Genomic DNA, 57671 nt, shown 5'->3' with positions numbered 1-57671 from the left:
GCTCATATCCGCTCGCCCGCAGCACGTCTGCCCGCACATGCTCCTCGATAAGCTGCATCCCTTCTGCTCGCGCAGGCAAAGGTAAAACCAGCTCATCGAGAGATATGCGAGGAGTAACCTCTAAGATCGTGTCCCGCCCGGCAGCTTGCGGAGACCGCTGAGAGGCAACCAAACTCGGCGGCGTTACCGCGATCGTCTGCAACGCTCGCTCAAGCCGATCGGCCAGCGCGTGATGACTCTTTGCGCGCTCATCAGCCACAATCGCTTCGACCGCCGAGCGCATCATTGGCCGATCGCCGGTCACACCGGCGCGCACGAGAGATATGAGTAAGTCGCTCTTGGCCATGACGGACAGCCTATTACAGGATTGCGCGCCCACGCTGCTAGAAATGGTCCCAGCTTGTGAACAACTCGCCGCGGGCCGGTGTTCCATGCCGAGCTGTTCGCCATGCCTATCTGGCATGAATTAACATATTGAAAAGCCCCGACAAACCAGCTGATGGAGAGGCCACTCGGACCGGCAAGGCAGTTTCTGTATGCCCTCAGCCTGCTTACCGTCCACCCGCCGCAAGCATCGAAAAGAAACACTAGAATTGATCGCCCCGACGGCAGTCTATCGGAGCAGTCGAATCGGCCCCATCGGTGCCCAATGCCGACCGCGATGTTCACTGCGATTGTTCCCTATTTGTTCCATCCTGTCAAGTGCGACCTAGCCTGCCTCGTCGCCAAAATTCTGGGGCTTTCGTGGCATCGGCATCCAATTCGAGAAACTTGGCTGCGATCTCCGAGCGCGAGCTCCCCAAGCCAGAAGCAGCGCCTCACGGAAGCGACGACCATGATCGCAAGATCGCTATCGAGCTGTGATCGGAAACGTCAGCTCTGCAGCCAAGCTAAAATCGCAGCCTCGTTCAGTGCGATCGCGCGGAAAAGTGCCGGGCGCCAGCCATTCGCTGGTTCACCAAATGAAGCGGTGCTGATTTTCTGCTTAAGAGTTCGCGCAACAACAGTGCTTGGTTTTCCCGCGATCGAGGCCTTGAATGATGCTAAATAGCTTTGAGCTCTACGGGAATATCTGGCGCTGAGGCCAAGCCGGTCGAAATGTCGACGGACGAGCTCGCCTTCTTTTTGAGACAGAACGCCACCGCCGTCGACATGGTAGCTGACACTCAGTCCTTGCTTCTTGAATGAAAGACTTGCCTCCAGCACGACTGCATTGTTCGATGGTTCGACGCTCGGATGAAGAAACAATCGCTGTCCAGTCGTCTTGGACTTTACCGCATTCGCCTTCTTGCGATTGCAAGGCGTGCAGATTGGCACGAGGTTACGTGCATGAAGCGAAAATTCAGGAAAACGAGCTTTCGGCAGAAAGTGGTCCAGATCAGGATTGGTGTCGAGCGAGCAGAACGGGCAGAGATCCAGGTCCGCAGCTGGCAGCGTCTCTATGATTTTGGCTAGTAACCGCTTCATAGCCGCGGTTCGTTTGTCATAACCCTCGATCAAAGCCATCCGTTCGCTTGCCGTCGTAGCGATAGCTCCGAGCTGGTGAACATCCGGACTAACTGCGTCATACTTCACACAGGCCGCGCCGATCGCGTTCTGCATCGCCTTTAGTGCAGCTCTTCGCGAGGGGGCGCTGGCAGCAGCGAGGTCGGCGAAAGAGGGTACTAATGCGTCGTCGTATGCTCCGATGCACCTCACGGTTCGGCGGCCCCATCGTCAAGTCCTTCCTCTAGCGCATAAAGATAAGATGCGCCGGAACGCCAAGGGGGAACGGGAATAGCGCCTGTACCGCCTCAGCGCTGCCGTGCTTCTTATAGAGTTCGCTCAGCACGTGTGTAAAATCGCGCTCCGGATCTGCAAGGCCAAGAACGCGACGCGACAGCTCGCCAAGGTCTTCTCCGAAACTCTCGAACGTCAGTGCTTTGATCTCCGGCGCATCCATGTTGTCGCGCGCAAATACCCGTACAAAACGGCTAGGAATTTGCTGCAGCAAAATAGGCGAGTGCGTCGCGATCACCGCATATGAATCGAACTCGCGCAGCGTCTCATTGAGAGCTGCGATCACGCTCGTGAGCAGGCCGGGATGCAGGTTCGTCTCGGGCTCATCAATCAAAAGAAGCGACCCTTCCTCGATGAAGCCGACAATATTGCTGAAGATGGCCGCGACCAGACGCTGGCCCGCGCTCAGCTGGCGCACCGCAGCACTGCGTATTGCATCGTCATCCGACGTCAACGCCTCTGCGCGCGCGGGATCCAATAGCGTCGAAAGAATACGCTGCAGGACATCCGTTCTTTCACTTTGGACAACGGGCTCGAGAGCCTCGCTCAACATGCGATCAATTTCGTCGGCATTGATTGTGCCTTGGGGCGTACGAAGCCCGCAGTACTTGTAAGAAGCGCGAGAGCGATAGGCGACGCCTAGAAGACGGGGCGCATGGGCAGGCTCTCTCGGCAGCGGGAACTCGTCAAACGCGTTGTACGAGATCGTGATCACTCTGCTGATGTCAGGCTGAGGCGAAATGTCCGATGGGGGCATACGCTGCCGTGTCTCTTCGCTAAAGACTTGCGGAGGCATAACAGTAGCAGCCAAGCTCGACAGCAAACGTGTCTTGCCCGTGCCATTGCGCCCGATCAGCAGAATCGTCCGGTTTGGCAGCCCTTCATGGCTAGAGAAGTCAACGTCCAGGCTGTGAGGGCCGGAAGCGCCATCGAGTAGCATCTCAAATCTAAAGACGGGCGCCACGACTTCTTCGCAAGGAGCTCCGATATAAATACCGCCTCGCTTGAATGCGTGCCGCGATGATGCCTCTCGCTGGAATGACTTGTTCCAGAGACTTTCGTTCGTGATGTATTCGCGCCGCTTTGGCCTAAAAACAACGTCTCCAATGCCGTTCAAATACAAGGCCTGTAGTCGTCGCGGAAGATTGCCGATCTTGCGATAATAGGCGATCGATTCTCCCAGAGACGCTCTCCGAGGCGGTAGAGCATCAAGAATGACCGGAAGGTTCCTGGCTCGAAATTGGTCGCCGTTGACAGCCAGCCGAATGGCGCCGAGATCAATTAATTGGTCGGAGGATCGATGCAACTTTACCAGGTAGCGGCACTTCCATCCGAAATCGTCCCAATTATCCTGATAGAGGCTGATATAGGGATACGTTAGCTTTTTTAGTTCAGGCACGCTCCGCGATTGATAAATTAAGAATTGCATTCCGAACTCACAATGCCGCAGCGAATTGCACCTGAACAATTTGGCGCGTTAGAAGCAGAAGACTCGTTTTTGTCGCGGATACTCTCGACAGTTCGTGGGGACACGATTGAGGTGCTAGCCAATTCTCTCAAGGTCCGCGAGGCACTTGTCCAGGTTGCTTTTAGCGTCCTGAAGGAACTTTCTGGTTTCGGCAAGCCGTCTGAAATCGGGCTTGACCGGCCCCTCGCTCACGGTGCTGAGCTGGTGGCAGACAGTTGCAAGATCGCTCGAGACGTCTTCGAGCACGAAAGCAAGGTTCTCCAGCGGCAGGAGCTCGGAAAAGAACGTCTTTGACGCAGTTTCGTCCTGACCTGAAGGTGCTTCGAACTTAACTTCGACTAGCGGCACCAGGATTTCACGATCATCGCGCGCAGCTCTACCCATGCTCATAATGAGCGAGCTGAACGTCGTGGAAACATATGTCAGCCGATCGAGCAGGGCGTTTCCATACACGACGACCGAATCCGAACTGCCTTGCGTCTCCTCCGTCTTCAAAGCATCGACGTCTTCACTCGACATGTTCGGGATCCTCTCCTGAGGCGAGATGCAACATACCTGCAGGGAACGGGGCAGGCTTTGGACTGCTTACGGCCCCAATCGATGTGGAGGCGCCTTGACCTTCGTCTTTCTTCACCTGCACAATCGTCACCGATGAGCCATGGTAGGAGCTCTTGGTCCTTGCTTTCATATATCCCGGCGCTGTCGGTCCAGGCGGATGGAGCTGAACCAGATAGTCCTCCATCACCTGACGGACGCCAAGCGGATCTCGAGCGAGTAGCCCGGCCGCGTGCGACGTCACATGGGTCGAGCTCGTGACTGACAGATCAAAGAGGCTGCGAAGAACCACATGCTCTTTAGCTGTGAGAGACGGGCGGGTCTTAAGACCTAGTTTTTTATCCATGAGCTTGGCCAAACGGTCGGCGCTGCCTACACGGGGCTGTTCGTGCTTCTCAAGAGCAATGAGGCCATCGCGCGTGAGCGCGAAATAAGCAAACTTTCCTGATGTCGTTCGTTCCACAAAACGCGCATTGGTCATCAGGCGGAGGATACGACTGAGATTGGCATCCTTCAGATCCAGTTTCTTGGCAATTGCCGCCTTCTGCAGTTGACGCGATGGTGCATCCCGCAACAGCTGCAGGATCGGAACGACGTGCTCACGATGCATGACTTCGCTTGGACGAGCCACCTTGGCGGTGTTGATCGACATCTGCAGGAGATCGTAAAACGCCCTGAAGCGCTCGGCATAAGCCGCATTCTTCGGCGCTACCGATGCGCTCACCCGACGCAGAATATCGAACCATTCCCGCAGCTCGGCGTCGCGGCGCCGGCTCTCAAGAGAATTCCAGAGCCAGGCCCCGAGCATTGCATAGATGCGCTCAAGGCTCTTTTCGGATCCCTCTTTGAGGAATTCCGAAATGACGCCCCGCGCCTCGGTCGCGGTGGCCTCGCCGGTCTCTATCTTTTCCAATGTAACGTCCGACATGACCAAGTCCTACCGCACAACCCTTAAGATCATTTTACAACGCTTTACTCTGATTTTAGTCCCGGAATCTAGGTGTCAAAGGCCCCATTTGTAGGCAGTCCAAACGACTTTTTGACCGAGTTCCCGGGTCGAAACGCCATTCGGCTCCTTAAGGAGGGGTAATATAGTACCAAATCTAGCATCATCGTGTCGGTTGTGGGTGGGGTGCTGCACGACAAAACTTCGCGTGCCGAACTTCACTTCGACTTGGCTTGCAGTGGTCTGGTGCCCCTGCATGGTGCGGTCGTTTCCCATCGAGGGGACCAGCATCACATCGACATCCAAATCGCTGAAAGGCGTGGAGCAGACGTCACAAAAATCGAGGCAAATGGCGACCCCGATCAGGCCGCCCTCGGTCGCAAGCACGCAGATCCGCTCGCCGGCGACGATATTTTCAATGCCCCACTCGTCATCGGCATACGGAGCGATCTTGTCGTAAACGAGCAGCTCCCCGCCATAGCCGTCATAGATGCGCGCACGATTTACCGTCCCTCTGCCTGCTGCCTCATGCCACGTTCCCGGAATGACGATCTCAGGAGGCGCTAGCGGGTCGGCCACGTCTCGCTCGCGGATCAGCTTGATGATCCTATCACGCAGTTCTGGCGGGACCGTAAGCTCCGGCCAGACGATTGCGATGCAGTTCTCCTGAAAGGCGCCCGCCAACTGGACAGAGACCGCGTCCTCCGCCGACGCAGCATCCATGCCACGGACCGTAAAGCGCTTGTCACCGTCCGCCGTGGCGAACTCCGCCTTCAGCTTGACCGCCTCGAAAAGGCAGGCGCCCATCTTCCACTTCGTAGGGTCTTGGGCTGCACTGTGCAAGGTACGGCTATCGACCACCTCGACCGGATAGTCGTCAATGAAGGTCGGCAAGATCCGATGAAACAGCATGCCACGCTTTGAATAGGCTTGGCTCCGCCGGGCAGGGCGGCCGGCGCTCACGCCCTGTCGCGGAATGAACCAGCATCCGAGCGCCTCCAGGCGCCATTCCTTCGGTGAGATCGGCCATTGCGACCGTCGTTCCAGCAGCACGCGGTCTACAGCGCGGATCAGTCCGCCGAGCAACACGGCAACCTGCTCTGGAGTCTCTTCAGAGAGAGACCACAGGATGCGGCCTTCGCCAATGCTGTTACCGAAATTCCTTGCGGATTCTTCCAGACGTCTCTCCGAAAGATTGCGGTAAGTCTTGTGCACACTTGGCGGCGCTCTGCGGAACAGGCTATCGAGCTCGATCAAGGCCTTCCTGAGCTCGTCCCGCCCAGCATGCGTGATCGAGGCCTGGGCTTGAGCAAGCTCACCAGCTGCCGTCTTCCACTTGCCGAAATCCGGTGTTTCGACGCGGCTCTCCGCACGCCCAGCCAAAAGACTCGCCCAAATGACTTCGCCAATATACGCCATTGATAGGCGTACGGTTCGCTATTTGCAATCGACCGACTGCGACTTACGCGCGTTTCATCATCTAGCTGCGGGCACAGTTGCTCTGAATGTCAGAACGCGCAGAAACTCTGCATCGAATTATACGATCGCAACGAAAAGCTGCATATGGCTTCCGATACTCTTGACGAAGCACGAGCAAAGCATTTCAATCTGGGCGGGAGATCCGCGCGCGAGCGACGCGAAGCGGACGGGGGGCACAATAGATGTGGAAGATCAGCCGGGCCGCGGCTTGCCTTGGCGTCTGCCTTGCGGTGGGCGGGTGCACAAGCCTGTATTATGTGCACGATCCGCAGACTGGCGTGATCACAGCTGGCGAGCTGCCGCATTTTCTCAAGTCGATCCGGTGCGAGGTCGTCACCTTCTATCAGATCGAGCGCGAAAGGCGGAAGCACTACCTCAAGATTTACAAAACCAGGCCGGAAGAAGCCTTCGACCGCTACGCCCATTTCGACATCGACCCGTTTCTGTACGGCACCTTCTTCCTGGAATTGAAAGTAACCGATACCGGCGGTGTCGGGTCCGGCACCGCTTTCGACTACAAGCGCATTCTGAGTGCCACCAGCAACGATATGACTCATGTCGGCCCCACGGCTTCGGCGCAGGATACCTATGACTTGATCTGGTCATTCCTCTTGAAACAGAATGCCGAGCTTGCGTCTGATACCTCGCCGCTAGCATCTGGACCCGCAACATATGAGCGCGGCTGCTACCGGGGAACGCCGGCCGACCTCTCCGAACTCGAAGCCCTCGCCGAAAACAAATATCCGGAGCGCACCGCCTTCAAACGCATTACCGTCGATGCTTCCAAACCATTGGCGGCCTGGCTACGCGACAATGCCATTTTGATCGCCGCCAACAACCTCACGCCGGCCATGCCTTCGGAGCGAGCTGAGCCAGCGCAGATGACCTATACTTTTTCGATCCAAGTGACCGGAGGCATCGAGGCCAAATACTCCCTTACATCGGCGCGCTGGACACCGGCCGCCATCCAAGCCTCCGCATCTGCGCAGCAGTTCAGCAATCTCGGTATCTACATCAATGGGCCGAATGCCGTCTTGGCCAACGGAGCAAAGTCTGGCTCGGCCAGCTATGCAGCCAAACAGCCGGCGCTCGGATCAAAGGACAATCCGATTTACACGACACCAATCCCGGGAGGGGAAAAGTCGCAGGAATTGCCGGGAAGCGGGGGGGCGGCAACCGGCCGGCCAAGGGCTGGTGGTGGTCCGCGGACGAACGGCTTTATCTTCGCGCCCGTGCCAGTCTTCCCGCCATCTCCAACGCCTACTCAATAAAACATGACACGTTACTGGCTGCCCGGATTGCTCGTTCTTCTCGTGCTCCTCCCCTGCAGCAGCGCGAAGGCTCAGCCTGCGCTTCCCTCGGGAGTGTCGGAGATGGAGCTCTTCGGAACTGTGATCCGCAGCTCAAAGTGGGACGTGAAGGAAATCCCTGTTTGCTGGGAAAACCTCAACCCCCGTGACCAGAAATATGCAGAACTGGTCCGAAAAGCCGTGGCCGAGACCTGGGAGAGCGCAGCACAAGGAGGCGTGTGGTTCGCCAAGACCTGGCCTGCCTGTACAAAGGGCGCAGCGGGCGTCCATGTGCGCATCGCCGATGAGGGCGCGCACACCGACGTCGTCGGCAAGTATCTCGATGGCAAGCCTTCGGGCATGACCTTGAATTTCAGCTTCAATCATTGGAGTAAAGGATGCATCAATAAGCGCGAATTCTGCATTCGTGCGGTCGCTGTCCACGAATTCGGACACGCGCTCGGCTTTACTCACGAGCAGAACCGCGACGATGCTCCGGAACAGTGTCGCAACGAGAAATTTTCAGGATCGGTCGGCGATTACAAGGTCACTAAATACGACCCCAATTCCATCATGAACTATTGTAATCCAGCATGGAACGGAAACGGACAACTCAGCCCACTCGATATCGCAGCCGTCAGAACGTTTTATCCGTCCTGACCCTCGCCTTGCTCTTTATCATCTCCGGGCAGGCGCTAGCCGATCGCGCCGCGGTGCAGATCGCCGCGCGCTATAACGTCAGGACTGTTCACGTCCAGTTTGTCGGCGTCATGTACAATGGCAAGCAGGAAGTCGGAGGCGGCTCCGGTCTTCTGATCGGCGACAACCTCGTGCTCACCAACAGCCATGTGGTTGGGCGAGAGGAAAACTACAAGAGCTTTGAGGTCGATGCCCGCCTTGGCTCGCGCAACGCAAATCCTATCAAAGTGGGCGCGATTCACCGCGACGACGTCAACGATCTTGCCCTTCTGGAATTGGCCCAGCCGGCCAACGATAGCGGCGGAGCGTCGCGCTGCCCAATGCCGGTCATCAATGAAAGCCAGCAGGCCCCAATGGGAACTCAGCTCTATCTGCTTGGCTATCCCCTCGACCTGGATCTGAGCATATCGAGCGGCCTGATCAGCAATCAAACCAGTCCAAATGGGCGCTGGCAAACCGATACTGTCATGAATGTTGGCAATAGCGGAGGTCCCGCGTTCAACGAGTTCGGCGCGCTCCTCGGTATCGCTGTCGGCGGCATCGTGAAATGGAACGATACCCAGGTCAACGGAGTGAATTTCATCATTCCTGCCACGGTCATAGCCGCGAGCCCGCTCTACAAGCTGATTGCGGCTATCCCCCAACCATCCGTCTGCTGGACCAAATGGGTCGACACTACAATCTCATTCGAGAACTGGAGCAAGCTCAACTCGACCCATGTGCAGACGCAAGCCAATCAGGGCGTGAAAATTCCCGAGATCCTGGCCGGCGCGCTTCACACGTTGCTTCCAGAAGACCGGCGGCTCATCGTCAATGTTCCGATATCGCAACTCGTCGAGCCCAAGCAGATCGAGCGCTCATATACCGTCGACAAGACTAAGGATGATCATCCCGTCGTGTTTGCCGAGCATTCGGCCGACTACGCCGAGACGTTCCCAGCCGAGCCTGGCTACCGTATCACCGGCTGCTCCTGGCATGTCGAGACGGCAAACGGAGCCGGCAACATTGCTTGCGCCATCAACGATGGCGGTGCACAGGCGCGCTTCACCTACAAGCTGACCAGTGGACCCGCCGTCGATCGGTACCGTGGATGGCTCGGTGCTACCGTCAATCTATCTCAGATACTTGCGAAGTAAGGAGGAGGGCCATGGTCGTCTCGAGATTGCGAGCCGATACCTCAAATGCGCTGCACTGGCTCTCGTCGTTCCGGCAGCTTCGCGCGGCTTTAATTGCTGTGGTCTGCATGTTTGTCGCCGGCTGCGCTCATCAAGCACCTGTCTCGCGGCCGTCGAAGCCCCAAGCCCAAAACGCGCATCATAACCACGGTCGTGCATTCAGAGGATACCACCATCATGCCGCCAGGTATTATGGCCCGAGGTATTACGGTCCGAGGCGGCATGATTATAGCTATCATCGCCCCACAACGGGTGAGGCAAGCGAGGAGGCGCCTCCGGAGAAAACGACGCCAACCGGCGCCGAGGCTCCCAACAAGCCCGCCATCAAGGGCTTGGTGCCCGTTTATTTTGCGACCAACCGCGAGGTGACGGGAGGCCCGAACCTGGAGCTGAAACAGATCACCTATGATCGTTCGACCACCAACACCTATGGCTACGTGACTGTGAGCATACCGATCGTCCACAAGATGGGCGAAGTCGAAACCCCAAAGACATATCTGTACGGCATTTGGACAGAGGCCGAGCAGGACGGAAAGCACTTTCGAATCCAGACTCTATCGAAGCTCTCACGCGAGGAGTTTGCCTCCGCGATCGCCAATCCTGCCGACAGCCTGATGCTGTTCGTCCATGGCTACAATGTTCCTTTCTCGGATGCAGCGTTCAAGGCCGCTCAGATTGCCTTCGACGCAAACTACAAGGGCCGCGTCATGATGTATTCCTGGCCCTCGAAAGGCGGGATGGCGGATTACGATTACGATCGCGAAAGTGCCTTGCATGCCACCGATGGATTGTTCGATCTTCTCAAGCTCATCAAGACGGAGGCGAACGTTTCGCGGATCATCCTGATCGCACACAGCCTAGGCAGTGAAGTGGTATTGGGCGCCTTGCAGCAGGCAGCGCTGAGCCAAACGGCGCTTGGCATTACCGAGCTGATTTTCGCAGCACCCGACGTCGACCGTGACCTCTATCTGGAGCGGGCTAACCAGATCAAAGCGGCCGCGGGTGCGGTGACCGTGTACGCCTCGTCGACTGATCTGGCTCTGCTCGCGTCGATGAAGAAAGCGCAGTCGAAATCGCGAATGGGCTATGTGACTAAGAGCGGTCCAACTCTCGTCTCGGGCATCGAGACGATCGATGTCTCTGCGGTCGGAAGCGAAATGTTTGCCCTCAACCATAGCACTTATTCAACAAGTCGGGCGGTCCTCGACGATATCGGCCGGATCATCTCCTCATCTAGCCACCTCAAGCCGCCGCAACGGACCCCAACTTTGCGCTCGATGCCTAACGAGCTTAACGCGACCTATTGGATGTATCCTTACTAGGGGGGCGCGCCCATTAATCCTCGCCGATGTGCGGCTCGTCCCTACTTCGATCGCCTTTATGCAACGGCAGCAAATTCGCGCAGCTTTCGCAGAAATCGGGACCGTACATGCATGTAGGCTGCCGGCAAGACCACAGTTTGGATAGGTGTAACGCGCATCTCGTCTTACGAGTCTTGCTTGCTAAATTGACGTAAGAGTTCGTTCGGGCTTTTGACGTTTTGAGCGCGCGACGCCCCATCATCGCAGTCAGCTTTTGCGCTTTTTGGGTTCTTGGCGAAGGAGGCGCCGCCTAGGTCCTCTGGCCGCGTCCGCTCTTCGGCAATGAAGCCTGTCCGATCAATGGGAGCTGAACACACAGGGCTGCGCCGTCCCCGCAGTTGATCGTGGGGCGGGCATTCTGAGGGGCCACTCAGTCCGTGGTGGCGCAAAGATCCGGCAGACTAAAGGCATGATGGGCAACGACTGCAGTGTCCCAACGGACTCAGCTTTCCGAGAGCCCCATTAATACTTCCATTATAATGGATTGATTCTGGACCTTGCCTAGCATATACATCCCTAAAGGGGTCTATAAATGAACCTTACCGTAGAGACGTTCATAGAAGGCAGGTGGCATGAGGCCGCCACCGTCAACTTGGAAGTCCCCGAAAAGGGCTACACGACGCCTTCCAGAACCAGCTACGAAATGGCCTATTTTGCCAAGTTCGGCGCCATCCCATTTGTGGAAGACCGTCCCCTCAAAGGCGTACATGCTTACTCGATCAACGCCCCAGTCGATCTCGTGGATCGCTCAGCAAACACCTGGCCAGCTTTTCTTCTGGACTTCATTCCTCAGGGTCACCACGCCGAGAGGATCGCGCGATTTCTGAACCTTCCAGTCGAGGCGCCTTCTACCCAAGTCCATCTTCTCATGAGAGCTGCGAGCTCTCCCGTCGGCAATATTCGCATCAAAGAGGCGTATGATCAGGAAGTCGAACGTCTTCAGGGCATATCGGTCGCGGGAATCACTATTGAAGAAATTCTCGATCGGAGCGACGCATTTCTCGAAGTTGCTGATCGCTTTTCCTTGCTTGCCTCGGGTTCGAGTGGGCTGCAAGGCGACTGGCCAAAGGTGTCACTGACACGCTCCCGAGACGGACTTTGGTATCCGAATTCGATGGTCCCGGACGCGGACGCCCTCGAATTTATCATCGTAAAGCTTCTGCGCAGTGATGAGCCGGTGGATCAGCGGATCCTGGAGTCTGAATCGGGCTATTCGGTGGTCGCAAAAGAGTTCGGCGTCAACGTCGAACGCACGAGCACCTACGGCAATGGTGTGCTTGTCATTCCACGGTTTGACCGCAGTGTCGCGCCGGGTGGTCTAATCCGCTACGGACAAGAGAGTCTGGTCTCTGCGATTGGCGTTGCGGAGTTTGCATTTCAGAGCAGGCACGAAACTTATCTGAACACAATCCAACAGGTCTCGTCGAGTCCGCTGGAGGACACGACGGAGTATCTGCTGCGAGATGTCTTGAACCTGGCTATGGGCAATCCCGATAATCATGGCCGAAACACCGCGCTTAGAAAATTCCCGGATGGAAGCATACGGCTTGCCCCCTTGTTCGATTTCGCACCAATGAAAATCGCGGCAGCGGGCATCGTCCGTTCCACGAGGTGGGGGTGCATGCTCGATGGTGGAGGACAGGACACCAATCCTGATTGGAAGCTCGTCTGTGAAACAGTTTCTAACCCCAAGGTGCCTGCCCACAAATTGATGTCCGCTTTGGCAGCCAGGGAAGATCTTCTCCGAGCCCTTCCAGAGATTGCAAGGATGAGCGGCGTGCCAGACTCGGTCGTGACGAACGCAATCATTCGAAACGAAGATATGGCGAACGGTGTTGCCAAACTACGCAATGTGACAGATTAGGCGAGCCTCATGGCCAGATGGCGTAAACCTACGAAAGAGGAGATCCGAGATCGTCGCGCCGCGATTGCAGCCAAAGCGCGCGCGGGTACTCTCCGCTTGCCGGAGGCCGTCGCCGAGATGCGCCAAGCCCTCGGGCTCACCCAGATTGAGTTCGCCCGACTGTTTAAGCTGACACCGCGCCAAGTCGCCGACATTGAACGAGGAGCGGCCAATCCTACTGCGCAAACGCTAGACAAAATAGGTCGGGCATTTGGTTTCCAAATCGGCTTTATTCCGATCGCTGCTGGGGCGACAAAGGCTTCTCGCGAGGATGAGAAATCTACGGGGTCACATTGATGATGAGCGCGTCTTGAACCGAATGGATTCTTCCGAATGGCCATCGTGAAGACTCTCTTTGGCGGGTCCGCAAAAGGTCCTTAATGCTCTGGAGCTTTGAGGAGGCGCAAATCCGGTGCGCTGGTCTATTTCAAGATGACACTGCCGCTGTGCCGGTCAAGCCCTTGGCCGACCACAGTTGGAGCGACGCTGATCGCAAAAAACAGCGGCAAGAGGTTGCGTCGAAATGGACTTCTGCGAGATCTTGGCCCCTCTTCATCCACCTTGGTCGCCTTCGAACATCTTAGGCCGTCGGCTTCCCCATGGCGTTGCTGCAAGATCCTCGTTCAAACTTGACTGGAGGACGAATGTCTTTAACTGAAGAACTGACCTCGCAATGACCTGCCACTGAATTTTCATCCAGTGGCAGTTAGAGTCTCGGGGCTTTTGCAGCGAGACCGAACTTTGGACCACCCGGAACTAGAGTTTTGCGCCTCTGATCACGTTGGCGGGCTGGTGTCGCCGACGTGATTTTGCAGCAAAATCGGCGGCCGATTGCCGATCGCCCCGTGGGGCCGTTCTTCGTTATAGTATCTTCGCCAAGTCTCCACCTTTTGCCGGGCATCCGCAAGGGACAGGAACCAATGGGCGTTGAGGCATTCGGCCCGGAAGCGGCCGTTGAAGGCTTCGATGAAGGCGTTGTCGGTCGGCTTGCCGGGTCGTGAGAAGTCCAGCGTGACGCCGCGCTGGTAGGCCCAGAGGTCAAGATCGCGCGACACGAACTCGCTGCCTTGATCGACCCGGATCGTCGCCGGGAGTCCCACTTCATTGCAAACCCTTTCCAGTACCTCCACGACATCGGTGCCGCGGAAGGTGAGCCGCGGCTCCAGTGCGGCGAGAAGCGGGAGAAGATATCGACGATCGTGAGCACCCGGAGCTTGCCGCCGGTGGCCAGCTGGTCATGAACGAAGTCCATCGCCCAGATCTCGTTGATCCGAAGGAGAAGAGATGAGCGGAGATGTCGCAGCCATTATCCTGAAAGCCCGCGAGCATGCGATCGGAGATCTCTTGCGCCGCGCCGCGAGCCGCGAGCCGGGCAAGCTGGCGCTGAGTTGTGGCAGCGTGAGCTGGACCTTCGCCGAGATGGACGCGATCTGCAATCGCCTCGGTCGCGGCCTGCTCGACCTCGGCGTAAAGAAGGGCGATCGCTTCGCAGTGCTGTCGCGCAATTCGCACGCCTTTGCCGCGTTGCGCTTTGCTTTGGCGCGGATCGGCGCGGTGCTGGTGCCGATCAACTTCATGCTCAATCCGGACGAGATCAATTTCATCCTGAAGAGCTCCGGCGCAAAGCTGCTCGCGACCGGTCCCGATTTCGTCGGGCCGGCTGGCGCGGCGAGCGCGAAGGATTGCGCGGTCGAGAAGATGATCTGGCTGCCGAGCGAGGATCCGGCCACAGCGCCTCCCGACCTCACCACCTTCGACGATCTCTTGCATCCCGACGGCTCGTTCTTGGACGCCTCGGTCGATGGCCGCGATCTCGCGCAGATCGTCTACACTTCGGGCACGGAATCGCTGCCCAAGGGTGCGATGCTGACGCATGAAGCCGTGATGTGGCAGTATGTCAGCTGCATCATCGACGGCGGCATGAGCGTGGAGGACAAGGTCCTGCACGCTCTGCCGCTCTATCATTGCGCCCAGCTGGATGTGTTCCTGGGCCCGCAGGTTTATCTCGGCGCATCAGGCGTGATCACGGGCAAGCCGACCGCCGACAACATCCTGGCGCTGATCCAGGCGCACAGGATCACCTCGTTCTTCGCACCGCCGACGATCTGGATCGCGATGCTGCGCTCGCCGAACTTCGACAGGACCGATCTGTCGACGTTGCAGAAGGGCTATTACGGCGCTTCGATCATGCCGGTGGAGGTGCTGCTCGAACTGCAGCGCCGGCTGCCGGCCGTCAAGTTCTGGAATTTCTACGGCCAGACCGAGATCGCGCCGCTCGCGACCGTGCTGCGGCCGGAGGACCAGCTGCGCAAGGCCGGCTCCGCCGGCAAGCCCGTGCTCAATGTCGAGACGCGCGTCGTCAACACGTCGATGGAGGATGTCAAAGTCGGCGAAGTCGGCGAGATCGTGCACCGCTCGCCGCATCTGCTTTCCGGCTATCACAACGATCCGGTCAAGACCGCGGCGGCATTCGCCGGCGGCTGGTTTCACTCCGGCGATCTCGCCACCGTCGATGACGAGGGCTACATCACCGTCGTCGATCGCGTGAAGGACATGATCAAGACCGGCGGCGAGAATGTCGCGAGCCGAGAGGTCGAGGAGATGATCTACAAGATCCCGGCGGTCTCCGAGGTCGCAGTGGTCGGCCTGCCGGACCCGCGCTGGATCGAGGCGGTTACCGCGATCATCGTGGTCAAGACAGGTGAAAAGCTCGACGAAGAGGGCGTCATCAAGCATTGCGCGGGCCAGATGGCGCATTTCAAGGTGCCCAAGCGCGTGGTCTTTGTCGACGGCCTGCCGAAGAATCCGTCCGGCAAGCTGCTCAAGCGGGAATTGCGCCAGCGTTTCGTCGGCGGCGAGACGCTCGACAAGGCGATCCAGAAGAACTTCGGGGCTTGAAGGGGCCATCCAGCCGCTCGCGGCAGTTGGGGCGTTCGCCAGGGTTTATTGAGGTCTGTTAATGCGACACGGTCAGAAGAAGATTCCGAGCACGATTCTCTTTTTCGGTGCAGCGGCTCATATCGGCGGCCCCCTTGCTCGTTTCTTGCGCGAGGAGGCGCCGCAGATCAAGCTGCGCCTCGTAACAAGCAATCCCGCCAATTGTGACGTCCTTCGTCGCGAGCACCCGCATGCGGAGGTCGTCTTGGCCAGCTATTTTGATCTCGCATCGCTTGAGAAGGCGGTCGACGGAATGGAAGGAATATTCGTCCTGACCAGAAGCGGCACGAACGAGACCGATGCGATGACAAATCTCGTTGTCTTGCTCAAGAAGGCAAGGTCCGCCGTTCACGTTATACGTCTTCTCGGTCTACAGCCCGAAGCGAATCGAAGGCGAATTCCTCCGTCTCTCCGCGAGCATGGTCTTGGTTTACCCATCCAGCATCCCATCGCAAAAGAAATTCTCGACGAAAGCGGTCTGCCTGTCACCTACCTGAACATCGGCGCAACCTTCATGGACAACTTCTACTGGATGAAGGACGGCTTGAGGAAGGAGCGAAAGTTGATCTGGCCCGAACGCTTGATCCCCTATATCGATCCACCCGACATTGCGGAGGTGGCCGGACGTCTTTTCCTGTCGGACAATCATCGGCACATTGGTCAGTTTCACACTCTCAACAACGGACAGGACATACTGAGGTTCAGCGAGGTCGCCGATCTCATGACCAAGGTTTTTCGGGAAAGGATCGTTCACGACGGCACCAGAGTAGGCTTCTTCGAGTGGTACCGGGAGCTCGGAGAGACCCGGCTGAACTATCTCTGGGATTTCTTCCAGTACGAGCAAGAGAACGAGGTGGTTTGGGCGCGCAATGACTTCGTTGAGCGCACCCTAGGACGGAAGCCCGTCTCCTTGAGCGAATGGCTGGCCGAACATCGGCAAGCCTTGCTGTTCGGAATGTAACCCTAAAGCGCCGTCGCGCGATGGACATTTAGGCATCATCGCCGAGCGAAGCGCCGCTATATCGCGCTGATTAAACGCTTTAACAGGGCGCGCAGCCGGACACCCGGCTTGCCCGAGGCTGAGTGCTGCTACCATCCACTGCAATGAGCAGAAGCTGCATCGTGGGAGCGTGCTGGCCGGGGGAATTCGGCGCTAATCGATCCCTTGAGAACCTTCGGAAAGCACCGCAATGGCTGGCTAGAAACCCGGCATCAGGACCGGCGCGGCGGGATCGGTATCTTGCGGCTGCGCCCCCAGGCAACAAAGACGCTAAGCGCCAACAGGAGGAAGTTGAGAGGCGTGAACTCGGCTTCGCCGCGAGAGACGTGAAAGACAATAGCTAAGACCTGCAACACCGAGCAGCCAAGCGCGGCAAGCACCGTCAGCCGCGGCACAATCCGGGTTAACGCCGGCATGAGAACGCCAATTCCTCCCGCGAGGTCGATCAGTCCGATGGCTCGCACAAAAGCTTCAGAATGCTGGCCTGTCCACGGCATCATCGCGGCCAACTGCGGAATTGGCGTAAACAGCTTCACGAGCCCAGCCGAAGCGAATACGCAAAAGAGGATGGCTTGAGTGGCCCAAAGGCTCACGCGTAGGGGCCGTTCCTGCGGGGTGGCGGTGGCGCTGGCGGTGGACATGAGCGGGGCACTCCGGCGATGACAGGGCTGCCAGCTATTTGATCATTATGCATTTTGGGATGGATTCATTTCCTGTATGTTGATGATCTGAATGGATACACTGGTCAGCAAAGGTTTTTTGCCTGGTTGCCGAGCTCAAGAGCTTTGCGGCCGCGGCAGCCCGGCTAGGCATCTCGCCAGCCATGGCGAGTAAGCATGTGATGCAGCTTGAGAAGCGTCTGGGCTCACGGCTGCTCAACCGCGCCAGCCGACGCGTCAGCCTGAGCGAAAGCGGCGCGTTATATTTCGAGCAGGCGCGTCAGATGCTCGAGTCCCTGGATGAGGTTGAGGCGGCCGTCAGCAACGTGACCGTAGTTCCTCGCGGCACATTGCGGCTAACCGCGCCGGTCTGGATGGCCAATCCGAAGTTTTCGAAAGTCCTGGCAGACTATCAGGCTCGCTATCCACAGGTACGGCTGAACATCGATCTCAGTGGACGATTGGTCAACCTGGTCGAGGAAGGTTTTGACCTGGCCTTGCGTGCGACGGGCACACCCGACCAGGCACTGATTGCGCGGCCGATCACAGGGGTCCCATTCTATATGGTTGCCAAGCCCGCCTATCTTGATCGCGCGGGGCGACCGAAGAAGCTGGCTGAATTGTCCGGGCACAGCCTCTTGCACTATGCGCTGCACTCTCCAGGCGAGAGTATCACCATCCAGGGGGAAAGTGGGACGCAGACTATCAAGTTCAACCCGGTTCTGCTCAGCGGCAACGAGACTCTGCTGCATCTCGCCGCCCTGGAAGGCATGGGGCTCGCGGTGCTGCCCAAATGGCTAATCAGCGAGGACCTCGCCGCCGGGCGCCTGGAGCAGGTGCTGTGCCGGGGCAGAACATCTTCGAAAGTCAAATGTTCGCGGTTTATCCGACGCGCAAATACCTCTCAGCCAAAGTCCGGACATTTATCGACTTCATCGCTGCTGATAAGCGACTGAGATAGCCTGGCCAAAAGCCTGGCCGCTGTGACGTCAGCTTGCTGACTCATCGCGAATGTGTGGCTGCCTTCTCGATGTGCTGCCAGAAGGCCTCTGCTGCCTGAGCTAGCCGCAGTTTAGGCCGGAATACGTGGATCTCGATCGGCACGTACCACTGCTGCCCGCCTGCCGCGACAATCTCGCCAGAGGCAAGCTGATCCCTGATCAGGCTTTCCGGCAGCCACGCCATGCCCCGGCCTGCCTGAACCATCGTGACCAAAAGTTTCGCCAGATGCGACGTGAATGTCGTGTGAAGATGAGCTTGCAAGGGGGAGGTGGCACGCACCGCCTCCAGGATCCGTCCCATCCCTGATTCTGAACGGAAGCTCAAGAACTGTACAGGCGCGCCATCCGTTCCCGGAAGCTTGAAGCGAGGCTTGCGGTTGCGGCGCGAAATCGGCACCGATGCGGGGATCAGCCGGTCGTCACCAACATGCAGCGAGCGAAAATGCGACGGCGTCAACGCCGTCGTGGCGGCTGTATGATAATGGCAAAGCAAAAAATGGGCATCGCCTGCCAAGAGGATCCGTTCGCAGCCTTCCATATGATTGGCAACGAGCTGTACGTTGGGCACGAATGGTAGCTCGGTCTCGATGTGACGTAGCCAATCCGGAAAGAACGTCAGCGACAACGCATTCGTCGAGGCGAACTTCAGGACGTCCGAGGCCCCGCGCGCCCGTTCCTGCGCCTCGAGCCGGCCGGCACTCAATCTTCGCAGGATATCGTCAGCAGTATGACGAAAGGCTTCACCAGCTGGCGTCAGATTGACGCTGTGCGTGGTGCGATCGAGCAGCGATGCGCCAGCCCAGACCTCGAGCGCCTGTATCCTCCGGCTGAGCGCCGGCTGGGAACAGTTTCGCTCCTCTGCGGCCCGTGAAAAACTGCGCGTTGTCGCAACCGCGATGAAATCGTATAGCCAATTGATCTCCATAGAGAGCTCTCGTTTATGCAAGGCATGCATAACGATATCAGCATCCGGCATTGGATTTCTAGTCGCGCGCGCGTCACGGTGGCGAGAAAGAAGCCCTGGAGGAAGACGGGATGGCCGCGCGCACGTTGTATGACAAGCTGGTGGACACTCATGTGGTCCGCAATCTCGATGATGCCGGGCTCGTCCTGCTGTACGTCGACCGAACCGTCCTCAACGAGTACACCAGCCCCCAGGCTTTCGCCGGCCTGCGCGCGGCTGGCCGGAAGGTGTGGAATCCGAAGGCCGCGCTGATGGTGGTGGATCACGTCAACCCGACGGCCGCACGGCGCACCCGTGCGATGCCGGATCCGGGCGCGGCGCGGCAGGTCGATTATTTCGCCGAGAATGCCAGGGACTTCGGCATCGAATATTTCGATATTCTCGACCCGCGCCAAGGCATCGAGCACGTCGTTGCGCCCGAGCAGGGGCTCGTGATGCCGGGCATGGTGATCGCCGCCGGCGACAGCCACAGCACGGCCTATGGCGCCTTCGGCGCGCTCGGCTACGGTATCGGCACCTCCGACATCGAGCACTATCTTGCGACCTCGACCGTGCGCTATCGCCGTCTCAAGACGATGCGCATCAGCCTGACCGGGAACGCCCCGCTCGGCGTGACGCCGAAGGACATCGTCATGGAGGTGATCCGGCGGATCGGTGCCGACGGCGCGACCGGATTTGCCGTGGAGTTCAGCGGTCCCGTCGTCTCCGACATGAGTGTCGAGGGCCGGATCGTGATGTCGATCATGATCGTCGAGGCGGGCGCGCGCGGCGTCGTCATCGCGCCGGATCGGAAGGTGCTGGACTATCTCAAGGGCCGTCCACGCGCGCCGAAGGGCGAGATGTGGGAGCGTGCGGCGGGCAAATGGCTGATGCTGTCGTCCGATCCCGATGCCCGGTTCGACCGCGAAATCGTGCTGGATGTGTCCGAGGTCGCGCCGCTCGTGACGTGGGGCACCAGTCCCGATCAGGCGATCGCAGTGACAGGCGTCATTCCGGATCCCGTGCGACAGGACACGCCCGATCGCAGGGCCGCTGCCACGCGCGCGCTGAGCTATATGGGCCTGACGCCGGGCGCGCCGATTCAATCGGTTCCGATCGACTTTGCCTTTATCGGCTCCTGCACCAATTCGCGGATTGAAGATTTGCGCGATGCAGCCGCCATCTTTCGCGGCCGCCGTGTCGCGGATGGCGTGCGCGCGATCGTGGTGCCGGGCTCGACCCAAGTGCGGGTGCAGGCCGAGGCGGAAGGTCTCGCCAAGGTATTCACCGACGCCGGCGTGGAGTGGCGGCAGTCCGGCTGCTCGATGTGCCTTGCGATGAACGACGACGTGCTGAAGCCTGGGGAGCGGTGCGCATCCTCGACCAACCGCAATTTCGAAGGCCGCCAGGGCCCAGGTGCGCGCACGCACCTGATGAGTCCGGCGATGGTGGCCGCGGCCGCTGTCACCGGACGCATCACCGATGTGCGTACTCTTCTTCAGGGAGCACGTCCGTGAATCCGTTCGATAAGGTCACGGGCGTGGCTGCGCCGATGATGGCGCCGAATGTCGACACCGACGTCATCATGCCAAAGATGTTCCTCAAGGGCGTGGACCGCAGCGGGCTGGGCGAGGGCGCCTTCAATCTGCTGCGCTTCACGGACGGAAAGCTAAATCCAGACTTTATCTTAAATCGAGACGGTTATCGCGACGCGTGCTTTCTCGTGGTCGGCCCGAACTTCGGCTGCGGCTCGAGCCGCGAGCACGCCGTCTGGGGGCTTCAGCAACTCGGCATCCGCGCGCTGATCGGCACCAGCTTCGCCGGCATCTTCAACGACAATTGCGCCAACAACGGGCTGCTGACGATCTCGCTTGATCCCGCTGTTGTGTCGGAGCTCGCCGAGGTTGTGGCTGACGGTGGCCGCAATGATCTCACCGTCGATCTCGCCGCGCAGGCGATCCGCTTCGATCGCGCGCACCGCTCGATCGCGTTCGACATCGAGCCTGATAGGAAGGAGGCCTTCCTGTCAGGGCGCGATTTCATCGCCTCCACGCTCGTCTTCGCCGAAGACATCCGGGCCTTCGAGGCGAAGCATCGCGCGGAGAATCCCTGGATCGCCTGAACTGCCACGACCGGGTCGCGGCCAGATCCGCGGCGCGCAGAAACGATAATAGCGGAGGGACCCTTGGTAGACACGACATATCGCGCGACTGAAGTGGCGGACACCGCGGCTGCAACGAAGCTTGCACGGCTCAAGATCGGCCCGTTGCCATTCGGCGTCTACCTCGCGGCCGCGCTCGTCTGCGCTGCTGCCGTCTATCTCGGCAAGCTGCCGAACGACGTGATCGGCGGCCTTTCAGTCCTGATGCTGCTCGGTTTCCTGCTCGGCAAGCTCGGCCAGACCATTCCGGTCCTGAAGCAGATCGGTGGCACGGCGATCCTCTGCCTGTTCGTCCCGTCGGCCCTGGTGGCTTACGGCTTCATGCCCGACGCCGCGCTGAAGGCGATCACCACCACGTTCCGGACCGCCAACTTTCAGTATTTCTTCATCGCCTGTCTCGTTGCGGGTTCGATCCTCGGCATGCCCTACCGGGTTCTGGTCCAGGGCTTCATTCGCATGTTCGTTCCGCTCCTTATCGGCACGATCGCAGCGGTCTCCGCGGGCATCGCCGTCGGGCTTCTGTTCGGCTATAGCCCGAGGGACACGTTTTTCTTCATCATCATTCCGATCGTCGGCGGCGGCCTGGCCGAGGGCGTGCTTCCGCTGTCGATCGCTTATGCGGAGATGCTGCACCGGCCGCAGGCCGAGCTGGTGGCGCAAATGGTGCCGGCGGCGCTGCTCGGCAACGTCGTCGCCATCGTCAGCGCGGGCGTTCTGGCGCGCCTCGGCGAGACGCGCCGCGAGCTCAACGGCAACGGCATGCTGGTGAAGACCGGGGACGACGACATTCTCGATGAGGCGCGGCCCGACCGGCCGATCGATCTCGGGCTGCTCGGCGCCGGCATGGTGCTGTCGTGCGGCCTGTTCGTGCTCGGCATGGTTCTGGCGCCATTCACCGGCATCCCGGGACCCATCATGATGATCATCGCCGCGGTGGCGTTGAAGCTGACCAGGTTACTGCCGGTCGAGATGGAGCTCGGCGCCTATCAAATCAACAAGTTCATGTCGACCAACCTGACGTTTGCGATCCTAGTGGCGATGGGGACATTGCTGGTCTCCTGGCAACAACTCGTTGCCTCGTTCAATCCGGGCTACATCATGATCTGCACGACCACGGTGCTGGCGATGATCGCGTCGGGATTCTTGGTCGGCAAGTGGTTGAACATGTATCCGGTCGAGGCGGCGATCGTGACCGCGTGCCATTCCGGTCTCGGCGGCACCGGCGACGTCGCCATTCTCGGCGCGGCGGATCGCATGGGCCTGATGGCCTTCGCCCAGATTGCGACCCGTGTCGGCGGCGCGATCATGATCGTGATCGCGACCCTCCTGATGAAGTCGCTTTCCTGATGGCCGTGCGGCCAGGAATCCGCTTTGATGTCGCCAATAACAATCTGGAGGAAATTATGCGGTTCATTGCCCTCGTGTCAGCGCTGCTCTTGCCTTTCGGCGCGGCGTTCGCCCAGGACTATCCGACCAGGCCCATCACCATGCTGGTGCCGTTCGCTGCCGGCGGGCCGACTGACACCATCGCCCGCCTGACGGCCGCGGGCATGGCGAAATCGCTGGGCCAGCAGGTCATTGTCGAGAACGCGACCGGCGCCGGCGGCGTCATCGGCTCGACCCGCGCCGCGCGCGCCCAACCCGACGGCTACACGCTGCTGATGCATCACGTCGGCATCTCGACCGCGGCCACGCTGTATCGCAACCTCACCTACGATACCAAGACGGCCTTCGCGCCGATCGGGCTCGTGACCAATGCGCCGATGACCATCATCGCGCGGCCCGATTTCCCGGCCGACACGCTCCAGGAGCTGGTCGCCTACGCCCAGCAGCAGGGCGACAAGCTGACCTACGCCAATGCCGGGCTGGGAGCGGCCTCGCATCTGTGCGGCATGCTGTTCATGACGGCGATCCAGAAGCAGCTCACCACGGTGCCCTACAAGGGCAACGGCCCGATCATGAACGATCTGCTCGGCAGGCAGATCGATCTCACCTGCGACCAGGCGACCAACACCACCGGGCCGATCTCGGCCAAGCAGGTCAAGGCGTATGCGGTGACGACGAAGGAGCGGCTGAAGAGCCTGCCCGACCTGCCCACGGCCGATGAGGCCGGCCTCAAGGGCTTTGAGCTCGGCGTGTGGCACGGCCTCTATGCGCCGAAGGGCACGCCGCCGGCGATCATTCAGAAGCTGACGGCAGCGCTCCAGGCCGCACTCCAGGATCCCACCATGGTCGCCCGGCTCAACGACATCAACACCGAGCCTGTCCCGAAGAACCAAGCGACGCCGGAGGCGCTGGGCGCGATGCTGGTGAACGAGATCGACCGCTGGGCGCCTATCATCAAGGCCGCCGGGCAATATGCAGACTGAGCCGTTCCGGCGACTCGCGAAAGGGTCGCAGTGTGCCGCTGCTGGCGTTCAACGATGGCCTACACCACGACTGAGTGTCAGGTCGGATCAGGTCAAAGGAAAGAACGAATGGACCGGAGAGATTTCACCAAGGCCCTGTTGGTAGGCGCGACCGGAGCGGCGGCCTCCGGCGCCGTCGCGCAGATGAGCGCGGGGGCGGGTAGTGCGGTCCCTCACTTGCCGGTGCGCGTGAACGACGGGATCCGACTTGGCGGGCAGCGCAACTTCGACCGGGGTCCGGTGACGTCGCTGCAGAACATGCGGTGGCATCGGCGGTGGGGCATTCGCCATCTCGACGTCTCATTGGAAACGAGGAATGCGGCTCCTGACGTGTTCGGGAACGAGATGCCCGACGATGCCGCGATGGCTCGCGCCAAGGCGCTCGGCACCGGCATGGGCGGTGCTCGCTTACAGCCCACCACGCAGTGGAGCCTGGATGGTATGACGCGCATCCGGGATATTCTGCATGAGAACGATCTGATCTGGGAAAGCATCCGAATGGATTCGGCATACATCGCCATGACCCCCGGGCCAGAGCGCGACCGCTATCTGGATCTCATCTGCGAGAACGTGCGTACCGTCGGCCGCGCGGGCATCAAGATCATCAGTTATCACTGGAACCTGACGCCCATTCGGCGCAATCGGAAAGTCCCCGGGCGCGGCGGATCGGAATATCTTGCGTTCAAGCTCGAGGACAATTGGCGCGATCTGCCGCCAACGCCTGCGGGCCGCGTGTCGTCTGACGACTATTGGGAACGGCTCCAGACTTGGGCATCTCGGGTGGTTCCGGTCGCGATCGAAAGCAACGTCAAGCTGGCCTGCCATCCCTATGATCCGGGTGGGCTGCCGCTCGGCTATCTTGGTGTCGACAATTTCGATGCCGGCGACTACGCGGCCGCGCTGCTAAGATATGAGAAGCTCTATGATTCGCCGCATAACGGTTTTCAGTACGATACCGGCGTCTCCAGGGAATCGATGCCCGCCGGCGTTGATCAACTCGAATTGCTATACGGCTTGATCCAGAGGAAGAAGATTCATCAGATCCACTTCCGCAATGTCAGCGGCAGCCAGAATGACTTCGTCGAGGTCTATCATGACGAGGGCGATGTGGACCTGTTCAATATCATTCGCCTGCTTCGCGACACCGGCTGGGAAGGCTCTCTGCTAGCCGATCATAGTCCGCGTCATCAGGATGATCCCTCTTAGGCTTCGCATTCGCAAACGGCTACATTCTCGGCCTCCTGCGCGCCGCTCATCAAGAGGCGCTCAAGTCCATCGCACGATAGCCCCGTTACGGAACCAGATCGGATGAAGAACATGAACAGGCTGCTAAAGCTCAATCCCAAGAGGTTCGGAATGAAGTCGGTGATCGCGATCTCGATCCTTGCGGCCTTGGAATTATCCGAGGCCTTCGCGCAGAGGGCCGCGCTGCCGACCGGCCCTCAATGGGGCGATCAAAACCTATCGGCTTTTTATCGTTGGACCGACGCGCTGCCCTCAAGCCCGGGCGTGATGCTGCGTGAAGAGCCGATAAAGGCCCAGCCGGAGATCACGAAAGCGGCTTTCGCCGAGCGTATTCTCTACAGTTCGACGGATGTACGTTGGCACGCCGGGATCGTACCGGTGAGCGGGACACTGTATCTGCCGGTTGGAGAACCGCCGGCCGGAGGCTGGCCCCTCGTGGCCTGGGCTCATGGCACGCTGGGCGTTGCGGACGTGTGCGCGCCGTCCTGGGCCGGGCACAAGCCGCGCGATGCGACCTACATTCAGAAATGGCTGGAGAATGGGTTTGCGGTCGTTGCCACTGATTACCAGGGTCTCGGCGGTCCCGGCCCGCATCCTTACCTGATCTGGGAAGCTGAAGGCCATTCCGTGCTCGATGCCGTCCGCGCAGCGCGCAGCGCCCATGGCGACAAGCTCGCCTCGAAGGTCTTCATCAGCGGTCAGTCGCAAGGCTCAGGCGCCGCGTTGGGCGCGACAACGGTCGCGCCGAGCTATGCGCCAGATGTCCCCTTGCTCGCCACAGTCGCCACAGGGGTCGTGTCGACTTTTCCCGACGGCCCTTACCGGCCTGTGGAGCCGTTCAAGGTTAGCTCGCCGATCTACCTCACCCTCATATGATGCTCGGCGGCTCGCTTCCCGATGAGGCACCCCCCGTAGACAACATCGTGAGCGACAAGGGAAGGCTCGTCTTACGCGCAGCTCGGGAAGGCTGCACCGGCGAGATGCGTGCGATCGCGCAGAAAGATACCGTCACCGCCGACAACGCCTATGTCCAACCGATCGCGAACATCGAAGCGAGCTTTGCGCCTCCGACGGACATGAAGCCCGTGCGGCTGCCGGTGCCCGTTCTGCTTGGCACGGGTCTGGCCGATTCAGTACTGCCGCCCGGTCGCCAATATGCAGCCGTGGCGGCCTTATGCTCGGCCGGCAACGAGGTCGTTTGGAACACCTATCCTGGTGCCACTCACAACGGAGGCCTGATTGCCGCTTTCCCGGACGCATTGGCGTTCTTCAAACAGACACTTGAAGGCAAGAAGACGCCAAGCAACTGCGCGCGCATTGCCGAGCCGGGGCTTCCGACAACACCGGCCCCGGGTATACCCTTCAATGACTGACTTGCGGTACTTTGCAACTTGGCGCATCGGTTTGCACGAACCGATGCGATCCAAGCCAGGCAGGCCTTTCTGAGGAGCTCTGGGCTGCCGGCTTGACCTGCGCCTTCCTAAATTGGGCCCGTTCCATGTGCAGTCAGGGGAGGCTTTCGTTGGCTTAGTCTCGCCGAGCGCGATCCTCTCCATTTCCATCGCTCGCCCCGATGGCGACCGGCGGCTTGTTGCTTGTTTCTCATCCGTCGGCATATGCCGCGACCGTCTCTCCGCTCTTGAGGTAGAAAGCCATGTCGGGGACTTTAGCCATTGTCGCGCGCTTTGTCGCGAAGGCGGGTTGTGAAGAGGAATTGAGGGCTACACTGCTCGTGGCTGCGGCGATCGCCTTGGCGGAGGAGCCCGGCTGTCGTCGCTTCGAAATCCTGCAGGCCGTTAATCCTGATGGCGTGGTGCTGCCAGATACTTTCATGTCCAATGAACTCTTCGACGACTACGAGGCCGTCGAAGCGCACCGGAACTCCGGGCACGCTCCCGTCCGCAAGGCTCGGATCCGAGCTCTTGTGTCGAGCCAGACCCGAATCGAGATGGGGGCAGTGATTGATGAAGCCTGACGACGCTCGCCCGAGGTCGAGCTTCCAAAATGAGGCGCTTTGCAACGAGGCAAGCACAGGGTGCTTATGGCTAGGACAATATGATGGAACATAGGGGTGTCGGCCGTTCAGGACTGAAGATCCCAGCCCTGGCCTTTGGGACAGCGACTTTCGGCGGTGGGAACGAGTTCTTTCGCAAGTGGGGCACGACCGATCTATCGGAGGCCCGACGGCTCGTTGACATATGCCTCGATGCGGGGCTGAATTTCTTCGACACCGCCGACGTCTATTCGATGGGCGCGGCGGAAGAAATCCTCGGAAAGGCTCTGGACTCACGCCGATCGCAGGCCCTGATCGCCACCAAGCTCGGCTACCGCTCGCACAGCGGGCCGAACGGAATGGGGGCGAGCCGGCAGCACATCCTAATGGCGTGCGAGGCCTCTCTAAAGCGACTTGGCTGCGATCACATCGATCTGCTGCAACTTCACGGCTATGACGAAAATACACCGCTCGAGGAAACACTCCGCACCTTCGAGGAACTGATCAAGGCCGGGAAGGTCCGCTATATTGGGGCGTCCAACTTCTCCGGATGGCAGCTGGCCAAGATGGCCACCACCGCGGACTGGCTTGGCTTGCCGCGCCCCATCTCGCATCAGGTCCACTATTCCTTGCTGTGCAGGGACTATGAACACGAATTGATGCCCGCGGGCTTCGATCAGGGCATAGGCGCCATCATATGGAGCCCGCTATCCGGCGGCAAGCTCAGCGGCAAGATCAGCCGCGACCGGCCACCGCAGGCCGACAGCCGAGCGGCGAAATTCGGAGGCCTGACCGAGCGTGACGCCAAGCTCTTTGACATCGTGGATGCGCTCAACGATATCGCGCAGGAGCGCAGGACAAGCGTGTCTCAAGTCGCGATCAATTGGCTACTCGCCCGGCCAACCGTCTCAAGTGTTGTCATTGGCGCCCGCACGGCCGAACAGCTCGTTGAGAACATCGCAGCGCTCGACTGGCGGCTTTCCACTAAGGAGGTGGAGCGCTTGAACCAAGTGAGCGCCTCGCCAGCACCCTATCCCTATTCACACCAGTCTGTGTTCCCTGAGTTGCTTCGTCCGCTCAGCGGGATCTCTCGGTAATGCATGCAGCTGGCAGGCTCGAATCTTGCAATGTTTGGCACTTTCGAACATTGCTCGCCTGAACGGTCCATCCCTGCCTGCGCTCGGCGCTTGCAAACCGAATGTCCGACGCCATCCGCAGCTTTGAATATCCGCGGCTATCAACTCATGGAAATCACAACAGAGCCCTTCAGCTCGTCTCCGGGCTCGAGAATCACAGTTCCAGTGTCTGCATACCCGCGAGCGAACAGGTTGAACCCGTCGGCAACGTGGCTGACGGGCTCTGCGCATAAATGTGCCGCATCAGCGGGCCGATGCAGCACAAAATACGAAAATGCTGGATCCGCTCGCATCTCAATCCGATCACCATTCGAGCGGTAAATAACGCAAAGCCCGCGCCAGCCACTGCGATAAAGCGTCACCTCACCGGGCGGCAATGAATCTGCTGTGGGGCCGGCAGAAAGGCCATTCGGCAACGCGGCGAGATAGTCCGCCGTCACCGGCCAGTCGATCGGTGCGTCAAACTCTATGTTGTCCTCGACTTGGTGCTCGAAATAGGGATGCAGGCCAATCCCACCCGGCATCGGCGTCTGCGCCTCGTTTTGAAGACAAAGGCAAAATATGGCACGCGAGGGTTCAAGTTCGACCTTAAGAGTTGCGCTGAACGGCCAAGGCCATTCGGCGCCTCCCTTATGCGCGTATCGCATCGTCACCTGCGAGGGCGTCAGCGAGGTCGTCTCCCAAGGCATCCTATGCGCATGTCCGTGCAATGTATGCGGCTGCGCATCGGGATGGGCCGCAAGCTCGTACCGCTTCCCCTGGAAGAGAAGAACCCCGTCCCTCACGCGGTTGCTATAGGGGACGAGGGGATAGATACCACCCTTGGGCCAACGCAATAACTGAGCCGGCTCTACCCCAGCCGGGAACGGACGCAAGACCCGTCGCGGCAAGCCGCTACCCTTGCTGCTGCACAAATCGAGAGAGGTCACGCGTCCGCCAGCAGACGCCGAGAAACCAAGTCGAGCCGCGCCGGCTGTCAAGAGCTGGTTGGTGATCATACGACGCAATTCAAACCATTTAAGACGGACATTTTGGCCGCCCTTTCGCTGCCAACAGCCTTAATGTTCAGCTGATTCGGCGACGAACGCCGCCAGCTCGGGCGTCGCAGGCGTCCGCAGGATGTCCGACGATCCCATTTCGTGCACCTTGCCATCACGCATATAAATGACGCGGTCCGCCACTTTGCGGGCAAAGGCCATTTCATGGGTCACCAGGATCATGGTCATGCCCTCGCCTGCGAGCTGCTCCATGACACGCAGCACTTCGCCCGTAAGTTGCGGGTCGAGCGCTGAGGTCACTTCATCGAACAGCATCAACTTAGGCTCCATAGCAAGGCTGCGGGCAATGGCTACCCGCTGCTGTTGCCCACCGGAAAGCTGCTCCGGATAGCAATCCATCTTCTCCCGCAGCCCGACCTTGGCGATCACGGTATCGGCAATTTCGCGGACCTGCGGCTGCTTCATGCCTTTGACGATGCGCGGGGCCAACATGATATTTTCCGCCACGGTCAGGTGCGGGAAGAGGTTATAGCTTTGAAAAACGATTCCGACATCGCGTCTCAGCGACTTCAAGTCGATGTTGTCATCGTGGAGCTCGTGGCCGCAGATCAGCATCGAGCCGCCTTGGATGGTCTCCAGGCGATCCATGCAACGGAGCGCCGTGCTCTTGCCCGATCCGCTCTGGCCGATGATGGCGGCAACTTCGCCCCTGTTCACCTCAAAGGTGACACCCTTAAGGACTTCCAGCTCGCCAAAGCTCTTGCGCACGTCCTTTAGTTCAACGATTGGCGACATTGAGTTTCCTTTCGAGGGCTCTGCTTTGAACCGACAGCGGATAGCAGATCGCAAAGTACATCAGGGCAGCGATGCCGAAGTAGAGAAACGGCTCGAATGTTGCGTTGTTGATGATCTTTGCGTTGTAGGAGAGCTCGGCGTATCCGACCACAAGTGAGGCGATCGACGTGTTCTTGACGATCTGGACCAAGAAGCCGACTGTCGGAGGAATGGCAATGCGCAGAGCTTGCGGCAGGATGACAGCCCTCATGCGCTGCCAGCGCGTTAGGCCGAGACACTCTGCGGCTTCCCATTGCGGCTTCGCCACCGCCTGAATGCAGCCGCGCCAGATCTCGCCCAGATAGGCGCTGCTGTAGAGTGTGAGCGCGAAGGTCGCTGCCGTCAGCGGAGACAAGGAGTCGTAGCCCAAAATGCTCGGCCCGTAAAAGCACAGGCCCATGAGGACGAGCAACGGAAGTCCCTGCATGATCTCAATATAGGCCGCCGCCCCGCACGAAATCGCCCAACTCCGCGAGATGCGTGCCAGAGCGACGATGAAGCCGGCGATGCCGCCAAACAGGAAAGTTAACAGGCTCAATACGACCGTCGCCCATAGACCCTGCAGCAACGAGAGAATGTAGGCGCTATTCATCTGCCATCTCCATGCTCACAGCGGGGTTCCGAGCTTGCGGCGACGAGGAAACATCGCAAGTCCGAGGAGAGCAAAACCGCCACGTACCAATATGGCGAGAACTAGATAGATGCCGCCGAGCACGACGAAGATCTCGAAATTCCGATAGGTCTCGCTCTGGATTCGGTTGGAGATCCCGAATAGCTCCTCGACGCCAACCGAGGACACGATGCTCGAGGCCAGCATCAACAGAACATACTGGCTCGACAGCGCGGGATAGACGCGCTCTAGCGCTGGCCGAATAATCACATGCAGATAGGTTTGGCTACGCGACAGTCCAAGGCAGGTCGCCGCCTCAAGCTGGCCGCGATGGATCGATTCAATGCCCGCACGCACGATCTCAGTTGTATAGGCTCCGATGTTGACCGTCAGCGCAATGGTCGCACCAACCAGGATGGGCAACCGAATTCCCATGCTCGCAATGCCAAAGATCAGGAAGTAGCACTGCACGAGCAGCGGCGTATTGCGGATGAACTCCACATACAAGGAGACGATCCAACGGGCCCAGGCTGGCCCGCCAGTCCGGACCACGGCGCAGGCACCACCTAAAAGGATGCCGAACACCGTGCAGAATAAAGTGAGCCGTAGCGTCGTCCAGATACCCTCCAACAGGAGCGGCCAATAAGCCAGAACGGCTGCGAAGTCGAAATTGTAGGTCATAGGACTTTGCTCGTTTCAAGGGCCGTTGGCCATGTCATTGAGACGCGGCGATGACTTCCTGAGGCAGGTCGGCGCCCTGAAACTTCTTGAAGATCGCTTGGAGCTTTCCGTTGGCGATGTTCTTCTTCACCCAGCTGTCGACCCATTCCTTCAGATCGGTATCCTCCTTACGCATGCCAACACCCATCGGCGCGGTCCGAAGCGGCAGCTTCAGCTCGAGCTCTTTGGTGGGATTCTTCTTATTGATCAGGTCGACGAGAGTTGGCACCTGCGCGACCAAGTCAAGCTGGTTGGACACGACTGCCGTCATGGTCGTTGCTTCATCCTCAAAGCGCACGATTTCCGCATCTCGCGGGGCCGCCGCAGTCACATCCGCATCGTTCGTGGTGCCGCGCGTGACGGCAATGCGCTTTCCCGACAAATCGGCGAACGCCTTGATCTGCATGCTCTTCGGTGCTGCCACATAGGACGTCGCTCCAGAATATGGTAGCGAGAACGCGATTAGCTTCTTGCGCTCATCAGTGATCGACAAGGCCGAAATGACTGCGTCTGCGCGATGCGACATCAGGAAAGGAATGCGATTGGCGCTGTTCGTCCCCACGATCTCCATCTTCACGCCGAGATCAGCGGCCAAGAGCTTAGCTGTTTCGACTTCCGATCCGGTGGGATTGAGGCCGTCATCCTTGAACGCCCAGGGAGGGACGCCGAGATCGACGGCGATGCGAATGACACCCGCGGACTTGATCTTCTCAAGCGTCCCGGCTGTCGCTGTTTGCCCCATAAGGGCCAGCGAGATCGCAGCAGCTGTCAACACTTTAGCAAGAGTCTTCATTTCAATCCTCCCGATGGCAATTGACTGTTCGAATTTGGACGGAGCTGCCGCCCAGATTTTCGGCTAGAAGAGTTCGATTCGGCTTCGGCATTCGGAGCGCGCATCCGCTTCCGCCCCGGCGTTATTCTCGTCGCGTCGGTGCCAGGCAGTGCGACCACTTAGGGAGCAGGCGGCGATCGATTCTTTCGGTCCGACCGCCTCGATGGCGTTCGCAAGTGTCTCCTCCAGAGTGCCAAGTATTGTTGTTATGATTGCGCGAGAGGTTAGCGAGCGAGGCTTTCAACGTGAAGCCCGTCTTTCATGTCCGCGAGAGATCGTCTCACTTCGTGAGACTGTCGCCGTTAATGAGTGGTCTGATGCTCAATGACGAGAGGTCATGAAGGAGAACAGAAGCTCGATCTGTCCATCCAGCATGTGCGTGCCGTCTCGCGTGGCGCAGCCAATCTTGGCTGCCTCCGACAGGAGCCTCGTCGGGACCGGATCGGTGATGACGTCGGCAACGATCATCTGCCGCGCAAGTTGAGCGGGATCGACTGGTAGCGGGTCGCCGTCCCGCAAGCCTGCCGACGTCGCATTGACGACAATGTCGCAATCGCGAGGAACGGCAGTATCGATGGAGACCTTGCCTGGATATGCCTTACTGAGCCTGTCGAACAGGCTGTTTTGGTTTGACGCGCTGAGGTCGTGGAAGGTCAGCTGGCGGGCGCCTTCTTCGAGCATGGAGACGCCGATCGAGGATCCTGCACCGCCCGCGCCGACCATGAACACGTTCTTGCCGGCGATGGCATGGCCTGCCTTCTTCAATCCGGCAGTCAGGCCGGCACCGTCGAAATTGTCGCCGAGCCAGCGGCCGTCCTGTTCTCGTCGCATTGCGTTGATCGCCCCGAGGACCTTGGCGCGATCGGACAGGCGGTCGCAATGCGCGATCGCCCCGAACTTGTGTGGCAGCGTGATAAGAATGCTGTCGATGTTCGGCATTGCTTTGAGGGCCGCCAGAGCCGTGTCAAGATTGCCTCTCTCGACCTGCAGCGGCACCAGCACGCCGTCATATCCGACATCCTCCATTCGCTTGGTCAGCCAGCCCGGCGCCAGCACCTGCGAGATAGGCGAGCCTATTAGCGCGTGAACGCGTGTCTTTCCGGTCAGTGAAGTTGTCATGAAACGGGTCCCGGCACTTCAGGACAATTTAGGCGGAGGCGAGGGCGGCGCCATGGCATAGCCCCTGGCCTCATAGTCGAAGTCATGCAGCTTGTTGACGGTCTCGGCCTTGTTGACGGGAGAGGCATAGTACGCCCGGATCTCGGCAATCCGTGTAACGTCGTCGTTGAAGACGTACCATTCATCGCCGCGCAGCACCTCGCCAAGGGCCGTCTTCCAATGGGTCCATTCGATCACCGCTTCGCGGCCGTCCGAGCCGGCCAGAACCTTCTCAATGGTCCAGCGCGATCCCATCGTTTTGACACACCAGACCCAGCCGTCGGCTATTGCCTGAGCGCCGCGCCAGGGCGCGCCAGGCAGGCCGGGCGGGAAATAGTGGACAGCATTGCTCGTGAAGCAGTCCAGCAACGCCTGGTGATCGGCATCGTTGCAGGCTTGGAAGTATCGGCGGATCAAGGCCTCCGCTTGCGCGGCTTTCGTTAGTGCACCCATCGCTTTACTCCGCCGCTCGCCGGGCTCGCCATTCGGCGTATTCCTTCAGCGTCGCCTCGTTCGGCGGGTAGGTGCCCCAAAGGGGCGCGCCGGCATCGATCTTGGTGAACAGGAACCTCTCGCGCAGTTCCTGCTCATGAGACTCATCCGCTACCTCCTCGGCGATGGCGCGCGGGATGACGACGACGCCATCGCTGTCCCCAACGATGATGTCGCCGGGATAGACGGCGACATCGGCGCAGCCGATTGGCAATTGCATATCGACCGCGCGATGATAGGCAGGGCGTGTCGAGGCCGTGTTGGCCCTGCAGTAGGCCGGAAAGGGCATTTTGGAGATCTCTGTCCCGTCGCGGAATGCGCCGTCGGTAATGGCTGCCGCGACGCCTTTGCGCATCATTCGCGTCATCAGCATGTTGCCGGCCGATGCGGCACGCGGATCGTTGCGACTGTCGATCATCAGGACCTGGCCTGCGCCAATCGCCTCCACGGCCTCCCACTGCATATTGTCCTCACCCCGCTTGCGGAGGTCAGAAAGATCCCAGTCCTTGTCTTCCCGCGAGGGAATGAAGCGCAGGGTGAAAGCCTCCCCGGCAAACGCACCAGCGCTCGAATTGAGCGGCGTGATCCCGACCAGGAATTGCTGACGATAGTTGCGCTTGAAGAGCTGCGTGGTCAGCGTCGCTGTCGAGCAGGCCTTCAGCTTTTCGAGTGTTTGGGAAGCAATCGGAGCCATGCGTATCTACCTCCAGGAACGGAATCTTAACCAGCGCAAGCAGTGCAATGCTTGCCTTCAGGCATCACCATAGCTGCAGCAGTGCTCGGCGGAAGGCCTATCAAGCTCGCAGCGAGCCCGCCGTCTCACATGTTGAGATCAGGTGCGGGGAGCGTAGCGCTTGAGGACATCGAGATCTGGTTCAAACCCGATGCCGATGAGATCAGCGGCGCTGACGACACCCTTCACCGGCCTCGGCGTGCTCGCGAGCCACGCTTCTGGCTCGACGAACAGGAACTCGATCAGCGTCTTCTCCTGCAGCAAAGGCAGCATCGCCAGGGTCGCAAAATATCCCGGCCCGAAGTAAGGCGTATGTGGCATGACGCTCTTACCGTGTCGCTCGCATGCGGCCAGGATCTTGGTGAATTCGGAGATGCCGCCGACTTTTGTCATACTCGGCTGTGGATATGTAATAGCGTTGATGATCCGCATGAAATCAAAGGCCGTGCTGGCGTTCTCACCGCTGCCAACGGGGATTGCGGCCTTCTCAATCTCCTCCATACTCTTGTAGTCGTCAGGCGGGAATACCGGCTCCTCCACCCACAAGGTGTTGCAGGCATGGAACGTCTCCCGCAAAGCGATCGTCTCCTGCATCGACCAGGCGCAATTGGCATCAACCATCAGCGCGACACCGGGCCCGATGACCTCGCGCGCGTGCCTGATCACATCCGGGGCGATCTCGTGGAGCTTGATGTGCCGGTACCCGCTCTCGAGTGCCCGCTTGCATTGCTCGGCGACAAGGGCCTTGTCGCCATACCTGACGAGGCTCGCATAGGCCGGCCGGTGCGTGGGCGCATTCGCCCCGAGAAGCCGCCATAGCGGCACGCCCCTCCGTTTCGCCTTCAAGTCCCACAGTGCGATGTCGACCCCTGACAGCGCAAACATGGTTATGCCGTAGCGCCCAAAGAGATGAAGTTTCTTTTGCACCTCTAGGTTCCAGGCAGCGATATCGTCGATGGCTGCCCCGGTCACAAACGGCGCGATCATGTGATCGACGGCCGCATGCACCGCCTCCAGGCAGAAATAGGCAAAGGCATCGCCCCAGCCGACATGCCCATCCTCATCTTCGATACGGATCAGCACCATGTCGAGGCTATGCCAGCGGGACGGCGTGCCGCCCGTGCCCGGGCCGCCATCGGCGAACGGAACGCGCACCGGGAAGCTCTGCAGTGAGATGATCTTGGGTACGGTGTTGTTTTCGGGCATAGTGCGAGTGGCCTGGTTCAAAGCCTTGCGACCGGATCGGCGAGGCCGCGCTCGCCGACATCGATCGACAGGAGGTGTCCCGAAAGAGGAGCATTGGCGAGGCTTTCGCGCGACAGGCCGGTGCGGGCACTGGTCACGAAAAGCTCCGACAGGGAGGCTCCTCCAAAAGCGATGCCCGTTGGTCTTGGCACTGGAAGGGCGACGGTGCGCTCGATCTCTCCGCTCTCATTGAGCCTCACGACGCTCCAGCCGTCCGACAATCCAACCCATGGGTTAAAATGCTCGTCGACGGCGAGCGCACAAGGAGCGCCCGCGACCTTCGGAATATCGGCGAATTTTCGCTTTCGCGCCGCCTTTCGCTCCAGCAGATAGACGCATTGGCGCGATGGCTCCGTCGCGAACAGGCTGGCATCACCGCAAAACGCGATGTCGCTCACCTGGCCTTGCACTTCGAACACCGGTTCCATCCCCGATTGCCTTCGCCACGGTCCAACCAGGCTCATGTTGGCCTCGGCGCTGTAGGCTGCAGCCCAGATCTCACCAGCCTCCGAGACGCGCAGCACCTTGAAGGAAATACCGGGCTTTCCTTCAATGCGCTCCTGGCCGCCCGATAAATTGTCGATCACGATGTCATGGCCAACTGAATAGGCGACGCCCCCCTCGACAAGGCACAACGAGTTGATGCCCTCAGAGAGCGCCTGGAGTGAGACTGTGAAGGGATGCCCACCGTCGGCGCGGATCGCAGGCGCCAGCAGGTCGGCCCAAACCAAGTTCTGCGCGCGCGCATCCCAGCGCGGCGCCGCGCCAACAAAGGCTGTGCTCTTCGTCCAGACTTTGTAATTCCCCGGATCATGCCGAGCGCTCTTGATGGCAGGTGCGAGCAGGCTCGAAATCCGTCTTGCGACATCGACGAGCTCCTGCCCCAATCGTTCGGCGCGCTCGGCGGTGATGCGAAAAGTCGGGCCGGCCACGCTGATGGCCGCAAGCGGTTTGCCGGCGGGATCGAGAATGGCCGTTCCGACGCAGCGGGTGCCGAGAACTATCTCTTCATCATCGATCGCATAGCCACGCGCACGGACGATGGCCAGATGTGCCTTCAACTGCTCGCCGTCACAAATCGTCTTCTCGGTAAACTTGGCAAGCCCCTCGCGGACTACAAAGTCGAGCTGCGCGTCGGAGAGATGAGCGAGGATCGCCTTGCCCTGGCTTGTGCAATGCATCGGTTTAAGCGCGCCGAGCCTCGCATTGGATCGCTCGGAATGTGCGCTCTCGAAGCGGCCGAGCGAGAGCACGTGGTGACCGTCTTGAACCGCGAGATAGGCGGTCTCACCGGTCAGATCGCGTAAGCGCCTCAACTCTACGGACGCAATTGACGCAAGGTCAGACGACGACCAGGCATTCTGGGCGAGATCGAGAAAGTTGAAACCGAGCGTGTAGGCCTGGGTGCCCGGATCTGCCCGGATTAGTCCACGTGAGATCAGCGCCGCAAGGATGCGATAGAGGGTCGCCCTGGGGATGCCCGTCTGGTCCGCAAGACGCGCTTGGTCGAGGACGCCGGGCGATCTGCCGATCAGCTCGAGGATATCGCAAGCCTTCCCCAGAAGCGCCGTTCCGGCGACATTCTTAGGATGGATCAGCTCCGGCGACCACTCGACTTCGTGTTCAGACATGGCTCAATTTTAGTTTCACGAGATGAGACCATCCAGTCTGTCGCAGGCTTGGTGCGCCTCATCCCGTCGGGTTGCCCACATGGTGAGACCCGCAGGGCCAGATTCTGAGCCAATGAAGCGAGGGGTTATATGCTTGGTTTTAAAAGGGAATTTGTTTTGCAAGAAACGCCGCATTGATATAATTCCTTCTGCGAAATCTTGATATTGCAAGGTTTTGTATCAACCATGAGGAAGGAACCACAACGCCAGGGGGACAGGGCGATCTCGCTTCTTCAGAAGCGGGGCATGATGCGCCTTGCTGAATTTCTCCAAGAAGGGATCACGGCCGCAACCATTTCCCGAATGGAACAGAAGGGCACGCTCAATCAGCTCAGTCGCGGCCTTTACCAGCTACCCGACGCACTGCTCGACAGTAACCACTCTCTCGCAGTTGCTGCGAAACTCATTCCGAACGGCGTCATCTGTTACGACTCTGCGCTGGCCTTCCATGAGCTGACAGACCGCATCCCGCCCTATGTATGGATAGCGATCGGTCCGCGCGACTCGCGGCCCAAGATTGCGCGGCCTCGCATTCAAATCACGCGCTTTGGTCCCAAGGAGTTTGACAAGGGGATCAAACATTACACCATCGAAGGGATCTCGGTACTGATCTACACACCGGCCAAAACCATTGTCGATCTCTTCAAGAGCGCCCAACGTCAAAAAGCCTTCTACAACGCCCCCGCAGGCCTGGCGCACGTCACGCAAGCGATGAAAGACGCGCTCAGACTGCGCAAAGCGACACCCTCCGAAATCGCAAAATACGCCGCCGAAGCCGGCATATGGGAAAAAATCGTTCAGCCGCGCCTTGAGACGCTGACCTTGAATACGTAAGCCGCTGACGAATATCGGAGCGTTATAAGATTATTCTTATAATCTAGCGCACAGATAACAAGAGATATCTTATTGAACTAACGCGGCCTTCCTACCCCGGACCGATGATGTGAGAGCTGAACCATTCCACCGTCAATTGCGGATGTTCTTGCAATGCATCGCTGCTGGCTAGGGCCAACACGTTCGGCGCCGATTCGGCAAGATTGATCGCTTGCAGTGGCAGGGACGAGACCTAGGCTGGCCCGCAGACGATCTTGTCGTTGAATTACCGCTTCCACAGGCAAGCGCTCCGCCGGAATTTCGATCAAAAGCGAGCGTCAAGTCACGAGCTCGGGCTTCGTTCGCATGTTTCTCGACATTGTGTTGGGCCGTTTCCCAAGATCGACGATCCACATCGGCATGTAACCCTGGCGAAGGAAGATGATCTAAGCTCGTGCGCTCGCCGAGCATGCCGCCAAGGATGACGGCGGTGGCGGACCGAATCCGGGGTCCGCGTCCTGGTTGGTGGCATCTAGGGCTGCAGCTGCAAGGGCCGGCGGACACCGCCGCCCTCGTCCCGAAAGGCAAGCTCGCGCAGGCGCGGCAAAACAGGGTTGCGATTGTCGCTTCTCCAGATGGCATGCAACTCAGCAAAGATAGAGGGCCCAAGGCGGATTGGCCGAAACACGACATTGTCGAAGCAGGCATTGCGGGTCTCTCCGGGAACAATCGCAAGACCCAACCCCGTGCTGACCAGCGCGAGGATGGCTTGTGCCTGGCTCATCGACTGGACGACATTCGGTCGGATGCCGGCGGCTCCAAACGCCATGGTGAGCAGCGAGTTCATGTAGGAACCAGCGCTCGAATACATGATGAAGGGTTGCCCATCGAGCTGCTCGAGCTCGGGGCGGCGCCGCCCTGCGAGGGGGTGATCGAGTGGCAGTGCGAGCGCCAGTTCCTCGCGGAAGACGCATGCGCTTCTGACTGTCTCGGCCGTCTGCAAAGGGCGCACCAGGCCGAAATCGATTTGCCCCGATTTGAGAGCTTCGAGCTGCTCGCGCGAGGTCAGTTCGACAAAGCTTGCTTCGATGTGCGCTAGTTCGCTGCGCAGGCGCGAGGCAAGCCACGGCAAATACCCGTAAGTCGTTGCACCCACGAAGCCGATCGTAAGCGAACCACCAGCCAATGAGGCTGCCTGTCGCGCCGCCTTCACCGCATTCTCGCGCTGTTGAAGCAGCCCCCGCGCTTCAGCGAGAAAGGCCCGTCCAGCGCCGGTCAGCTCAACCGACCGGCTCGTTCGCTCAAGCAGCGTCACATCGAGCTGTTGCTCGAGCATCTGGATGTGCCGGCTGAGTGGCGGCTGCGTCATGTTGAGGCGCTTGGCCGCTCGCCCGAAATGAAGCTCGTCAGCAACCGCAACGAAGGCACGAATTTGTGCAAATTCGATCATTGATACCTTTAAGGTATTAGTTTGATCCAAAATTGAGTTTAGGCGTGAATTGATCCTGCGTCTAGGTTGCGCTCCGTGATCGGCGAGAGATCGATCCGAGAAAACCTCGACGGGAGGATCGCATGGCAGGGAGCAGAGTGGCGCGCTTCCAATTTCGTTTCGTCATCTTGGCACTCATCACGATGTTGCTGGCATTGAGCAGCGGCGATCGGGCGACGCTCTCGATCGCGGGGCCCAACATGTCCAAGACTCTTGGCATAAGCCCGGTCGAACTCGGCTGGATGTTTTCCGCATTCGCATGGGCCTACGTGCTGGCTCAGGTCCCCGCTGGCTGGATCACGGACAAGCTCGGCGCAAAGTTCAGCATCCTGGTCGGATTGGTCCTCTGGTCGGTCGTCACCTTCCTGATGAGCGGCGTGGGCTGGCTCGCCTATCCGTTTCTGGCCATGCTTGCCTTGCGATTCCTGCTTGGCGTGTTCGAGTCTCCAGTCGGGCCGGCTGCTGGGCGCATCATCGCTGCCTGGTTTACATCGAGCGAGCGCGGCATTGCCGGCGCGATCTTCAATAGCGCGCAATATGTCTCGCTCGTGATCTTCACGCCTTTGATGGGATATCTGGACCATCGATTCGGCTGGGAGCACATCTTCACCGTGATGGGCGTCCTTGGGCTCGCATTCTCCGCCCTCTGGTTCGTCGCCTACTATCCGCCTGCTCAACATCCAAAAGTCGCGCCAGCTGAACTCGATCACATTCGCTCTGGTGGCGGCCTTGTCGACCTCGGCGCAGCTCCTGTGCGCTCAGCCGAGCGCGTCGGTCCAAAATGGTCGGATCTCGCCGAAGTCTTCCGCAGCCGCATGCTCGTCGGCATATTCCTCGCGCAGTACGGCATCACATCCATCACCTGGTTCTTCGTCTCCTGGTTTCCGAGCTATCTCGTCAAGGCCCGCGGCTTCTCGGTGCTCGATGCAAGTTTAGTGGCGACCATCCCGGCCATCGCCGGCTTCGTTGGCGGCGTCGTGACCGGCTTCTTCTCAGATTGGCTTCTTCGCAGGACCGGATCGCTGAGTACCGCGAGGAAGACGCCAATTACGATTGGCCTGTTGATGACGATGCTGATCATCGGCTGCAATTACACGGACTCCACCACGTTGATCCTGGTCCTGATGAGCGCCGCCTTTTTCGGCAAGGGCTTTGGATCGCTAGGTTGGACCGTAGTGGCCGATACCGCACCAAAAGAAGTCATCGGGCTGACCGGCGGCGTGTTCAACGCCATCGGCAAAACCGCCGGCATCACGACCCCGGTTGCGATCGGCTACATCCTTGCCGCCACCGGCTCCTTCAATGGCGCGCTACTCTATGTCGGCCTCCATGGCCTGCTCGCCATTATCAGCTATTGGGTCATCGTGGGCCCGATCCAACGTGCCGTCATTCGGGAAAAGCCGGAGCTTCCTCGCCCTGCGCCAATTCCGGCCGAGTAGACGTCTGACCAAGACAGAAATTCAACCAAAGGAACGAGGACGAACAGATGAACTTCATTCAACACACCCCACGCATCATCGCCAATCCGCTCGCTGCGGGACTAGCGCCCGGCGAGGCCACGACCGATCGGATTGCGTGGGTCAAGCTCTCACTGGTTTTTCTTCCGCTTGCCGCCCCGATCAGCGACGCCAAGGTGCTTACCGGCCGCCAAAAGCCGCTCACCGAGATCGCGTTCCTGTTCGCGGAGATCGAAACGGAGCAGGGCCATAGTGGCATTGGCTACAGCTATTCGAAGCGCGCAGGAGGGCCCGGGCAGTTCGCTCATGCCAAGGAAATTGCCGGTGAACTCCTAGGAGAGGATCCCAATGACATCGCGCGCATCTGGGACAAGCTCGTCTGGGCCGGTGCTTCCGTCGGCCGTAGTGGACTATCAACCCAGGCGATCGCCGCCTTTGACATTGCGTTGTGGGATCTCAAGGCCAAGCGAGCGAAGCTGCCGCTGGCCAAATTGCTCGGCGCCCACCGGGATTCGGTTCGCTGCTATAATACATCCGGCGGCTATCTCTCCATGCCAATCGAGGAGGTTAAGGAGCGCGTCTCGATGGCGCTCGATAAGGGCATCGGCGCCATTAAGCTCAAAGTCGGTCAGCCCGACCCGATGGTCGACCTCGCCCGCATCGAAGCGGTGCGCAAGCATATTGGCGACGTGCCGCTAGCGATCGATGCCAATCAGCAATGGGACCGCACGACCGCGCTGCGGTTTGGCCGCATTGCCGAGCAGTTCAGCCTGACCTGGATCGAGGAGCCGCTGGATGCTTACGACTACGAAGGTCATGCCGCGCTCGCCAAGGAGCTTGCAACCCCGATTGCCACGGGTGAGATGCTAACAAGCGTCGATGAGCACTACGAGCTGATCCGGCACAATTCTGTCGACTTCATTCAGCCAGACGCTCCTCGCGTCGGGGGCATTACGCCCTTCCTGAAGATCCTCGCGCTTGCCGACCATAAGAAGCTGCAACTCGCTCCCCATTACTGCATGGAGATCCACCTTCATCTGACGGCGGCTTACGGCCGCGAGCCCTGGGTCGAGCACTTCGAGTGGTCGGAAGCCATGTTCAACGAGAAACTCGATGTCGTGAATGGACGCATGATTGTGCCGAACCGACCGGGCCTCGGCTTCAGCCTCTCGGAACAGGCTCGGACATGGACTCGCGCCACTCACGAAGCCGGAAAGCGGCCCTAATGAACAGAAGGCTGGTCCGGCCAACCCGGCCCAGCCTTTTTGGGATTGAGTAGACGTAGCAGCCCGTTACGAGGAGTAGAACGCATGAACCGCGCAGTGTCACTCAGCCGCCGTACGTTTGTGGGTCTCCTTGCCGCAACAGGGCTATCGCCACGAACAGTTGCTGCGCAGAACACAGCTCGTGCGGTCCTCTACGTCGCAGTCGGGTCCGAGTTGATCTCTTACGACCCCGACGACACGCAGCTGACGTTACGGAAAATTGACACCATTCGCCTGCCAGAGGCAGTTCAGTACGCTTGGAAACATCCATCAAAGCCGCTGCTCTACGTGGCTTTTAGCAACCGGTACACGTCCAAGGCTGACGACCGGCACGGCGTCGCGGTCTATGCGATCGAACAAGACACGGGCCGGCTGCAGCAATTTGGAGAACCGGTCTTTCTCAAGAACCGCCCGGTTAACCTCACGCTCGATCCGGCGGGGCGCTATCTATTTGTTGCTTACAACATGCCGTCAGCTCTGACCGTTCCATGCGCTCGGGGAGGACGGCTCCATCGAAGCTGAAATCAAGCAGTCCGGCTCAATCGATGCCGGCATCTATGCTCACCAAGTCCGTGTCTCACCGTCTGGCAAGCTCGTCGTGCTTCCGACACGCGGTAACGACCCGAGCGCCGGCAAGCCTGAAGATCCCGGAGCTTTGAAAGTTTTTCGATTTGAAGCGGGGCAGCTTTCGCATGAGACTTCGATCACCAAAGGAAACGGACTTGGCTTCGGCCCGCGGCACGTCGACTTTCATCCGGAAAACCCATGGATGTTCGTATCGATGGAACGCACCAACCAGCTGCTGGTCTATGGGACGAGCAACGAAGGCATCGATCCTAAGCCGCTGTTCGAAACATATACTGCTAAAAACCACGAAGCGAGGCTGCCGGACCAGTTCGTCGGCCCTATCCACGTGCACCCCAACGGCCGGTTCGTCTATCTTGCCAACCGCTCGGACGGAACGATCGATTTCGCGGGCCGGAAGGTCCATGGTGAGGGAGAGAATACGGTTGCGGTGTTTTCGATCGATCCTGCAAGCGGAGAGCCGACGCTCATCCAGACCGTTGATACCCAGACCTTCCACTGCAGGACATTCTCCATCCATCCGGCCGGACGGATGCTGGTCACAGCTGCGGTTGCGCCGCTCGCGGTTCGCGACGGTGACATGGTTCGGACCGTTCCGGCAGGCATGACGGTGTTCGGCGTCGCCAACGATGGTAAGCTGAACTTCGCTCGCAAATACGAGGTCGATGTCGGCAAGGATTGGATGTTCTGGTGCGGAATGGTTTCTCTCTGAGGAACAGGTCTGCGCGATGCGCCCGCGGGAGCTCTCGCACGAGCGGGCGCCTCATGTAGGCGAGCGAACTAGCTTTGCGTCCTCAAGCCGTCTGTTGCTTAGTCGGCGCAATCAGAACGGCCCGAATGTCATTAACATTTGTGAGCGTGGGACCTGTTCGAACGAGATCACCAATACGCTCGAAAAAGGTGTAACTATCGTGAGCCGTTAGAAACGCGCGGGCATCGAGCTGGCTCGCAGCGGCGCGAAGCAAGGTATCCGGCGTCACCAAAGCGCCGGCGGCATCCTCTGTTCCATCAATCCCGTCACTGTCCCCGGCAATGGCCCAAATGCCCGCCGCTCCATCAAGTGCCACCGCAAGTCCGAGCAAGAACTCGGTATTGCGACCACCACGACCTGCTCGGCCATGACCGATGCTGACTGTCGTCTCTCCTCCTGAAAGCAGAACGGCCGGCGCTTTTACAGGATGCCCGTGCTGAGCGACCGACCGGGCAATTCCGGCCATCATGGTGCCGAGCTCTCGCGCTTCCCCTTCGATTGCGTCCCCAAGTACAACAGCGCTCAATCCCTCGCGCCTGGCGAGCTGGGCTGCAGCATCAAGGGCCGTGAACGGCGCGGCGATAATACGGACATCTTCCTCAATGTCCCCAGGCTTCGCCGTATCTTGCCCGCCGTCTAGAACGGCTTGCGCAGAGTCGGGCAGCTTGATCCCAAAACGGCGAACGATCTCGCGCGCATTGGCCTTCGTGCTGGCATCCGGCAGTGTCGGGCCGGACGCAATCGCCGCCGGATCGTCTCCCGGAATGTCTGAGATCACGAGGGTGAGGAGGCGCGCAGGGCGCGCTGCTAGCGCCAACCGGCCGCCTTTGATCGCCGACAGGTGCTTGCGCACCACATTCATCTCCGCAATTGTCGCCCCGCTCGCGAGCAATGCCCGGTTTACCGCTTGCTTATCCGGGAGGGTCATCGGAGGGGCGGGAAGGGCCATCAGCGCCGACCCTCCACCGGACATCAACGCTAGGACCAGGTCATCCTTTGACAGGCCCCTGACAGCATCCAGCATCCGCCGCGCCGCAACCTCGCTCGAGTGATCCGGGACGGGGTGCGATGCCTCAAGGACTTCGATCCGGCCTGCCGGCACCGCGTGCCCATGTCGCGTTACGACGACTCCCGACAATTCGACGTCGGGCCAGGCCGCATCGAGCCCCGCGGCCATTGCCGCGGACGCCTTGCCGGCTCCAACCACAACACAGCGCCCGCTGGGCTTTGGGGGCAGATTCGCTGTGACGGCTATGCGCGGATCTGCGCTCGCGATTGCGGCATCAAAGAGATGCCGCAGCAAGGTGCGAGCCCGTGCGTCGGTCCACACAGCGGACATTGGGGGCGTCAAGCGTTTTCGGCTTGGATCGCGCTCACGACGGCATCCGTCACCTTGCGGGTGTTCGCCGATCCTCCAAGGTCTGGCGTATGCAGTTCGGGGTTGGCGGTGACGCGCTCGATCGCCTTCATGAGCCGCTGCGCGGCTGCATTCTCTCCCAGATGCTCAAGCATCATAACCGCCGACCAGAATGTGCCGACGGGATTGGCGATGCCCTTGCCTGTGATGTCGAAGGCGGAACCATGTATGGGCTCGAACATCGATGGGAACTTGCGCTCGGGATTGAGATTGGCGGTCGGCGCGATGCCAAGCGAGCCGGCAAGCGCAGCGGCAAGGTCGGACAGCACGTCGGCATGGAGATTGGTAGCCACGATGGTATCGAGGCTCTGCGGGCGCATGACCATGCGCATCGTCATGGCATCGACCAGCATCTTGTCCCACGTCACGTCGGAAAACTCGCGCGCGACTTCCGCTGCAATTTCATCCCACATGACCATCGCATGTCGCTGTGCGTTGGATTTCGTCACGACCGTCAACAACTTGCGGGGACGCGACCGTGCAAGGCCGAAGGCAAAGCGCATGATCCGTTCGACACCGGCGCGCGTAAACATAGCGACATCGGTTGCTGCCTCCAAAGGAGATCCCTGATGGACCCGCCCGCCGACACCCGCATACTCGCCTTCCGAATTTTCCCGGACGATGACCCAGTCGAGCTCCTTGTCCTTGACCGCACGCAAGGGCGAGGTGATGCCGGGAAGGATGCGGGTCGGACGCACGTTCGCATATTGATCGAACGGCTGACAGATTGCGAGCCGCAGGCCCCAAAGCGTGATGTGATCCGGAATTTCGGGGTGCCCGGCGGAGCCAAACAGGATTGCATCGTGATTGCGGATCAGATCGCGCCCATTTTCGGGCATCATGCGGCCATTCCGCTTATAATATTCTCCACCCCAATCAAAGTGGTCGAAGTGAAAGGCGAACGCCCCATTGCGCTTTGCCAGCGCTTTAAGGACTTCGACGCCGGCATCCACAACTTCGGAGCCGATTCCGTCGCCTGGGATTGCCGCAATCTTGTAGGTCTTCATGAGAGATATCCTTTCCTCGTTCGTGTGATTAATGCGCCACAGCGGCTTGGCTCCGGCCGATTGAACGCGAGAGCAGCAAGGTCAGCGCGGCTGACAACAACAAGAGTGCGCAAACGAAATAGAGCCCTCCCTCAAAGCTGCCAGTGAGATCCTTAATCCAGCCGATCATGGCGGGGCCGACGAAACCGCCGAGATTGCCGATAGAGTTGATTGTAGCAATGCCGCTCGCTGCGGCTGGACCCGCCAAGAACAGCGTGGGCATGCTCCAAAGCGGCGGCTTGGCGGCGCTTATCCCGACATTGACAAGAACCAGGGCCGCAACCACCGAGGCTACGCCAGTCGACATCCCTGCTAGGGCGAGCCCCGCTGATGCCACGAGGCAGGCGATCACGACGTGCCAGGTGCGCTCGTTGGTGCGGTCCGAGTGCCTCGACCACAAATACATGCCCACGACAGCGATCGTTGGCGGAATCGCATTAAGGGACCCGACGGCCATATTGGACAGACCGAAGCTCTTGATGATCTGCGGAGCCCACACGCCGAGTGTGTACAGGCCGGCAGACGTGCCGAAATACACCAGCGACAAAGCCAATACGCGTGGATCTGTCAGGCCCCGCCAGACGCTGTGGCTTGCGGAGGCCGCCTTGCCCGCCCGCTCAGCGTTCATAGTCTGGACCAGCCATTGCCGCTCGTCATCCCCGAGCCACTTCGCCTGTTCCGGTCGATCCGTCAGGAACCCGAGTACGACAAATCCGAGCAGCACAGCAGGTAGCGCCTCAACGAGAAAGAGCCATTGCCATCCCTTGAGGCCGAACAAGCCGTGCATCTCCAGAAGTGCCGCCGAGACAGGGGACCCGAGTACCGTCGACAGAGGTGCCGCCGCCATGAAAAGGGCGGTGATGGCGGCGCGCTGTCGCGCTGGAAACCAGTATGACAGATAGAGGATGATCCCCGGGAAGAACCCAGCTTCGGCCGCACCAAGCAAGAAGCGGAGAATGTAGAAGCTCGTCTGTCCCTGAACGAATGCCATTGCACCGGAGATCAGGCCCCAAGTGATCATGACTCGGGCAATCCACAGCCGGGCGCCGACTTTGTCCAAAATGATGTTGGAGGGAACCTCAAAGAGGAAATAGCCCCAGAAGAAGATGCCGGCTCCAAACCCGTATACCGATGACGAGAAGCCGAGATCCTTGTTCATCGTCAGTGCGGCAAAACCGATGTTCACTCGGTCGATGAACGCGACGAAATAGAGCAGCATCACAAACGGCACGATCCTGAAAGCCACTCGACGGATTGTGCGTGTCGGAAGATCATTCACCACCTTGGAGCCTCCTCATTTATTCGGCAGGCGCCCACCGGGCAACCATCCGCTTATGTGCGGTCAGCGTAGGAGGAGTGGACAGGACCACTCAATACGCTCCCGTTTGTACAAAAAAATGGTATAATGGGAGATTCGTCAAAGGACCTGCCCATGGAGCTGCATCAGCTGAGATGCTTCGTCGCGGCTGCCGAGCAGCTGCATTTCGGCCGCGCGGCACAACAGCTGCAGATGCTGCCTTCCGCCTTCGGCCGTCACATCAGGCTCCTCGAGGAGGATTTGGGCACGCGCTTGTTTGCTAGGACCACGCGCGCGGTCGCATTGACCGAGGATGGCGCGCTGCTCCTTCGCGAGGCTCGCGCCATTCTATCGAGGGTCGCGGCCGTGGAGACAAATTTGCGCAACCGGTCGCGTTCTGCCGGCGCCAGGCAGCTCAAGGTCGGCGCCATAGACAGTGCCGCAGCCGGGCTTATGCCGCCCTTATTGCGAGACTTTCGCGCAACATATCCCGATGTCTCCGTTCTTCTCCAGGAGGAAAAAACTGTCAGGCTGCTTCCCAAGCTCCTTTCGGGCGCGATTGATCTTGCCTTTGTTCGGCCTCCAGAGAAGATGGATCGCAGGCTCGAATGTGAACATCTGCTGATGGAAACTGCAGTGGTCGCGCTGCCCCAGAGGCACGCGCTCGCGCGCCGGAAATGGCTCGCGCTTGCGGACATTGCCGATCAGCCGATGATTGTTCCCGACCGACGCTCGCGACCCCACAGTCACGACTTGACTATGAAGCTGTTTGAGCAGGCCCGCCGGACACCCCGGATCGCCCAGCTCGCGGAGGAGAAACAGACAATCGTGAACATGGTCGCGGCCGGACTGGGTATCGCCGTCGTTCCGCGTTGGACGTCTCGTTTGGCGGTCGCGGGGGTTCGCTTTGTTCCACTCAAACTGAAACGCGTCGGGGCCGTCGGAAGGTTGCCGCTGGCTGCAGCCTGGTTGCGCGGTTCCCGCGACCCCCTTCGGGACGCTCTACTATCCATCCTCGCAAAGCGATTGGAGTCTTATGCGAAGGGTGCGTGATTGGCTTGCAGAAGACCCCCGGTGCGAAGTGAGGGCACAAAAGCAGGCTCACATCGTCTGCGTTCGAAGGCATCAGCGAAGATGAGGGGCTAGACCACGCCGTGGGTCAACGAGGAAAGGGCAGTGACGATTCATAAGCCCGCGAGTGATGTGGCGTTCTGCTAGCCTCCGATCGTGCGCTCCTCGCTCCGAGGGCAACGTCCATGGGAGAAACGGTCTTCCGCAACGCGGCACTCCAATAGCCCTCCCAAGTGCTTCGCGATAGCGTTGTCTGAAACAAGTTTGGCGATCCCGCGACGAGTATCGCGGTCGCTCAGGTCTTGTACAGATTGTAGAGGCTGGACTCGAAGCTCGCCTCTGCCACCCTGAACCAGGTAACGATGTCCTCGCGGAACTTGCGCCATTCACCGTAAATCTTGCGGAAGTCGGGGTTCTTTTCCGCCTCTTCGGCGTAGAGCGCGAAAGCTGCGCGATAGCCGCCCTCCATGATCTCGCGGGAGAACAGCCGGAGCTCGACGCCATTTGCGATCAACCGGCGCAGCGGCGCCATGTTGCTGGCATCGTAATGCGACAGCATGTCCCACGACGCTTCCGCGGCCGCCACTTCAAATGCGCGCTGGTAGTGCGGCGGCAGCGCCGACCAAGCCTTCGCGCCGACATAGAAAGCCAGTTGGCCCGTGCAATCCCACCAGCCCGGGTAATAGTAATATTTGGCGACTTTGTTGAAGCCGAGCTTCTCGTCATCGTAGGGGCCGACCCATTCGACCGCGTCAATCGTGCCTCTTTCTAGTGCAGCATAGGTGTCGCCGCCGGCAATGTTCTGAGGCACGACGCCGAGGCGTGCGACCACGTCGCCCGCAATGCCGGGGATGCGCATCTTGAGGCCCTTCAGATCATTGAGCGTACTGACCTCGCGGCGAAACCAGCCGCCCATCTGCACGCCCGTGCTGCCGCCCGGAAAGTTGACGACGCCATAGGCCTTGAAGAACTCCCTAAACAGTTCGAGCCCGCCGCCCCGATATATCCAGGACAGATGCTGGCGCGGCGTCATTCCGAACGGCAGCCCGGTGTCGATCGCGAACGCCTTGTTCTTTCCGCTGTAATAGATCGATGCTGTGTGTCCTATCTCGACCGTTTCGCTCTGCACGGCATCGAGCACCTGCAGGCCGGGCACGATTTCGCCGGGGCCAAACACCTGAATCTGGAAGCCGCCATCCGTCATCTCCGCGACGTTCCTTGCGAGCCGAACAGCGATGCCATGGATCGTGTCGAGGGTGTTGGGATAGCTGGACGCCAGTCGCCAGCGGACCGTGGCCGCCTGCGCCCGGACGACAGAAGGCATGGTCAGCGGCAGCAGACCGCCGGCAGCGGCTCCAACAATGGCTCGACGTGTCTTCATGGTTTCCATCCCGGTTGTTGATGCTTGTTGTATCGTTGGCAGGCGGGGGCGGACGCACGCGGCGTCCGCCCCCAAATCTAGAGCTTCCGTTCCATCACGGCATCGAAATTGGTGACGGGCGGAAAGGCTTCCTTGTCGATGACGACGTCGATCACGAACGGATCGGATGCCTTCATTGCGACCGCCACGGCTGCCGCAAATTCTTCGCGATTGGTCACGCGTGCGCCCCTTGCACCGAGCGCGATCCCGGCCGCCGCGAAGTCGACGTGTCCGAAATCGTTCGCTTCCGCAACCACATTTCCCTTCCAGCGATATTTTTGTTCGTGATATTCGAAGGCGAGCGCGCTGTTGTTCATGACGATGATCACGACCGGCAGCCTGTAGCGAACCGCCGTCTCGATATCAGCCAGGTGATAGCCGGCGCCGCCGTCGCCGGTGATGCATACCACCTTCTCCGATCGCGCGATCTGGACGCCGAGGGAGGCGGGGAGCGCCCAGCCGAGCGATCAGACTGCGCGGAAGAAGGCGTCGTAACGCAGCGTCGGGAACAGCACGCCGGTCCAGGCGGCCATGTAACCTGTGTCCGCGACCAGCGTGATCTCGCTGCCATAGCGGGAGAGCTCGTCGAGCACCGAAAGCGGGGAGAGGGCTGCGTTACCGGCTGCCGCATTGAGGTGCTCGCGGTGACCCGCAGTCCATCTGGCAGCGTCGCCGCGGCAGCGCTCCAGCCAAGCGGACGACGTCCGCAGGTTCTGCCCTTTCACGAGATCGAGCAGGTCGGTGAGAAAGACCTTGATGTCAGCGCGGACACCGAGGCGCGGCGCGTAGGTGTTGATGAGGGCGGCGGGGTCGTGGTCGATCTGGATCACGGTCGCCTTGCGGCTCGGCAAAGTGTAGCCGTTGGTTGCCAGTCCGCCCAATCTGGTCCCGAGGGCGAGGGCGCAATCGGCCTCTGCCACGAGCTTGTTGGCGCTCACCGAGGAATAGCGTCCGACGATGCCGCAGAAGTTCGGGTGTGACGTCAGAATGGCCGGCTTGCCGCCAGCCGTGGCGACGATCGGGATGCCCGCAAGGTCCGACAGCAGTGCCAGTTCGGCCCACGCTCCGGCGAGCCGCACGCCCTCGCCGACAAACAGAACCGGGCGCTCCGCGCGCTTGAGGAGGTCGAGGGCCGTAGCAAGCTCGATGCCGAGCGGGCGCACCTTGCTTCCGGCATTTGAGTAGGAACGTCCTAGCCGGTTCGCGGTTTGGGGGTCGCCGGGCAGCGCGAAGAAATTCTTCGTCGGTGTCGCCGCGATGTGAAGCGCCTGCGAGACGAGACTCCCCGTCATCTCAGGAGCGGCGACGGCTCCGTTCCACTTCGTGACGGGCTGGAAAATGACATGCTGGTCGAGGTCCTGATACTCGTTCATGTGCAGGGCTTGCGTCGCGGTCGCGCCTGTCAGCGCGAATACCGGCGATTGGGCCCAGACGGCATCTGCCAGCGCGGCCGCGACGTTGGCGGCGCCGGGCCCGGCCTGCCCATAGGCCGGCGCGACGCGGCCGCTCGCGCGGGCATAACCGTCCGCCATGTAGACCGCGCTGGCCTCGCTGCGTGCGACCACCATTCGAATTCCGGCATCGCGAAGCGCGATCCATAACGGCTGGTCGCCGCCGGTGAGGAGGAAGAAGTTCTCGACACCTGCATGCTTGAGCGCAGCGGCGATGTCGGCGGCCACGTTGTTCGTCATTCTAGTCCTCCCACGCGCGGGTTCGTCTAACCGCCAATAAATTATGTCATACCGTATTATCGTAATATGCGTTTTGTCAAACCTGCCCCTTTGAGGCCATGTCGCAGCTTGACCTCACCGAAAAATCAATAATACGATATTATTCGGTGAGATATTTATGCTGCAGGGAGGCGTTCCGTGAAGAAGTACCAGATGTATATCGGTGGAAAGTGGGAGGATCCGGCCTCGGGCGAGTGGTTCGAGACCATGAACCCCTACACCGCAGAGCCCTGGGCGCTGATTCCGCGGGGCAATGCCGAGGATGCGGCGCGCGCTGTCCAGGCGGCGCATCGCGCGATGAATGTGGGGCCGTGGCCCAAGATGAATGCCACGCAGCGCGGCGCGCTGATGCGCAAGCTGGGTGATCTGATCGCGGCGAATGCGGAGCGGCTCGCCGAAATCGAGGTGAGGGACAACGGCAAGCTGATCAGCGAGATGCGCGGGCAGCTCAACTACATTCCGCAATGGTACTATTACTTCGGCGGCCTCGCGGACAAGATTCAGGGCTCGGTGATCCCGATCGACAAGCCCAACATGTTCACCTACACCAAACACGAGCCGGTCGGCGTCGTCGTCGGCATCATCCCCTGGAATTCGCCGTTGATGCTGGTCGCCTGGAAGCTCGCTCCGGCGCTGGCTGCGGGCAATACCGTGGTGCTCAAGCCGTCGGAATTCACCTCCGCATCGCTGCTCGAGATGATGGCGCTGGTCGAGGAGGCTGGCTTCCCGCCGGGTGTCATCAACGTCGTCACCGGCTTCGGAAACGAGGTCGGGCCGGCGCTGGTCGAGCATCCTCAGGTCGCCAAAATCGCCTTCACCGGCTCCGATGCCACCGGCCAGAAGATCTACGAAGGTGCTGCGCGTGGCCTGAAGCGCGTCAGCCTCGAGCTCGGCGGCAAGTCTCCCAACATCGTGTTTGACGACGCCAATCTCGACAATGCCGTAAACGGCGCGATCGCTGGCATTTTCGCGGCGGTGGGGCAGGCCTGCATCGCCGGATCGCGGATGCTGGTGCAGGAATCGGTGCATGACGCCTTCGTCGAGAAGCTGCTGAAGGCGGCGGCAACGATCAAGATGGGCGACCCCATGCAGAACGAGACCCAGGTCGGGCCCGTCGCCAACCTGCCGCAGTTCGACAAGGTGCTCGCCTACATGGAGATCGGCAAGAAGGACGGCGCGCATCTGGCGCTTGGCGGCGAGAGGGCCCGCCGGCCGGAATGCGGCAAGGGCCTCTTCGTCGAGCCCACCGTCTTCACCGGCGTCAAGAACAGCATGCGCATCGCGCAGGAGGAGGTGTTCGGCCCGATTCTCTCCGTGATTCCGTTCCGCGACGAGGAGGAAGCCGTCGAGATCGGCAACGACATCCTCTTTGGTCTGGCCGCCGGCGTCTGGACGCAGAACATGAAGCGCGCCCACGTGATGGCCGACCGGCTGAAGGCCGGCATGGTCTGGGTCAACACCTACCGCATGGTGAGCTACATGGCGCCGTTCGGCGGCTACAAGCGCAGCGGCCTCGGTCGCGAGAACGGCATCGAGGCGATCAACGAATACATGCAGACCAAGACCGTCTGGATGAGCAGCGGCGACGAGCCCTATCCGTTCGTCCTGCGATAGCCGACCGGCGCGGCCTGATCCCGGGGCGCCCCTCCGGGATCAATTGCCAACTGATCGTAATATAGTAGTATATTACTTAAAGACGATCGCGGGCCAACCCCGAGATCAAAACGAGGAAACAGGGAGGAGCTCCGCATGAGAGCAACGTCGGTCGTCGCCTTGGCCATAGCAGGCCTGTGTCTGTCTGATATGCCGGGGCAGGCGCAAATGAAGGACGTCTCCAAGGCGGTCGTCCTGAAAGGCGCCACCTTGATCGATGGATCGGGCGGGAAGCCGCTCGCCGATTCCGTCCTCGTCATTCGCGACGGACGCATCGCGTCCGTCGGGACGGCCTCGGCGGTCAAGCTGCCGTCCGGCGCCGAGGTGGTCGACCTCAAGGGCAAGACCATCATGCCCGGCATGATCTCGGATCATTCCCACGTCGGCATCGTCAGGGGCCTCAAGGCAAGCCCGGACAATTACAATCGCGATTACATCCTGTCCCAGCTTCGGCAGTGGGAAGCCTACGGCGTCACCACGATCACGTCGCTGGGGCTGAACGCACCCGAATTCTACGAGCTGCGCGCGGACCTGCATGCCGGCAAGGCGCCGGGGGCGGACATCTTCGGCGCAGACCGCGGCATCGGCGTCGCAATGGGCGCGCCGCCGGTGGCGATCGTGCCGGTCGGCCCGAGCCAGATCTATCGCCCGGACACGCCGGACGCCGCGCGCGACGCGATCCGGGAGATGGCCGGACGCAAGACCGATCTGATCAAGATCTGGCTCGACGATTTCGGCAAGCTGCTGCCCGTGAAGGTCAAGCCGGAGGTCTACACCGCCGCGGTCGACGAGGCTCACAAGAACAAGCTTCGCGTAGCCTTCCACATCAACGACCTCGAAGATGCCCAGGCGGCGCTGAAGGCCGGCGCGGACATTCTGGCCCACGGTATTCGAGACAAGGAAGTCGATGCGCCGACCATCGCGCTCATGAAGAAGAATGCTGCCTGGTACGTTCCGACCCTGGCACTCGACGATTCCAATTTCATCTTCGCCGACAAGCCGAAGGTGTCGGCTGATCCCTTCGTGAACCGGGCCCTCGATCCCGCGGTGAAGACGCAACTGGAGGATCCGGCATGGCAGCAAAAGGTTCACGACGCCCCCGGCTCCGAACGCGCCCGCAAAGCACTGGCGATGAACCAGAAGAATCTGATGACGCTTTACAAGGCCGGCATCGCAATCGGGTTCGGATCCGATTCCGGCGTCGGTCTGCGCTTCCCCGGCGTTGCCGAACATCGCGAGCTCGATCTCATGGTCGAAGCCGGCCTCACGCCGATGCAGGCGCTGACCATCGCGACCAGCGGTGCGGCGAAGCTGCTGAGGCTGGACGACCGCGGGCTGCTGCAGGTCGGCAAGCTCGCCGATCTCATCGTGCTCGACGCCGATCCCTCGAACGACATCACCAACGCCCACAAAATCTCGGCGGTCTGGCATCGCGGAAAGCCCGTCGCGGGGCCGATTGCGACGTTTGCGCAACGATGAATGGTGGCAGCGACGGTGCGCTCTTGCGCCGTCGTAGCCCGGCAGGGACGGAGTCTGCCGGCATGCCCGCCCAGTCAAACGCTCAGGAGAAACACATGGGAAAGCTGACTCGACGCGCCGTGATCGCCGGTGCACTCGCCGTGCCCCTTACTGCCAGGGCGCAGGAATGGCCCGCGGGCCAGATGAAGTTGATCGTGCCGTTCCCCGCTGGCGGAACGCTGGACGCCATCGCCCGTCTGGTTCAGCCGGGTTTGCAGCAGCGAATGGGAACGACGATCATAATCGAGAACCGCCCAGGTGCGGCCGGCAGCATCGGCACCGCGGCGGTGGCAAAGTCGCCGCCGGACGGCCGCACCTGGCTGTTCGTGTTCGACACGCACGCAACCAACCCAGTCATGCAGCCGAACCTGCCGTTCGACTCGGAGACCGATCTCGAACCGGTGATGCTGTTGGGAACGGCGCCGAACATCATCGCGTGCCAGCCGTCACGCCCGTATCAGACCCTGGCTGAACTGATCGCAGCTTCGAAAGCAAAAGCGGGCCGTTTCACCTACGCCTCGGCCGGCACGGCAAGCCTTGGGCATCTGACCATGTTGCGCCTCGCTAAACGCTCAGGCGGGCAGTGGGCGCATGTGGCCTATAAGGGCGGCGCTCCCGCCGTCAACGACGCGATCGCCGGGCATGTCGACATGATCATCGCATCAAGCGCGGTGCTCAACAGCCAAATCGAGGCCAAGATGCTGCGTCCCTTGGCGCAGACCGGAGCGACAAGGCATCCGACGCGGCCCGACGTGCCGACACTCGTCGAAAGCGGTTTTCCCGATCTGACCGCAACCCCGTGGTGGGCCCTTTACGCGCCGGGAAAAACGCCAAAGCCCATGATCGAGCGTTTTCACGCCGAGATCAGCGCGGTGATGAAAGAGGAGACTGTCGCAGACAAGATCAAGGCTTTGGGACTGACGATCGTTGCCAGTGACCCTGACTACATGCGCAAGTTCTACACTGAGCAGGCGCAGACCTGGGGCCAGGTGGTCCGCGACAATGGCCTAAGAGAAGGCGGATAGGCGGCTCGGTTTACCGAGGATTTGGCCGATCACTACACCATCACCCGTCCAACCGGATTGTTCGGCTCCGCGTCACGACGCGGTCGTCCTCGCGGCCGTCTCGCCCGAAGCGCGGCCTCGGCCTCCAACGCCGCTTGATGAGCCGCCGCCGCCTCAAGCTGCTCCAGCACCTTGAGGGTCGCTCTCGCGCCCATGTTGACGTGATTGACGGCGGCCTGCCACGCCGCCTGCGGCTTCCGTGCGATGATCGCGTCGATGATCGCATGGACCTCGACAGCGTTTTCCTTCAGGCGTTCGGGCTGCGACAGAACAATGGGACGGAGATAGCTGAGACGTGCGCGAATGACGCTCACGAAGCCCTTGACCACGTTGTTGACTGAAACGCTCATCAGGAATTCGTCGAGCTGATTCTTGCATTCGAGCACCTTGGCGACGCTGCCTGACTTGAAGGCGCGGTCCAAATCTCGTTTGAGACGATGCAAGTCCTTGATCTCGCCCTCAGAGATCCTCTCGGCAGCGGTCCTTGCCGTTAGCCCTTCCAGCATACCCCTGACTTCATAGTGTTGCCGCGCCTCGTCGGGCGATACGCGCGCCACCACGGGTCCTTGATTGGGGATGTTGTCGACGATGCCTTCGGCCTCAAGTTGCCGCAGGGCTTCACGGACGGCCGTCCTACTAACGCCGGTCCATGCACACAGCTCGCCTTCCTTCAACCGCTCGCCAGGTTGAAAACGGCCATCGATGATGGCGGTGCGCAGATTGCTTGCGACCTGTTGCCGAAGCGGTGCGGCCGTGGTCGGCACGCGCTGGACTTTTGAGGCCTTCACCCAGTAGTTCCTTGTACTAATTCAGTAATTGGCATCATACAATACTAGTTGATTAACCTGCTGCCTAGCGGCGATTTTTGCTTGCTCAGGTTTGAGACGGTCAGGCTGACACCCCGAATGTCCCACTTACGAACGAGAGCTAGCCGGGGTCGCTTCGGCTGGACAGGGCAACGCCGTCCTTGCCCGCAAGGCGCCAACTCAAAAGGGGGGCGGCGGACTGCAGCCCAATTTCGCGGTTCCGGCGATCCTCTTTGCAAAGCGCCCTTCAATCCTCGCAGACCGATTTTTACCTAAGATGCTGATGAGCTCGGCAGCCGCGGCCGTAGGAATGCGTATGCCCAAGCTCGCCGGGAGGAACGGGCACTAAGAAACCAACGGCCACTGGTGTGCTCTGCCAGGCTCGCATACGGTGCGGGGCTAGACATTGTGAGGGTCAAAAATTCATGCGGCAAGCTCAGTTTGACGGTTGGTTGAAGCGCAGTCGCGATCCCTTCCGCACAAGCCGAACGGCATTTGCCATGGCGTCTCAATTTGCCCGTTCATAAGCCATGGACCTACGTCAGCTACGATACTTCGTTTTCGTCGCGGATCTGAAAAGCATCGCCCGCGCTTCGGCTCACCTTGGCGTAGCGGGCCCTGCCATCAGCCGGTCAATCAGTGCTCTCGAGGACGAACTGCGAACGCCGCTGTTCGACCGAGACGGGAGAGGTATGCAGATGACGGAAGCAGGCCTCATGCTGCACCGAAGCGCATCCCAAATCCTGCGCGACGTGGAGCTTGTCCGTCAGGAGGTGATGGCCGAAGGTAAACACCTGACCGGCGACGTGATTATCGGAGCCACGCCGTCGGTTATCGCCATGGCGGGAGCGGAGCTCATC

53 protein-coding genes and 4 pseudogenes (2 of these 57 running past the window's edge) are annotated in these 57671 nt (G+C 60.1%); 29 read left to right on the top strand and 28 right to left on the bottom strand.

From position 1 onward, the window contains the following. The 6 genes from ML401_RS37165 to ML401_RS37140 all read right to left on the bottom strand — a co-directional run. On the bottom strand, positions 1–346 hold the start of the coding sequence (locus ML401_RS37165) for an AAA family ATPase (RefSeq protein ID WP_285812847.1). The gene continues 731 nt to the left of window position 1, outside the view; the window shows 346 of its 1077 coding nt (coding positions 1–346); its start codon is at positions 344–346; its stop codon lies off the left edge, out of view. Positions 347–873: 527 nt separating this feature from the next. Further along, positions 874–1602: an HNH endonuclease gene (locus ML401_RS37160; RefSeq protein WP_285812846.1), complete on the bottom strand. Its 729-nt coding sequence runs from the start codon at positions 1600–1602 to the stop codon at positions 874–876. A 127-nt stretch (positions 1603–1729) separates the two neighbouring features. After that, positions 1730–3208, bottom strand: a complete 1479-nt coding sequence (locus ML401_RS37155; RefSeq protein WP_285812845.1) for an AAA family ATPase — start codon at positions 3206–3208, stop codon at positions 1730–1732. A gap of 114 nt (positions 3209–3322) precedes the next feature. Continuing rightward, the gene (locus tag ML401_RS37150; RefSeq protein WP_285812844.1) at positions 3323–3766 is read right to left on the bottom strand and encodes a hypothetical protein; all 444 of its coding nucleotides are present in this window, start codon (positions 3764–3766) and stop codon (positions 3323–3325) included. Beyond that, entirely contained in the window at positions 3756–4730 is a 975-nt protein-coding gene (locus ML401_RS37145; protein ID WP_285812843.1) for a winged helix DNA-binding protein, read from the bottom strand. The genes ML401_RS37150 and ML401_RS37145 overlap by 11 nt, the downstream gene beginning before the upstream one ends. Before the next feature lie 75 nt (positions 4731–4805). Continuing rightward, positions 4806–6167 (bottom strand): hypothetical protein, encoded by a 1362-nt coding sequence (locus tag ML401_RS37140; protein ID WP_285812842.1) that lies wholly within the window; start codon positions 6165–6167, stop codon positions 4806–4808. Positions 6168–6409: 242 nt separating this feature from the next. Between ML401_RS37140 and ML401_RS37135 the strand changes: the two genes are divergently transcribed. The 6 genes from ML401_RS37135 to ML401_RS37110 all read left to right on the top strand — a co-directional run bounded on the left by ML401_RS37135 (position 6410) and on the right by ML401_RS37110 (position 12951). Beyond that, positions 6410–7498 carry a hypothetical protein gene (locus tag ML401_RS37135; RefSeq protein ID WP_285812841.1) on the top strand — a complete coding sequence of 363 codons (1089 nt, stop codon included), beginning with the start codon at positions 6410–6412 and terminating at the stop codon, positions 7496–7498. Between the two features lie 102 nt (positions 7499–7600). Further along, complete coding sequence (locus ML401_RS37130) at positions 7601–8176, top strand: M12 family metallopeptidase (RefSeq protein ID WP_285812840.1); 576 nt, start codon at positions 7601–7603, stop codon at positions 8174–8176. Positions 8177–8184: 8 nt separating this feature from the next. Then, positions 8185–9351, top strand: coding sequence for a serine protease (locus tag ML401_RS37125; RefSeq protein ID WP_285812839.1), 1167 nt, complete (start codon positions 8185–8187; stop codon positions 9349–9351). Between the two features lie 11 nt (positions 9352–9362). Beyond that, positions 9363–10712 carry an alpha/beta hydrolase gene (locus tag ML401_RS37120; protein ID WP_285812838.1) on the top strand — a complete coding sequence of 450 codons (1350 nt, stop codon included), beginning with the start codon at positions 9363–9365 and terminating at the stop codon, positions 10710–10712. A gap of 571 nt (positions 10713–11283) precedes the next feature. Then, positions 11284–12615, top strand: coding sequence for a type II toxin-antitoxin system HipA family toxin (locus ML401_RS37115; protein ID WP_285812837.1), 1332 nt, complete (start codon positions 11284–11286; stop codon positions 12613–12615). A 9-nt stretch (positions 12616–12624) separates the two neighbouring features. Continuing rightward, on the top strand, positions 12625–12951 hold the full coding sequence (locus ML401_RS37110) for a helix-turn-helix domain-containing protein (protein ID WP_285812836.1): 327 nt from the start codon (positions 12625–12627) through the stop codon (positions 12949–12951). 479 nt (positions 12952–13430) lie between these two features. Here ML401_RS37110 and ML401_RS37105 read toward each other — a convergent pair. Beyond that, a pseudogene (locus tag ML401_RS37105) lies at positions 13431–13921 on the bottom strand (integrase core domain-containing protein); the annotation flags it as partial. Positions 13922–13938: 17 nt separating this feature from the next. Between ML401_RS37105 and ML401_RS37100 the strand changes: the two are divergent. Together ML401_RS37100 and ML401_RS37095 are read left to right on the top strand one after the other, a co-directional pair. Further along, complete coding sequence (locus tag ML401_RS37100; protein ID WP_285812835.1) at positions 13939–15552, top strand: acyl-CoA synthetase; 1614 nt, start codon at positions 13939–13941, stop codon at positions 15550–15552. Positions 15553–15613: 61 nt separating this feature from the next. Continuing rightward, positions 15614–16552: an NAD(P)H-binding protein gene (locus ML401_RS37095; RefSeq protein WP_285812834.1), complete on the top strand. Its 939-nt coding sequence runs from the start codon at positions 15614–15616 to the stop codon at positions 16550–16552. A 251-nt stretch (positions 16553–16803) separates the two neighbouring features. On the opposite strand, the gene ML401_RS37090 is transcribed toward ML401_RS37095, so the two are convergent. Continuing rightward, positions 16804–17232 carry a DoxX family protein gene (locus ML401_RS37090; RefSeq protein ID WP_285812833.1) on the bottom strand — a complete coding sequence of 143 codons (429 nt, stop codon included), beginning with the start codon at positions 17230–17232 and terminating at the stop codon, positions 16804–16806. A 91-nt stretch (positions 17233–17323) separates the two neighbouring features. Between ML401_RS37090 and ML401_RS37085 the strand changes: the two are divergent. Then, positions 17324–18211: pseudogene (locus ML401_RS37085) on the top strand (LysR substrate-binding domain-containing protein). 41 nt (positions 18212–18252) lie between these two features. Here the strand turns inward: ML401_RS37085 and ML401_RS37080 are convergent. Beyond that, the gene (locus tag ML401_RS37080) at positions 18253–19227 is read right to left on the bottom strand and encodes a LysR family transcriptional regulator (protein ID WP_285812832.1); all 975 of its coding nucleotides are present in this window, start codon (positions 19225–19227) and stop codon (positions 18253–18255) included. Between the two features lie 59 nt (positions 19228–19286). On the opposite strand from ML401_RS37080, the gene leuC reads away from it, so the two are divergent. From leuC to ML401_RS37035, 9 genes are all read left to right on the top strand, one after another. Beyond that, complete coding sequence (leuC, locus tag ML401_RS37075; protein WP_285812831.1) at positions 19287–20711, top strand: 3-isopropylmalate dehydratase large subunit; 1425 nt, start codon at positions 19287–19289, stop codon at positions 20709–20711. After that, complete coding sequence (gene leuD / locus ML401_RS37070) at positions 20708–21316, top strand: 3-isopropylmalate dehydratase small subunit (RefSeq protein ID WP_285812830.1); 609 nt, start codon at positions 20708–20710, stop codon at positions 21314–21316. Before leuC ends, leuD begins: the two co-directional genes overlap by 4 nt. A gap of 63 nt (positions 21317–21379) precedes the next feature. Next, on the top strand, positions 21380–22702 hold the full coding sequence (locus tag ML401_RS37065) for a 2-hydroxycarboxylate transporter family protein (RefSeq protein WP_285812829.1): 1323 nt from the start codon (positions 21380–21382) through the stop codon (positions 22700–22702). Between the two features lie 56 nt (positions 22703–22758). Further along, entirely contained in the window at positions 22759–23724 is a 966-nt protein-coding gene (locus tag ML401_RS37060) for a tripartite tricarboxylate transporter substrate-binding protein (RefSeq protein WP_285812828.1), read from the top strand. Between the two features lie 108 nt (positions 23725–23832). After that, a complete protein-coding gene (locus ML401_RS37055; RefSeq protein ID WP_285812827.1) occupies positions 23833–24969 on the top strand; it encodes a mannonate dehydratase in 1137 nt (378 codons plus the stop codon). A gap of 102 nt (positions 24970–25071) precedes the next feature. After that, the gene (locus tag ML401_RS37050) at positions 25072–25884 is read left to right on the top strand and encodes a lipase family protein (protein ID WP_285812826.1); all 813 of its coding nucleotides are present in this window, start codon (positions 25072–25074) and stop codon (positions 25882–25884) included. 47 nt (positions 25885–25931) lie between these two features. Beyond that, on the top strand, positions 25932–26381 hold the full coding sequence (locus ML401_RS37045; RefSeq protein ID WP_285812825.1) for a prolyl oligopeptidase family serine peptidase: 450 nt from the start codon (positions 25932–25934) through the stop codon (positions 26379–26381). 281 nt (positions 26382–26662) lie between these two features. Further along, the gene (locus ML401_RS37040) at positions 26663–26983 is read left to right on the top strand and encodes a putative quinol monooxygenase (protein ID WP_285812824.1); all 321 of its coding nucleotides are present in this window, start codon (positions 26663–26665) and stop codon (positions 26981–26983) included. Between the two features lie 80 nt (positions 26984–27063). After that, a complete protein-coding gene (locus tag ML401_RS37035) occupies positions 27064–28098 on the top strand; it encodes an aldo/keto reductase (RefSeq protein ID WP_376717410.1) in 1035 nt (344 codons plus the stop codon). Positions 28099–28238: 140 nt separating this feature from the next. Here the strand turns inward: ML401_RS37035 and ML401_RS37030 are convergent, their stop codons facing one another. The 11 genes and pseudogenes from ML401_RS37030 to ML401_RS36980 all read right to left on the bottom strand — a co-directional run. Continuing rightward, positions 28239–29135 (bottom strand): hypothetical protein, encoded by an 897-nt coding sequence (locus ML401_RS37030; RefSeq protein WP_285812823.1) that lies wholly within the window; start codon positions 29133–29135, stop codon positions 28239–28241. A 60-nt stretch (positions 29136–29195) separates the two neighbouring features. Then, the gene (locus ML401_RS37025) at positions 29196–29930 is read right to left on the bottom strand and encodes an amino acid ABC transporter ATP-binding protein (protein ID WP_285812822.1); all 735 of its coding nucleotides are present in this window, start codon (positions 29928–29930) and stop codon (positions 29196–29198) included. Continuing rightward, positions 29914–30561, bottom strand: a complete 648-nt coding sequence (locus ML401_RS37020) for an amino acid ABC transporter permease (RefSeq protein WP_285812821.1) — start codon at positions 30559–30561, stop codon at positions 29914–29916. The genes ML401_RS37025 and ML401_RS37020 overlap by 17 nt, the downstream gene beginning before the upstream one ends. 15 nt (positions 30562–30576) lie before the next feature. Beyond that, complete coding sequence (locus tag ML401_RS37015) at positions 30577–31260, bottom strand: amino acid ABC transporter permease (protein WP_285812820.1); 684 nt, start codon at positions 31258–31260, stop codon at positions 30577–30579. A gap of 34 nt (positions 31261–31294) precedes the next feature. Beyond that, positions 31295–32092, bottom strand: a complete 798-nt coding sequence (locus tag ML401_RS37010; RefSeq protein WP_285813362.1) for a transporter substrate-binding domain-containing protein — start codon at positions 32090–32092, stop codon at positions 31295–31297. 360 nt (positions 32093–32452) lie between these two features. After that, entirely contained in the window at positions 32453–33157 is a 705-nt protein-coding gene (locus ML401_RS37005; RefSeq protein WP_285813379.1) for a shikimate dehydrogenase, read from the bottom strand. A gap of 111 nt (positions 33158–33268) precedes the next feature. Then, positions 33269–33742, bottom strand: a complete 474-nt coding sequence (locus ML401_RS37000; RefSeq protein WP_285813361.1) for a nuclear transport factor 2 family protein — start codon at positions 33740–33742, stop codon at positions 33269–33271. 4 nt (positions 33743–33746) lie between these two features. Next, positions 33747–34475 (bottom strand): ribonuclease activity regulator RraA, encoded by a 729-nt coding sequence (locus ML401_RS36995; RefSeq protein WP_285813360.1) that lies wholly within the window; start codon positions 34473–34475, stop codon positions 33747–33749. 138 nt (positions 34476–34613) lie between these two features. Continuing rightward, positions 34614–35720, bottom strand: coding sequence for a mandelate racemase/muconate lactonizing enzyme family protein (locus ML401_RS36990; RefSeq protein ID WP_285813359.1), 1107 nt, complete (start codon positions 35718–35720; stop codon positions 34614–34616). A 17-nt stretch (positions 35721–35737) separates the two neighbouring features. Next, positions 35738–37012, bottom strand: a complete 1275-nt coding sequence (locus ML401_RS36985) for an IclR family transcriptional regulator C-terminal domain-containing protein (RefSeq protein ID WP_285813358.1) — start codon at positions 37010–37012, stop codon at positions 35738–35740. 213 nt (positions 37013–37225) lie between these two features. After that, a pseudogene (locus tag ML401_RS36980) lies at positions 37226–37390 on the bottom strand (hypothetical protein); the annotation flags it as partial. Between the two features lie 285 nt (positions 37391–37675). Between ML401_RS36980 and ML401_RS36975 the strand changes: the two are divergent. Further along, positions 37676–38263 (top strand): type IV toxin-antitoxin system AbiEi family antitoxin domain-containing protein, encoded by a 588-nt coding sequence (locus ML401_RS36975; protein ID WP_285813357.1) that lies wholly within the window; start codon positions 37676–37678, stop codon positions 38261–38263. A 511-nt stretch (positions 38264–38774) separates the two neighbouring features. Here the strand turns inward: ML401_RS36975 and ML401_RS36970 are convergent. Then, entirely contained in the window at positions 38775–39692 is a 918-nt protein-coding gene (locus ML401_RS36970; RefSeq protein WP_285813356.1) for a LysR family transcriptional regulator, read from the bottom strand. A 182-nt stretch (positions 39693–39874) separates the two neighbouring features. Between ML401_RS36970 and ML401_RS36965 the strand changes: the two genes are divergently transcribed. The 4 genes from ML401_RS36965 to ML401_RS36950 all read left to right on the top strand — a co-directional run bounded on the left by ML401_RS36965 (position 39875) and on the right by ML401_RS36950 (position 43750). Beyond that, positions 39875–41170 carry an MFS transporter gene (locus ML401_RS36965; RefSeq protein ID WP_376717460.1) on the top strand — a complete coding sequence of 432 codons (1296 nt, stop codon included), beginning with the start codon at positions 39875–39877 and terminating at the stop codon, positions 41168–41170. Positions 41171–41217: 47 nt separating this feature from the next. Continuing rightward, positions 41218–42414 carry a mandelate racemase/muconate lactonizing enzyme family protein gene (locus ML401_RS36960; RefSeq protein ID WP_285813354.1) on the top strand — a complete coding sequence of 399 codons (1197 nt, stop codon included), beginning with the start codon at positions 41218–41220 and terminating at the stop codon, positions 42412–42414. An 84-nt stretch (positions 42415–42498) separates the two neighbouring features. Then, the gene (locus tag ML401_RS36955) at positions 42499–42975 is read left to right on the top strand and encodes a beta-propeller fold lactonase family protein (protein WP_285813353.1); all 477 of its coding nucleotides are present in this window, start codon (positions 42499–42501) and stop codon (positions 42973–42975) included. Positions 42976–43051: 76 nt separating this feature from the next. Beyond that, positions 43052–43750, top strand: coding sequence for a beta-propeller fold lactonase family protein (locus ML401_RS36950; RefSeq protein ID WP_285813352.1), 699 nt, complete (start codon positions 43052–43054; stop codon positions 43748–43750). A gap of 82 nt (positions 43751–43832) precedes the next feature. On the opposite strand, the gene ML401_RS36945 is transcribed toward ML401_RS36950, so the two are convergent. From ML401_RS36945 to ML401_RS36935, 3 genes are read right to left on the bottom strand one after another with little or no spacing between them, the layout of a single operon-like run. Continuing rightward, complete coding sequence (locus ML401_RS36945; protein ID WP_285813351.1) at positions 43833–45128, bottom strand: glycerate kinase; 1296 nt, start codon at positions 45126–45128, stop codon at positions 43833–43835. An 8-nt stretch (positions 45129–45136) separates the two neighbouring features. Further along, entirely contained in the window at positions 45137–46213 is a 1077-nt protein-coding gene (locus tag ML401_RS36940; RefSeq protein ID WP_285813350.1) for a tartrate dehydrogenase, read from the bottom strand. Positions 46214–46241: 28 nt separating this feature from the next. Continuing rightward, positions 46242–47471, bottom strand: coding sequence for an MFS transporter (locus tag ML401_RS36935; protein WP_376717456.1), 1230 nt, complete (start codon positions 47469–47471; stop codon positions 46242–46244). Positions 47472–47684: 213 nt separating this feature from the next. On the opposite strand from ML401_RS36935, the gene ML401_RS36930 reads away from it, so the two are divergent. Next, positions 47685–48602 carry a LysR family transcriptional regulator gene (locus tag ML401_RS36930; protein WP_285813348.1) on the top strand — a complete coding sequence of 306 codons (918 nt, stop codon included), beginning with the start codon at positions 47685–47687 and terminating at the stop codon, positions 48600–48602. 313 nt (positions 48603–48915) lie between these two features. Here ML401_RS36930 and ML401_RS36925 read toward each other — a convergent pair whose 3' ends face one another. The 3 genes from ML401_RS36925 to ML401_RS36915 all read right to left on the bottom strand — a co-directional run bounded on the left by ML401_RS36925 (position 48916) and on the right by ML401_RS36915 (position 51731). Next, entirely contained in the window at positions 48916–50001 is a 1086-nt protein-coding gene (locus ML401_RS36925; RefSeq protein ID WP_285813347.1) for a TRAP transporter substrate-binding protein, read from the bottom strand. Between the two features lie 77 nt (positions 50002–50078). Next, positions 50079–50450: a thiamine pyrophosphate-dependent enzyme gene (locus tag ML401_RS36920; protein ID WP_285813346.1), complete on the bottom strand. Its 372-nt coding sequence runs from the start codon at positions 50448–50450 to the stop codon at positions 50079–50081. 57 nt (positions 50451–50507) lie between these two features. Beyond that, complete coding sequence (locus ML401_RS36915; RefSeq protein WP_285813345.1) at positions 50508–51731, bottom strand: thiamine pyrophosphate-binding protein; 1224 nt, start codon at positions 51729–51731, stop codon at positions 50508–50510. Positions 51732–51908: 177 nt separating this feature from the next. On the opposite strand from ML401_RS36915, the gene ML401_RS36910 reads away from it, so the two are divergent. The 3 genes from ML401_RS36910 (at position 51909) to ML401_RS36900 (ending at position 55966) form a co-directional block, all read left to right on the top strand. Continuing rightward, a complete protein-coding gene (locus ML401_RS36910; protein WP_285813344.1) occupies positions 51909–53384 on the top strand; it encodes an aldehyde dehydrogenase in 1476 nt (491 codons plus the stop codon). 135 nt (positions 53385–53519) lie between these two features. Then, the gene (locus tag ML401_RS36905) at positions 53520–54902 is read left to right on the top strand and encodes an amidohydrolase family protein (RefSeq protein ID WP_285813343.1); all 1383 of its coding nucleotides are present in this window, start codon (positions 53520–53522) and stop codon (positions 54900–54902) included. A 95-nt stretch (positions 54903–54997) separates the two neighbouring features. Further along, positions 54998–55966: a tripartite tricarboxylate transporter substrate binding protein gene (locus ML401_RS36900; RefSeq protein ID WP_285813342.1), complete on the top strand. Its 969-nt coding sequence runs from the start codon at positions 54998–55000 to the stop codon at positions 55964–55966. Positions 55967–55998: 32 nt separating this feature from the next. Here the strand turns inward: ML401_RS36900 and ML401_RS36895 are convergent, their stop codons facing one another. Next, positions 55999–56793: a GntR family transcriptional regulator gene (locus ML401_RS36895; protein WP_285813341.1), complete on the bottom strand. Its 795-nt coding sequence runs from the start codon at positions 56791–56793 to the stop codon at positions 55999–56001. A 548-nt stretch (positions 56794–57341) separates the two neighbouring features. Between ML401_RS36895 and ML401_RS36890 the strand changes: the two are divergent. After that, positions 57342–57464: pseudogene (locus tag ML401_RS36890) on the top strand (LysR family transcriptional regulator); the annotation flags it as partial. A 39-nt stretch (positions 57465–57503) separates the two neighbouring features. Further along, on the top strand, positions 57504–57671 hold the 5' portion of the coding sequence (locus ML401_RS36885) for a LysR substrate-binding domain-containing protein (protein ID WP_285813340.1). Its footprint extends 630 nt past the window's final position; the window shows 168 of its 798 coding nt (coding positions 1–168); its start codon is at positions 57504–57506; its stop codon lies off the right edge, out of view.

It is taken from the genome of Bradyrhizobium sp. 62B, from assembly GCF_030272265.2.
Classification (GTDB): Bacteria; Pseudomonadota; Alphaproteobacteria; order Rhizobiales; family Xanthobacteraceae; genus Bradyrhizobium.
Note: the sequence above shows the minus strand (reverse complement) of the source record. Positions and strands in the feature narration are given on the sequence as shown.

Bases quoted from the DNA above. Each gene is read 5' to 3' on its own strand.
- ML401_RS36940 (WP_285813350.1), bottom strand. From the start codon at position 46,213: ATGAAGACCTACAAGATTGCGGCAATCCCAGGCGACGGAATCGGCTCC.
- ML401_RS36925 (WP_285813347.1), bottom strand. From the start codon at position 50,001: ATGAAGACACGTCGAGCCATTGTTGGAGCCGCTGCCGGCGGTCTGCTG.
- ML401_RS37030 (WP_285812823.1), bottom strand. From the start codon at position 29,135: ATGATCACCAACCAGCTCTTGACAGCCGGCGCGGCTCGACTTGGTTTC.
- ML401_RS37095 (WP_285812834.1), top strand. From the start codon at position 15,614: ATGCGACACGGTCAGAAGAAGATTCCGAGCACGATTCTCTTTTTCGGT.
- ML401_RS36995 (WP_285813360.1), bottom strand. From the start codon at position 34,475: ATGGCTCCGATTGCTTCCCAAACACTCGAAAAGCTGAAGGCCTGCTCG.
- ML401_RS37100 (WP_285812835.1), top strand. From the start codon at position 13,939: ATGAGCGGAGATGTCGCAGCCATTATCCTGAAAGCCCGCGAGCATGCG.
- ML401_RS36935 (WP_376717456.1), bottom strand. From the start codon at position 47,471: ATGCTGCTCTATTTCGTCGCGTTCATCGACCGAGTGAACATCGGTTTT.
- ML401_RS37110 (WP_285812836.1), top strand. From the start codon at position 12,625: ATGGCCAGATGGCGTAAACCTACGAAAGAGGAGATCCGAGATCGTCGC.
- ML401_RS37115 (WP_285812837.1), top strand. From the start codon at position 11,284: ATGAACCTTACCGTAGAGACGTTCATAGAAGGCAGGTGGCATGAGGCC.
- ML401_RS37130 (WP_285812840.1), top strand. From the start codon at position 7,601: ATGGAGCTCTTCGGAACTGTGATCCGCAGCTCAAAGTGGGACGTGAAG.
- ML401_RS37005 (WP_285813379.1), bottom strand. From the start codon at position 33,157: ATGGAGGATGTCGGATATGACGGCGTGCTGGTGCCGCTGCAGGTCGAG.
- ML401_RS36975 (WP_285813357.1), top strand. From the start codon at position 37,676: ATGATGCGCCTTGCTGAATTTCTCCAAGAAGGGATCACGGCCGCAACC.
- leuC (WP_285812831.1), top strand. From the start codon at position 19,287: ATGGCCGCGCGCACGTTGTATGACAAGCTGGTGGACACTCATGTGGTC.
- ML401_RS36905 (WP_285813343.1), top strand. From the start codon at position 53,520: ATGAGAGCAACGTCGGTCGTCGCCTTGGCCATAGCAGGCCTGTGTCTG.
- ML401_RS37035 (WP_376717410.1), top strand. From the start codon at position 27,064: ATGATGGAACATAGGGGTGTCGGCCGTTCAGGACTGAAGATCCCAGCC.
- ML401_RS36900 (WP_285813342.1), top strand. From the start codon at position 54,998: ATGGGAAAGCTGACTCGACGCGCCGTGATCGCCGGTGCACTCGCCGTG.
- ML401_RS36930 (WP_285813348.1), top strand. From the start codon at position 47,685: ATGGAGCTGCATCAGCTGAGATGCTTCGTCGCGGCTGCCGAGCAGCTG.
- ML401_RS36960 (WP_285813354.1), top strand. From the start codon at position 41,218: ATGAACTTCATTCAACACACCCCACGCATCATCGCCAATCCGCTCGCT.
- ML401_RS36970 (WP_285813356.1), bottom strand. From the start codon at position 39,692: ATGATCGAATTTGCACAAATTCGTGCCTTCGTTGCGGTTGCTGACGAG.
- ML401_RS37025 (WP_285812822.1), bottom strand. From the start codon at position 29,930: ATGTCGCCAATCGTTGAACTAAAGGACGTGCGCAAGAGCTTTGGCGAG.
- ML401_RS37060 (WP_285812828.1), top strand. From the start codon at position 22,759: ATGCGGTTCATTGCCCTCGTGTCAGCGCTGCTCTTGCCTTTCGGCGCG.
- ML401_RS37000 (WP_285813361.1), bottom strand. From the start codon at position 33,742: ATGGGTGCACTAACGAAAGCCGCGCAAGCGGAGGCCTTGATCCGCCGA.
- ML401_RS36955 (WP_285813353.1), top strand. From the start codon at position 42,499: ATGAACCGCGCAGTGTCACTCAGCCGCCGTACGTTTGTGGGTCTCCTT.
- ML401_RS37040 (WP_285812824.1), top strand. From the start codon at position 26,663: ATGTCGGGGACTTTAGCCATTGTCGCGCGCTTTGTCGCGAAGGCGGGT.
- ML401_RS37015 (WP_285812820.1), bottom strand. From the start codon at position 31,260: ATGACCTACAATTTCGACTTCGCAGCCGTTCTGGCTTATTGGCCGCTC.
- ML401_RS36990 (WP_285813359.1), bottom strand. From the start codon at position 35,720: ATGCCCGAAAACAACACCGTACCCAAGATCATCTCACTGCAGAGCTTC.
- ML401_RS37140 (WP_285812842.1), bottom strand. From the start codon at position 6,167: ATGGCGTATATTGGCGAAGTCATTTGGGCGAGTCTTTTGGCTGGGCGT.
- ML401_RS37090 (WP_285812833.1), bottom strand. From the start codon at position 17,232: ATGTCCACCGCCAGCGCCACCGCCACCCCGCAGGAACGGCCCCTACGC.
- ML401_RS37155 (WP_285812845.1), bottom strand. From the start codon at position 3,208: ATGCAATTCTTAATTTATCAATCGCGGAGCGTGCCTGAACTAAAAAAG.
- ML401_RS37145 (WP_285812843.1), bottom strand. From the start codon at position 4,730: ATGTCGGACGTTACATTGGAAAAGATAGAGACCGGCGAGGCCACCGCG.
- ML401_RS37010 (WP_285813362.1), bottom strand. From the start codon at position 32,092: ATGAAGACTCTTGCTAAAGTGTTGACAGCTGCTGCGATCTCGCTGGCC.
- ML401_RS37135 (WP_285812841.1), top strand. From the start codon at position 6,410: ATGTGGAAGATCAGCCGGGCCGCGGCTTGCCTTGGCGTCTGCCTTGCG.
- ML401_RS36965 (WP_376717460.1), top strand. From the start codon at position 39,875: ATGTTGCTGGCATTGAGCAGCGGCGATCGGGCGACGCTCTCGATCGCG.
- ML401_RS37120 (WP_285812838.1), top strand. From the start codon at position 9,363: ATGGTCGTCTCGAGATTGCGAGCCGATACCTCAAATGCGCTGCACTGG.
- ML401_RS37080 (WP_285812832.1), bottom strand. From the start codon at position 19,227: ATGCCGGATGCTGATATCGTTATGCATGCCTTGCATAAACGAGAGCTC.
- ML401_RS36915 (WP_285813345.1), bottom strand. From the start codon at position 51,731: ATGACGAACAACGTGGCCGCCGACATCGCCGCTGCGCTCAAGCATGCA.
- ML401_RS37055 (WP_285812827.1), top strand. From the start codon at position 23,833: ATGGACCGGAGAGATTTCACCAAGGCCCTGTTGGTAGGCGCGACCGGA.
- ML401_RS37160 (WP_285812846.1), bottom strand. From the start codon at position 1,602: ATGCAGAACGCGATCGGCGCGGCCTGTGTGAAGTATGACGCAGTTAGT.
- ML401_RS37020 (WP_285812821.1), bottom strand. From the start codon at position 30,561: ATGAATAGCGCCTACATTCTCTCGTTGCTGCAGGGTCTATGGGCGACG.
- ML401_RS37150 (WP_285812844.1), bottom strand. From the start codon at position 3,766: ATGTCGAGTGAAGACGTCGATGCTTTGAAGACGGAGGAGACGCAAGGC.
- ML401_RS36945 (WP_285813351.1), bottom strand. From the start codon at position 45,128: ATGTCCGCTGTGTGGACCGACGCACGGGCTCGCACCTTGCTGCGGCAT.
- ML401_RS37050 (WP_285812826.1), top strand. From the start codon at position 25,072: ATGAAGAACATGAACAGGCTGCTAAAGCTCAATCCCAAGAGGTTCGGA.